Annotated in this window: 52 protein-coding genes; 18 read left to right on the forward strand and 34 right to left on the reverse strand. The window is 63.6% G+C overall.

All coding sequences use genetic code 11. The features are described 5' to 3' along the window. Positions 1–170: 170 nt before the first annotated feature. Positions 171–1,370 carry a VTT domain-containing protein gene (locus FQ746_RS13655; RefSeq protein ID WP_222105877.1) on the forward strand — a complete coding sequence of 400 codons (1,200 nt, stop codon included), beginning with the start codon at positions 171–173 and terminating at the stop codon, positions 1,368–1,370. Positions 1,371–1,399: 29 nt separating this feature from the next. On the opposite strand, the gene FQ746_RS13660 is transcribed toward FQ746_RS13655, so the two are convergent. Next, positions 1,400–2,998 carry a GGDEF domain-containing protein gene (locus FQ746_RS13660; RefSeq protein WP_144109916.1) on the reverse strand — a complete coding sequence of 533 codons (1,599 nt, stop codon included), beginning with the start codon at positions 2,996–2,998 and terminating at the stop codon, positions 1,400–1,402. 34 nt (positions 2,999–3,032) lie between these two features. Continuing rightward, the gene (locus FQ746_RS13665) at positions 3,033–3,929 is read right to left on the reverse strand and encodes a CHAD domain-containing protein (protein WP_144109917.1); all 897 of its coding nucleotides are present in this window, start codon (positions 3,927–3,929) and stop codon (positions 3,033–3,035) included. 218 nt (positions 3,930–4,147) lie between these two features. Between FQ746_RS13665 and FQ746_RS13670 the strand changes: the two genes are divergently transcribed. After that, positions 4,148–5,743: an inorganic phosphate transporter gene (locus FQ746_RS13670; protein ID WP_144109918.1), complete on the forward strand. Its 1,596-nt coding sequence runs from the start codon at positions 4,148–4,150 to the stop codon at positions 5,741–5,743. 228 nt (positions 5,744–5,971) lie between these two features. Here the strand turns inward: FQ746_RS13670 and ppk2 are convergent, their stop codons facing one another. The 8 genes from ppk2 to FQ746_RS13710 all read right to left on the reverse strand — a co-directional run bounded on the left by ppk2 (position 5,972) and on the right by FQ746_RS13710 (position 14,376). Next, the gene (gene ppk2 / locus FQ746_RS13675; RefSeq protein ID WP_144109919.1) at positions 5,972–6,898 is read right to left on the reverse strand and encodes a polyphosphate kinase 2; all 927 of its coding nucleotides are present in this window, start codon (positions 6,896–6,898) and stop codon (positions 5,972–5,974) included. A gap of 196 nt (positions 6,899–7,094) precedes the next feature. Beyond that, positions 7,095–7,469, reverse strand: coding sequence for a VOC family protein (locus tag FQ746_RS13680; protein ID WP_144109920.1), 375 nt, complete (start codon positions 7,467–7,469; stop codon positions 7,095–7,097). Between the two features lie 105 nt (positions 7,470–7,574). Then, positions 7,575–9,308, reverse strand: a complete 1,734-nt coding sequence (gene ggt / locus FQ746_RS13685; RefSeq protein ID WP_144109921.1) for a gamma-glutamyltransferase — start codon at positions 9,306–9,308, stop codon at positions 7,575–7,577. Positions 9,309–9,438: 130 nt separating this feature from the next. Continuing rightward, positions 9,439–10,842, reverse strand: coding sequence for an MFS transporter (locus tag FQ746_RS13690; protein ID WP_144109922.1), 1,404 nt, complete (start codon positions 10,840–10,842; stop codon positions 9,439–9,441). Positions 10,843–10,977: 135 nt separating this feature from the next. After that, positions 10,978–11,742, reverse strand: a complete 765-nt coding sequence (locus tag FQ746_RS13695) for an NTP transferase domain-containing protein (protein WP_144109923.1) — start codon at positions 11,740–11,742, stop codon at positions 10,978–10,980. Between the two features lie 41 nt (positions 11,743–11,783). Beyond that, positions 11,784–12,806 carry a flippase-like domain-containing protein gene (locus FQ746_RS13700; RefSeq protein WP_144109924.1) on the reverse strand — a complete coding sequence of 341 codons (1,023 nt, stop codon included), beginning with the start codon at positions 12,804–12,806 and terminating at the stop codon, positions 11,784–11,786. Then, positions 12,803–13,609: a 2OG-Fe(II) oxygenase gene (locus FQ746_RS13705; RefSeq protein ID WP_144109925.1), complete on the reverse strand. Its 807-nt coding sequence runs from the start codon at positions 13,607–13,609 to the stop codon at positions 12,803–12,805. Before FQ746_RS13705 ends, FQ746_RS13700 begins: the two co-directional genes overlap by 4 nt. Further along, a complete protein-coding gene (locus tag FQ746_RS13710) occupies positions 13,606–14,376 on the reverse strand; it encodes a CDP-alcohol phosphatidyltransferase family protein (RefSeq protein ID WP_144109926.1) in 771 nt (256 codons plus the stop codon). Before FQ746_RS13710 ends, FQ746_RS13705 begins: the two co-directional genes overlap by 4 nt. A 250-nt stretch (positions 14,377–14,626) precedes the next feature. On the opposite strand from FQ746_RS13710, the gene FQ746_RS13715 reads away from it, so the two are divergent. Next, entirely contained in the window at positions 14,627–15,058 is a 432-nt protein-coding gene (locus FQ746_RS13715) for a hypothetical protein (protein WP_144109927.1), read from the forward strand. Between the two features lie 20 nt (positions 15,059–15,078). On the opposite strand, the gene FQ746_RS13720 is transcribed toward FQ746_RS13715, so the two are convergent. Beyond that, on the reverse strand, positions 15,079–15,618 hold the full coding sequence (locus FQ746_RS13720; protein ID WP_144109928.1) for a hypothetical protein: 540 nt from the start codon (positions 15,616–15,618) through the stop codon (positions 15,079–15,081). A 423-nt stretch (positions 15,619–16,041) separates the two neighbouring features. Between FQ746_RS13720 and FQ746_RS13725 the strand changes: the two genes are divergently transcribed. Next, the gene (locus tag FQ746_RS13725) at positions 16,042–17,193 is read left to right on the forward strand and encodes a porin (RefSeq protein WP_144109929.1); all 1,152 of its coding nucleotides are present in this window, start codon (positions 16,042–16,044) and stop codon (positions 17,191–17,193) included. A 143-nt stretch (positions 17,194–17,336) separates the two neighbouring features. Here FQ746_RS13725 and FQ746_RS13730 read toward each other — a convergent pair whose 3' ends face one another. The 10 genes from FQ746_RS13730 to FQ746_RS13775 form a co-directional block, all read right to left on the reverse strand. After that, on the reverse strand, positions 17,337–19,115 hold the full coding sequence (locus FQ746_RS13730; protein WP_144109930.1) for an enoyl-CoA hydratase/isomerase family protein: 1,779 nt from the start codon (positions 19,113–19,115) through the stop codon (positions 17,337–17,339). Between the two features lie 7 nt (positions 19,116–19,122). Beyond that, positions 19,123–20,601 carry a metallopeptidase TldD-related protein gene (locus FQ746_RS13735; protein WP_144109931.1) on the reverse strand — a complete coding sequence of 493 codons (1,479 nt, stop codon included), beginning with the start codon at positions 20,599–20,601 and terminating at the stop codon, positions 19,123–19,125. A gap of 14 nt (positions 20,602–20,615) precedes the next feature. After that, positions 20,616–20,981 carry a thioredoxin gene (gene trxA / locus FQ746_RS13740; RefSeq protein WP_144109932.1) on the reverse strand — a complete coding sequence of 122 codons (366 nt, stop codon included), beginning with the start codon at positions 20,979–20,981 and terminating at the stop codon, positions 20,616–20,618. A gap of 73 nt (positions 20,982–21,054) precedes the next feature. After that, complete coding sequence (locus FQ746_RS13745) at positions 21,055–22,419, reverse strand: TldD/PmbA family protein (protein WP_144109933.1); 1,365 nt, start codon at positions 22,417–22,419, stop codon at positions 21,055–21,057. Between the two features lie 36 nt (positions 22,420–22,455). After that, a complete protein-coding gene (locus FQ746_RS13750) occupies positions 22,456–24,264 on the reverse strand; it encodes an ABC transporter ATP-binding protein/permease (protein WP_186310732.1) in 1,809 nt (602 codons plus the stop codon). Between the two features lie 4 nt (positions 24,265–24,268). Next, the gene (locus FQ746_RS13755; protein WP_144109935.1) at positions 24,269–24,694 is read right to left on the reverse strand and encodes an ExbD/TolR family protein; all 426 of its coding nucleotides are present in this window, start codon (positions 24,692–24,694) and stop codon (positions 24,269–24,271) included. Between the two features lie 11 nt (positions 24,695–24,705). Then, positions 24,706–25,455: a MotA/TolQ/ExbB proton channel family protein gene (locus FQ746_RS13760; RefSeq protein WP_144109936.1), complete on the reverse strand. Its 750-nt coding sequence runs from the start codon at positions 25,453–25,455 to the stop codon at positions 24,706–24,708. Positions 25,456–25,498: 43 nt separating this feature from the next. Further along, positions 25,499–26,293, reverse strand: a complete 795-nt coding sequence (locus FQ746_RS13765) for a TonB family protein (RefSeq protein WP_144109937.1) — start codon at positions 26,291–26,293, stop codon at positions 25,499–25,501. Between the two features lie 13 nt (positions 26,294–26,306). Further along, positions 26,307–28,745 carry a TonB-dependent siderophore receptor gene (locus FQ746_RS13770; protein WP_260854021.1) on the reverse strand — a complete coding sequence of 813 codons (2,439 nt, stop codon included), beginning with the start codon at positions 28,743–28,745 and terminating at the stop codon, positions 26,307–26,309. A gap of 111 nt (positions 28,746–28,856) precedes the next feature. Next, complete coding sequence (locus FQ746_RS13775) at positions 28,857–29,318, reverse strand: Lrp/AsnC family transcriptional regulator (RefSeq protein WP_222105880.1); 462 nt, start codon at positions 29,316–29,318, stop codon at positions 28,857–28,859. Positions 29,319–29,764: 446 nt separating this feature from the next. Between FQ746_RS13775 and FQ746_RS13780 the strand changes: the two genes are divergently transcribed. The 4 genes from FQ746_RS13780 to FQ746_RS13795 all read left to right on the forward strand — a co-directional run bounded on the left by FQ746_RS13780 (position 29,765) and on the right by FQ746_RS13795 (position 32,381). Continuing rightward, a complete protein-coding gene (locus FQ746_RS13780) occupies positions 29,765–30,313 on the forward strand; it encodes a sigma-70 family RNA polymerase sigma factor (protein WP_144109939.1) in 549 nt (182 codons plus the stop codon). Then, the gene (locus FQ746_RS13785) at positions 30,310–31,281 is read left to right on the forward strand and encodes a FecR family protein (RefSeq protein WP_144109940.1); all 972 of its coding nucleotides are present in this window, start codon (positions 30,310–30,312) and stop codon (positions 31,279–31,281) included. The genes FQ746_RS13780 and FQ746_RS13785 overlap by 4 nt, the downstream gene beginning before the upstream one ends. A gap of 119 nt (positions 31,282–31,400) precedes the next feature. Continuing rightward, positions 31,401–31,775: a sugar ABC transporter ATPase gene (locus FQ746_RS13790; RefSeq protein ID WP_144109941.1), complete on the forward strand. Its 375-nt coding sequence runs from the start codon at positions 31,401–31,403 to the stop codon at positions 31,773–31,775. A gap of 114 nt (positions 31,776–31,889) precedes the next feature. Then, positions 31,890–32,381, forward strand: a complete 492-nt coding sequence (locus FQ746_RS13795; protein WP_144109942.1) for a metal-dependent hydrolase — start codon at positions 31,890–31,892, stop codon at positions 32,379–32,381. 13 nt (positions 32,382–32,394) lie between these two features. On the opposite strand, the gene epsC is transcribed toward FQ746_RS13795, so the two are convergent. Continuing rightward, positions 32,395–33,321, reverse strand: coding sequence for a serine O-acetyltransferase EpsC (epsC, locus tag FQ746_RS13800; protein WP_186310733.1), 927 nt, complete (start codon positions 33,319–33,321; stop codon positions 32,395–32,397). A gap of 135 nt (positions 33,322–33,456) precedes the next feature. Next, positions 33,457–33,690: a hypothetical protein gene (locus FQ746_RS13805; protein WP_144109944.1), complete on the reverse strand. Its 234-nt coding sequence runs from the start codon at positions 33,688–33,690 to the stop codon at positions 33,457–33,459. Positions 33,691–34,128: 438 nt separating this feature from the next. Here FQ746_RS13805 and FQ746_RS13810 point away from each other — a divergent pair, with 438 nt between their 5' ends. Next, positions 34,129–34,551, forward strand: coding sequence for a DUF3005 domain-containing protein (locus tag FQ746_RS13810; protein ID WP_144109968.1), 423 nt, complete (start codon positions 34,129–34,131; stop codon positions 34,549–34,551). A 52-nt stretch (positions 34,552–34,603) separates the two neighbouring features. Here the strand turns inward: FQ746_RS13810 and FQ746_RS13815 are convergent, their stop codons facing one another. After that, the gene (locus FQ746_RS13815) at positions 34,604–35,542 is read right to left on the reverse strand and encodes an SMP-30/gluconolactonase/LRE family protein (RefSeq protein WP_144109945.1); all 939 of its coding nucleotides are present in this window, start codon (positions 35,540–35,542) and stop codon (positions 34,604–34,606) included. 458 nt (positions 35,543–36,000) lie between these two features. Between FQ746_RS13815 and FQ746_RS13820 the strand changes: the two genes are divergently transcribed. Beyond that, positions 36,001–36,705 (forward strand): helix-turn-helix transcriptional regulator, encoded by a 705-nt coding sequence (locus FQ746_RS13820; protein ID WP_144109946.1) that lies wholly within the window; start codon positions 36,001–36,003, stop codon positions 36,703–36,705. On the opposite strand, the gene FQ746_RS13825 is transcribed toward FQ746_RS13820, so the two are convergent. Further along, on the reverse strand, positions 36,689–37,006 hold the full coding sequence (locus FQ746_RS13825) for an XRE family transcriptional regulator (protein ID WP_144109947.1): 318 nt from the start codon (positions 37,004–37,006) through the stop codon (positions 36,689–36,691). The two genes, FQ746_RS13820 and FQ746_RS13825, sit on opposite strands and share 17 nt — an antisense overlap. A gap of 284 nt (positions 37,007–37,290) precedes the next feature. Here FQ746_RS13825 and FQ746_RS13830 point away from each other — a divergent pair, with 284 nt between their 5' ends. The 3 genes from FQ746_RS13830 (at position 37,291) to FQ746_RS13840 (ending at position 40,094) form a co-directional block, all read left to right on the forward strand. Next, positions 37,291–37,749 carry a universal stress protein gene (locus FQ746_RS13830; RefSeq protein WP_144109948.1) on the forward strand — a complete coding sequence of 153 codons (459 nt, stop codon included), beginning with the start codon at positions 37,291–37,293 and terminating at the stop codon, positions 37,747–37,749. 235 nt (positions 37,750–37,984) lie between these two features. Next, the gene (locus FQ746_RS13835) at positions 37,985–38,641 is read left to right on the forward strand and encodes a helix-turn-helix domain-containing protein (protein ID WP_144109969.1); all 657 of its coding nucleotides are present in this window, start codon (positions 37,985–37,987) and stop codon (positions 38,639–38,641) included. Between the two features lie 136 nt (positions 38,642–38,777). Next, the gene (locus FQ746_RS13840) at positions 38,778–40,094 is read left to right on the forward strand and encodes an SUMF1/EgtB/PvdO family nonheme iron enzyme (protein ID WP_144109949.1); all 1,317 of its coding nucleotides are present in this window, start codon (positions 38,778–38,780) and stop codon (positions 40,092–40,094) included. A gap of 41 nt (positions 40,095–40,135) precedes the next feature. On the opposite strand, the gene FQ746_RS13845 is transcribed toward FQ746_RS13840, so the two are convergent. From FQ746_RS13845 to FQ746_RS13865, 5 genes are all read right to left on the reverse strand, one after another. After that, positions 40,136–41,446 (reverse strand): MFS transporter, encoded by a 1,311-nt coding sequence (locus tag FQ746_RS13845; protein WP_144109950.1) that lies wholly within the window; start codon positions 41,444–41,446, stop codon positions 40,136–40,138. After that, on the reverse strand, positions 41,443–42,609 hold the full coding sequence (locus FQ746_RS13850) for a CaiB/BaiF CoA transferase family protein (protein ID WP_144109951.1): 1,167 nt from the start codon (positions 42,607–42,609) through the stop codon (positions 41,443–41,445). The genes FQ746_RS13845 and FQ746_RS13850 overlap by 4 nt, the downstream gene beginning before the upstream one ends. Before the next feature lie 11 nt (positions 42,610–42,620). After that, the gene (locus FQ746_RS13855) at positions 42,621–43,643 is read right to left on the reverse strand and encodes a ketopantoate reductase family protein (RefSeq protein ID WP_144109952.1); all 1,023 of its coding nucleotides are present in this window, start codon (positions 43,641–43,643) and stop codon (positions 42,621–42,623) included. Positions 43,644–43,686: 43 nt separating this feature from the next. After that, the gene (locus FQ746_RS13860) at positions 43,687–44,577 is read right to left on the reverse strand and encodes an enoyl-CoA hydratase/isomerase family protein (protein ID WP_144109953.1); all 891 of its coding nucleotides are present in this window, start codon (positions 44,575–44,577) and stop codon (positions 43,687–43,689) included. Between the two features lie 94 nt (positions 44,578–44,671). Then, a complete protein-coding gene (locus FQ746_RS13865; protein WP_144109954.1) occupies positions 44,672–45,949 on the reverse strand; it encodes an MFS transporter in 1,278 nt (425 codons plus the stop codon). 197 nt (positions 45,950–46,146) lie between these two features. Here FQ746_RS13865 and FQ746_RS13870 point away from each other — a divergent pair, with 197 nt between their 5' ends. From FQ746_RS13870 to FQ746_RS13890, 5 genes are all read left to right on the forward strand, one after another. Then, complete coding sequence (locus tag FQ746_RS13870; protein WP_144109955.1) at positions 46,147–47,373, forward strand: multidrug effflux MFS transporter; 1,227 nt, start codon at positions 46,147–46,149, stop codon at positions 47,371–47,373. 203 nt (positions 47,374–47,576) lie between these two features. Further along, positions 47,577–48,806, forward strand: coding sequence for a porin (locus tag FQ746_RS13875; RefSeq protein ID WP_260854022.1), 1,230 nt, complete (start codon positions 47,577–47,579; stop codon positions 48,804–48,806). Between the two features lie 251 nt (positions 48,807–49,057). Further along, the gene (locus tag FQ746_RS13880; protein ID WP_144109956.1) at positions 49,058–50,215 is read left to right on the forward strand and encodes a CaiB/BaiF CoA transferase family protein; all 1,158 of its coding nucleotides are present in this window, start codon (positions 49,058–49,060) and stop codon (positions 50,213–50,215) included. A gap of 39 nt (positions 50,216–50,254) precedes the next feature. Continuing rightward, complete coding sequence (locus FQ746_RS13885; protein ID WP_144109957.1) at positions 50,255–51,142, forward strand: fumarylacetoacetate hydrolase family protein; 888 nt, start codon at positions 50,255–50,257, stop codon at positions 51,140–51,142. 16 nt (positions 51,143–51,158) lie between these two features. After that, positions 51,159–52,055, forward strand: a complete 897-nt coding sequence (locus tag FQ746_RS13890) for an alpha/beta fold hydrolase (RefSeq protein ID WP_222105878.1) — start codon at positions 51,159–51,161, stop codon at positions 52,053–52,055. An 82-nt stretch (positions 52,056–52,137) separates the two neighbouring features. On the opposite strand, the gene FQ746_RS34790 is transcribed toward FQ746_RS13890, so the two are convergent. The 4 genes from FQ746_RS34790 to FQ746_RS13905 all read right to left on the reverse strand — a co-directional run. Beyond that, positions 52,138–52,275: a hypothetical protein gene (locus FQ746_RS34790; protein WP_186310734.1), complete on the reverse strand. Its 138-nt coding sequence runs from the start codon at positions 52,273–52,275 to the stop codon at positions 52,138–52,140. A gap of 137 nt (positions 52,276–52,412) precedes the next feature. Next, a complete protein-coding gene (locus FQ746_RS13895) occupies positions 52,413–54,083 on the reverse strand; it encodes an FAD-dependent oxidoreductase (RefSeq protein ID WP_144109958.1) in 1,671 nt (556 codons plus the stop codon). Between the two features lie 38 nt (positions 54,084–54,121). Beyond that, positions 54,122–55,183, reverse strand: a complete 1,062-nt coding sequence (locus FQ746_RS13900; protein ID WP_144109959.1) for a cupin domain-containing protein — start codon at positions 55,181–55,183, stop codon at positions 54,122–54,124. 50 nt (positions 55,184–55,233) lie between these two features. Then, on the reverse strand, positions 55,234–55,713 hold a 480-nt coding region (locus tag FQ746_RS13905), incomplete at its 5' end, for an electron transfer flavoprotein subunit alpha/FixB family protein (RefSeq protein ID WP_222105879.1).

Here is a 55,713-nt window from a genome sequence, read left to right on the forward strand (position 1 = left end):
AACGAACGCCTGACCAGCGGAACACCAGAAGACCAGAAGACCGAAAGCGGTTCGGACCGCGCGCCGTCCGTTCGGGAACACGCTTTGCAGGCAGGCCAACACGTTCCCCGCGTATCCGGTGCTCCTGCGCCGACGCGGCCGGCCCATCCGCTCAAACAGGAGTTCCGCAATTGGTCGAATTTCCGGCTTCGGCGGTGGCAACCTATGGCGGCGAGGTTGTCTTCCTCAACGTCCTGTTGACGCGCCTCGGCGTGCCGATTCCCGCCGTGCCCGTGCTGCTGTTCGCGGGCTCGGCCATCGCCGCGGGCACGCTGCCGTTCTGGCCGATCCTCGCCGCCGCGGTAGTCGCCGCGCTGATCGGCGACGGCGCGTGGTTCGTCGCCGGCCGGCTGTATGGGCGCAAGCTGATCGCCGCCCTCGGCCGCGTGGCGCCGGCCGTCGACTCCAAAGTCGAAAAAGCGCGCTCGCTATTCGAGCGCTTCGGCGTTCCGCTCGTCTCCATCTCGAAGTTCGTTCCCGGCCTCGCGCTGATCACCCCGCCGCTAATGGGCACGACCGCCGTCGATACCCGCATCTATGCTTTCTGGGACGTGGTGGGCGCGCTGGCGTGGGCGACCTTCTGGCTGCTCGGCGGCGCGGCCGCGCAACGGCAATTGCATACGCTGCTTGCGTTCGTGAGAGCACGCGGCGGTACGGTGTTCGACATTCTGGCGGCCGCCGCGCTGATTTATCTGGTCTACCGGCTGCAGCAGCGCCGCCGCGAGCGGCGCCGGCTCAGACCGGTGGCCTCGCTGGCCGCGCCGCAGCCGGCCAGTCGAGGCTGGCGCCGGGTCGTCCCGTCGCGGATCTTCGATGTGCGTCCCGAGTCGACTGCGTCGGCTGGATCGGCCGGGTCTCGCGCACAGCGTCCGGTCGCGGGCGCACTGACGCTGGATCCGGAATCGCCGCAACAGGTCGAAGCGGCCTTGCGGGTGCACGACATGGTGATTTACTGCATTTGCCCGGATAGTGCGACCGCGGTCGGTATCACGCAGCAGATGCGCCGCAGTGGTTACACGCGCGTACGCGCGCTGCGCGGCGGGTTGGAGGCGTGGCAGCGGCGCGGGTTTCCGGTCGAAGCGGGCTCGGGAGCGGGCTCGGGAGCGGGCTCGGGCACTGGCTCAGAAGCTGGCTCGGGCTCGGGCCTGAACCTGGACCTCGGTACGAATCTGGGCGCGGACGCTATCTCGACGATTTATCCGGCGCCGGCTACGGGCTCACGCTCGGCCACGAGCGCTGGCCGAATCGCCGACAGTTCCGGCGGCGCCATCACCCTACGCGGATTCGCGCCCCGGCGGCGCGGCAATGACGGCGGCCCCGAGCGCAACTGAACGCGCGCCGATTCGCCTGCGCTGCGCGCTTACGCCTGCGAATCCCGCGCCATCGAGCGGCCCGATCCCGCCGCCGCTTCCACCCGATTGCGGCCCGCCGCCTTCGCGGCGTAGAGCTGCCGGTCAGCGGCCGCGAGCAGGTCGAACGCCTGCTCGCCCTGCGTCGGCACCCGTGTCGCACAGCCGATGCTGACGGTCACCCGACTCGCATCGGCACGCTCCAGCACCTCGCGACGCTGCACCGCGCCGCGAATCGTCTCGGCCACGGCGAACGCCCCTTCGGCCGACGTGTCCGGCAGAATCGCCGCGAACTCCTCGCCGCCATAGCGCGCCACGACATCGACCGAGCGCCGCACCGCGGACGAGATGCAGTCCGCCACGGCAGCCAGCGCCGCGTCGCCATCCGCGTGACCGTGCACGTCGTTGAACTGCTTGAAGTGATCGATATCGATGAACAGCGCCGAGATCGGCTGGCCGGTGCGACGTGCGCGCCGCCATTCCTCGTCGAGCCGATGGTCGAGCACCCGGCGGTTGCTGAGACCGGTGAGCGGATCGGTGGCGGCCAGGCGGATCAGCGCCGCCTCCGCGCGCAGCTTGCCGCGCAATGCGAAGGCGAGCAGCCATGACACCATCACGAAGACCGCGCCGAATGCGAGTGTCAGCACGCCCGCCAGGCGGCTGCGATGCCGCCACGGCGCGAGCACTTCATCGACGGCCGGCGCCACGACGACGATCAGGGGCGTACCCGGCACATGTGCGTACGCATAGAGACGCCGCACGCCGTCCAGTTGCGACACCGCGACGTACGAACCGGCGTCGTGGTCGACCATGACACGAAAGGTGGACGAGCCGGCGAGGCTCGAACCGGGCGCGCGCAAGGCGAAAGGCTTGCGCGCGAGGATCGTGCCGTCGTCCATGAGGATGGTGACCGAACCCTGCGCGCCGTTGTTGATCCGCTCCACCAGGTTCTGAAAATACTCGATGCGGATCGCCAGCAGCGCCACGCCGGCGAACTGGCCGCTGGCGTCGTTGATGCGCCGGCTGAGCGCGACCGAGTGTTTGCCCTCGCGCAGCCGCGACTCGAACGGATGCGAAAAATACAGGCCGACGCCCGCGTCGCGCTGGTGCGCGACGAAATACTCGCGGTCGGCCAGACTCACGTCGGCATCGACCTCCGTGTTCTGGGAATCCACCACTCGTCCGTCTGCGCCGAGCACGTAGGCGCCGCCCACGTAGGCCGCGGTAGTTGCCCGATCGAACAGCACCGAGCGGCGGATGGCGGGCGCCAGAGTGCGGGTGACCGGATCCTGCGCGCCGTCCACCATCGAGCGCAGCGACAGGTCGTCGATTTCGACATTGCGAGCCAGGTCGGAGGAGACGATCGAGACGAGATTTTGTGCGTTCTCTTTGGCGTGTTCGATCGCATCGGCGCGACCGTCGCCGAGTGTCGCCAGCGTCAGTGCCGCCATGGCCAATGCCACCAGCGTACCGGCCACCCCCGCGAACAGCGGATGGTTGCCGAAATAGCGCGACACGCGTGCGGCGGTCTTGCCGACGCTCCGCTGCGCGCGGCGGCGGAGTGAAAACCTGGGAGGTGACACGGGTCCATCGCCTCCTTTGCCAATCATTGCCCCGAGGCCGGTTGGTCCGGCGAGCGGACTTTTACATTTTGCGTAGCAGCGCGGCCGCCGAACGCATGCGCCGCTTGCGTTCCTTGCCCAGCCAGCGCCGTGCCGCGTCGGGATCGCCGGAATCCGCGAGCAAGGCCGCATTGTCATGCAGCAGCATTTCGCTCGCGACAATGTCGTTCAGCTTGCCGAACCGTTTCTGGATCTGCTTCAGGCGCTTGAGCGTGCGCGCCTGGCCACCTTTCTTGTCCGCCTTCAACACCGGTTCGAAAAACTCCAGCAGATAGCGCAGTTTCTTGCCGGCTTTGCGCACGTCGTGAAACGCCGTGTAGTTCGATCGTTTTGCATGCGCCGCGCGTTTCACGCGTTTCTTCAGCGATTTCTCCGATGCCGCCACGCGCTTCTGCGCGAAGCGGTTCAGCGACACACGGGCTGGCGACGTGTTGATCTCGCGGCCCGCACTCGCCAAGGCCTCGCGCAGCAGATGTTTGATGTCCGCGTTGGAAAGCGTTTCGCGGCTCGTGGCCAGCGCGCCGCCGCGCGCTTCTTCCAGGCGCGGCTTGATGTCTTTCGCTACGTCGTCCTGATTCAGCAGTTCGATCAGAATGTCCCAATCGCGGGTTTTCCCCGCTGCCGCAGCCAGATATTTGTAGAGCGCGCGTTCGCGGCCGTTCTCGCCCTCCTCCAGCAGCGGCTGGAATGCCCACCATAGCGAGCGCAAGCGGCGCAGCGACACGCGCAGTTTGTGCAGCGTTTCCGGAGACGTGTCCTGGTCGAGCGCCTGCGCGGAATCGATCGCGACGTCGACGAGCGGCGCGGCGTAAGACGCGAAGGCCGCTTGTGCCGAGTCTTCGTTCGCGACGGGATGCTTCGGCCTGGTTTGCTCCTCGTGCTTCTCGTGCTTCTCGTGCTTTGCGGTTTTGTGACTCATTGTCCGGCTCTCCCGGTTCTGCGATTTAGCTGAACGCCTGTGAGCAGCGTAGCAAGTCCGAAGCAAAAAGAAGGCCCGGGCAGACCCGCATACGGGCTTTCCATTAGCGGATTTCGCGATGTTTCAAACCTGTCGCGTCCCGTCACGCCGCTGTCATCATTGCGACATGTAGGCAAAGCAGCATCGGTAGTTCCGCGATCAACCCCGAGGCCCACGTCATGCCGGAACTTTCGTATCCACAATCGAATACCGCGAACGGCAAGGGGCGCAATGTCGGCCTCGTCGTCTTCCTGGTAGCGATTGTCGTCGGTGCAATCTACTGCGCCATTCATCTGCTGGACGACCTGCAGCCCGTGCGCGAAGGTTCGGTGCTGCCGTATCTGCTGCTCGGCGTCGCGCTACTGATCGCGCTCGGTTTCGAATTCGTCAACGGTTTCCACGACACCGCAAATGCGGTCGCGACCGTCATCTACACGCATTCGCTCGCGCCGAATATCGCGGTGGTGTGGTCGGGCACGTGGAATTTTCTCGGCGTGCTGACTTCGAGCGGCGCGGTTGCGTTCGGCGTCCTGCAACTGCTGCCGGTGGAACTGATCCTGCAAGTGGGCAGCAGCGCCGGTTTCGCGATGGTGTTCGCGCTGCTGATCGCGGCGATCATCTGGAACCTCGGCACCTGGTATCTGGGACTGCCGTCGTCGAGCTCGCATACGCTGATCGGCTCGATCATCGGCGTGGGTCTGATGAACCAGCTGATGCATAGTGGCAGCGGCGCGAGCGGCACGAGCGGCGTGGACTGGAACCAGGCGCTGGGCGTCGGCAAGTCGCTGCTGTTTTCTCCGCTGGTGGGCTTTCTCGCGGCCGGTTTGCTGCTGCTCATCCTGAAGGCCGTCGTGCGTATTCCCGCGCTTTATGCCGAGCCGAAGGGCAAGGAACCGCCGCCGTTCTGGATTCGCAGTCTGCTGATTCTGACCTGCACCGGCGTGTCGTTCGCGCATGGTTCGAACGACGGCCAGAAAGGCATGGGCCTCATCATGCTGATCCTGATCGGCACCGTGCCGACTGCGTACGCGCTGAACAAGGCGGTGACGCCGAGCGAAACGCAGACCTTCCTCGCGGTCGCGCAGCAGGCTTCCACGACGCTGGCGAAATACACCAACGGTGCCCCGCCGTCGGCCAATCCGCGTGGAGATGTCGAAGCTTATGTGCGAACTCATCAACTGACGCCTGCGACGATTCCGGCTTTGCAGCAATTGACGGACACGATCGGCCGCCAGGTGGGCGCGTCGGGTTCGATGGCCGCCGTGCCGCAAAGCATCGTCGATAACGTGCGCAACAACATGTACGTCGCCTCCGAAGCGATCCGCCTGATGGATAAAGCGAAGCAGCCCGCGTTCGCGCCGGCCGATGCGAAGGCCATCGACAACTTCAAGGCGCAGACCGACTACGCGACCAAGTTCATTCCGACGTGGGTCAAGGTGGCGGTCGCGATTGCACTGGGTCTGGGCACGATGGTCGGCTGGAAGCGCATTGTCGTAACGGTCGGCGAGAAGATCGGCAAGCAGCATCTGACGTATGGTCAGGGCGCGTCGGCCGAACTGGTGGCGATGCTGACCATCGGCGCCGCGGACATGTACGGCCTGCCTGTGTCGACCACGCACGTGTTGTCGTCGGGTGTGGCAGGCGCGATGGCGGCGAATGGCTCCGGCCTGCAATGGGGGACGGTGCGTAGTCTCGTCCTCGCGTGGGTGCTGACGCTGCCGGCGTCGATTGCGCTCGCGGCTGGCTTGTATTGGGTGTTCCGGCTGGTGTTCTGAATTAAGTGACTTCGGGTCGCTGGTTCGAGTGTCGAGAGTGGTAAAGACGCGGGCCTCTTCGGAGGCTCTTTTTTTTTGGTGGTGGAAGCCGGCGGCCTTGCTTCACTATAGCGAAGCAGAATACAGCAATCTGCTTCACTATAACGAAGCAAAACCAGACCCGATCCCCCAACAAAAAAACCCACAATCCCTTGCGGGACGCGGGTTTCGCCACCCACCGCCGTTCGCTCAATACACTTCGGGCACGATCATCGAAGCCGGCACCGGCTGGCGGCTGTACTCGTCGTTATGCACCCGCGCCGGCAACTCGATGGTCGAATGCTCGACTTCGTGATAAGGCACCTGGCTCAACAGATGCTGAATGCAGTTCAACCGCGCACGCTTCTTGTCGACCGCCTGCACCACCCACCACGGCGCTTCCGGAATATGCGAGCGCTGCAGCATGACTTCCTTGGCTTGCGTATACGCTTCCCAGCGACGCCGGCTTTCCAGATCCATCGGACTGAGCTTCCACTGCTTCAGCGGATCGTGAATACGGTTCTGGAAGCGGATTTCCTGCTCTTCGTCGGTGATCGAAAACCAGTACTTGAGAATCTGCACGCCGCTGCGCGCCAGCATCTTTTCGAACTCGGGCACCGAACGGAAGAACTCTTCGTATTCTTCTTCGCTGCAAAAATTCATCACGCGCTCGACGCCCGCGCGGTTGTACCAGCTGCGGTCGAACAGCACCATCTCGCCGCCCGCCGGCAGATGCGACACATAGCGCTGGAAATACCATTGCGTGCGCTCGCGATTGTTCGGCGCCGGCAAGGCCGCGACGCGACATACCCGCGGATTGAGCCGCTGCGTAATGCGCTTGATCGCGCCGCCCTTGCCCGCCGCATCGCGTCCTTCGAAAATCACCACCAGACGATGCCCGGTCTGGACGATCCAGTCCTGCAGCTTCACGAGCTCGCCTTGCAGACGGAACAGCTCGCGGAAATACACCTTACGTGCTTCGCGATGCTCGGCCGTGAAACCATCGGGACCGTCGATGATGCGGTCGTCGACTTCCATCTCGAGCTCTTCGTCGTACGCGTCGATCAGGTCTTCTTCGAAACGGCGTTGCCGCTCGGCCAGCACTTCGGCATCAGGTCTCGGATCCTGCTCTTTCATGGCGACTCTCCTGGCAGCGGGAATAGTGAGGATGGCGCGCGCCGCGAGGCACGCCGCGAACACGCTCGATTATCGAAGCGCGAGGTGTCAGGCGTATTACTGACGTAAGGATGGGCTGCTACAGCGGTCAGCCATGATACCGAGTTCGGCGCGCCGCCTGGTTTCAGCCTGGTTTCAGCCTGGTTTCAGCCTGGTGTCAGCCGAGCGGCCGCGCAAAGCTGAGTTCGTGACCGTCCGGATCGGTGATGTGGAAATAGCGCTCGCCCCACGGCGCGTCGGCGGGTTCGCTCGACGGTTTCAGGCCCGCTGCCAGCGCCTGCCGATACAGCGCGTCGACGTCCGAGACGTAGACGATAACGCGCCCCCACCACGCGACCGGCGCGCGCGTATCGACGATCAGATTCAGAAACGACGCGCCGAATGCAAACGACGTGAAGCTCTCCTGCGGGCCGCCGAATTTCATCGGGAAGCCGAGCGCTTCGTAAAACAGCACCGCGCGCGGCATGTCGCTGGTGGCAAGCGTGATCGCGCTGAGCGATTCGATTTGCGGCGGTGTGACGGCTGAAGTCATGAGCGTGAGACTCCGTATAGCTAATGGCCTGAAAAATAAAAACCTCGCGCCCGATCGCCCGGGCACGAGGTTTTCGCGTGCGGCAAGACTTCTACTGCGGGCGTGTTACTGGATTACTCGCGTCACCCCACGCCCGCGCGGATCGGCCGCTGCTTCAGGCGTGTCGCCATTCACCTTGATAGCCTGAATATCGCCGCTGAAATCCTGCCCCTTCAGCGTGTAACCCTTCGCTTCGATCTGCTGGGCCAGTTCGCCGTCGATCGGCTTGTACGGCTCCCAGAAAATCGTGTTCGGCGGCAACAGCTGATGATGGAAACGCATCGCGGCCACCGCATCCGGCAACGGCATGTTGAAGTCGTACACGTTGTTGATGACCTGGAAGATCGACGTAAAGATGCGCGAGCCGCCAGGCGTGCCGATCACCAGCGACACCTTGCCGTCCTTCGTGAGGATGGTCGGGCTCATCGACGACAACGGCCGCTTCTTCGGTTCGATCGAATTCGCGTCGCTGCCCACCACGCCGAACATGTTGGCCACGCCCGGCTTCGCGGAGAAGTCGTCCATCTCGTCGTTCAGCACGATACCGGTGCCGTCCGCCACGACGCCCGAGCCGAAATAACCGTTGATGGTGTACGTATTCGAAACCGCGTTACCCCATTTGTCGACCACCGAGAAATGCGTGGTCTCGGCCTTCTCCGGCATCGTGGTACCGAGCCCCGGCTGCACGCTCTTCGTGTTCGACGGCGTGTTCGGATTGACTTCGGCGGCGCGTTTGGCGAGATAGGCGTCGTCGGTCAATTGCGCGATCGGCACCTTGTAGAAGTCGGGATCGCCCAGATACTGCGCGCGATCGGCGAACACGCGCTTCTCGATTTCCGCGATCAGATGCACGTATTGCGCGGAGTTAAGCGTGACATCCTTGAAGTCGGGCGCGAGATCGGCCTTCATCTTCAGCAGTTGCACGAGACCGATACCGCCCGAACTCGGCGGCGGCGCGGTGTACACGCGATAGCCGTTCCAGTCGGCCTGCACCGGCTCGCGCCACACGGCCTTGTATTGCTGCAGATCGGCTTTGGTGATCAGCCCATGACCGCGCATCGAAGCGGCAATCAGATCGGCCGTCTTGCCGGAGTAGAAGTCTTTCGCACCCTGATCGGAGATACGTTGCAGCACCGCGGCGAGATCGGGCTGCTTGAAGTTCACGCCCTGCTTCAGGTTGGCGAAGTAGGTATCGAAGTTGGTCTTGCCGGCAAAATCTTTCGCCGACGCATCGCGACGCTCCTGCAACTGCTGGCTGACCTCGAAGCCGTCGGTTGCGTAGTGAATGGCCGGCGCCAGCACCTGCTTCCACTTGAGTTTGCCGAAGCGGCGCTGCGCCTGCCACATGCCGTCCACCGTGCCCGGCACCCCGACGGCGCGATAACCGTACAGGCTCATGCCCTTGATGACCTCGCCCTTGTCGTCGAGATACATGTTCTTGGTCGCCGAGAGCGGCGCGCGCTCGCGGTAATCGAGGAAGTACGGCTTGCCGTTCACGTAGAGCGTCATGAAGCCGCCCCCGCCGATATTGCCTGCTTCGGGATACGTCACGGCTAGCGTGAAGGCAATAGCCACGGCGGCGTCGACGGCGTTACCGCCTTCCTTGAAAATCTGCTCGGCGGCGTCGGCGCTGAATTTGTCGGCCACCGCGATGGCGGAGGCGGACAGAACGGCCGGTTGAGCTTTCGCGGGCGCCTTGGCAATAGCCGGCGTGGCCTCGAGAAAACCGGTGGACACGGAGACGAGAGCGACCAGCGCGAACCCGCTGGCGGACGATTTGGCGTTGCGGAACAACCTCATTGAATATCCCCCAGGACGACACGTCATCTAACGAAACGAGATGCTGCCTTGGGCTTATAACATGCGAGCCACCCGATTGCGAACCTGCGGCCCGTGACGCGAAGCATGCTGCGGTACACAAAAAGTGCTGTTACGCAGACCCGCGTTTGCTTCGTGCGATCTCATCGCCCGCACCCGGCGGCAAGCGCCGGGTCACCGGAATCGACAGGAACGAAAACAGTCCGACCACCAGAAACGCGGGCCAGAAATCGCTGAAGACGATCTTCGAATGGCCCTGCACGTTATGCGAAATCTGCAGCACGATCCCGGCGATCGTCACGCCGAGTCCGAGCGAAATCTGTTGCACCACGCTCGCGACGCTGGTCGCCCGGCCCACGTCGCGGCTCGGAATATCCGCATACGCCAGCGTGTTGAGCGACGTGAACTGCAGCGACGGAAAGAAACCGCCGACCAGCACCACGCACCAGATCAACCAGTGCGGCGTGCCGGGGAAGAACAGTCCGTAGGTCACGATCACGAGTCCCGCGCACACCGCGTTGCCCATCAGCACGGTACGGAAGCCGAAGCGGCCGAGAATGCGCGACGTCGCCGTCTTCATGAAAATCGACCCGAACGCGGACGCGCAGGTGATCGAACCGGACACGAACGCGGTCATGCCCAGACCTTCCTGCAACGCGAGCGGCAGCAGGAACGGCACCGCGCCGAGACCGATGCGAAACAGCGAGCCGCCCAGCACGCTCGCGTGAAAACTCGGTATTCGCAACAGCCGCAGATCGAGCACCGGCAACTCGACACGGCTCGCGTACAGCCAGTACGTCAACAGCAGCACCACGCCGAGCGCGCACATCGCGATGGACACGGTGTTCGACACCAGTTCGCCGCCCACCAGCGACAGCCCCAGCATGAACAGCGACGCGCCGCTCGCCGACAGCGCAAAACCGGTCCAGTCGAGCCGGCCGGGATGCGCCTCGCGCACGTTCGCAATGTGTTTATTGGCGAGCCAGATGCCGATCAGACCGATCGGAATGTTGATGAAGAAAATCAGGCGCCAGTGCAGATACGTCGTGATGAAGCCGCCCAGCGGCGGCCCGACTACCGGCCCGAGCAGCGCCGGCACGGTCAGATAGTTCACGGCGCGAATGAAGTCCGACTTCGGCACCGAGCGGAAAATGATGATGCGCCCGACCGGCACCATCATCGCGCCGCCGACGCCCTGCACGAAGCGCGCAACCACGAAGGTGCCGAGCGACGTGGAGGCGGCGCACATCAGCGAGCCGGCCATGAAAATGCCGATGGCGGTGCGGAACACCGTGCGCGAGCCGAAGCGGTCCGCGACCCAGCCGCAAATGGGAATGAAGACGCCGAGACCGATGACGTAGGCCGTCACGGCCAGCTTCAGGGTAATCGGGTCGTGGCCGAGATCGTGCGCCAGCACCGGCAGCGAAGTCACGATGACCGTGCCGTCCACGTTTTCCATGAACATCGCGCAGGCGACGATGAGCGGAACGATGAAGGCGCCTAAGGCGAGAGGCATTGGCGAGGCGACGGGGGCGGACCCATCGGCGTAAAGGCGCGATTATCGCATCGCATCGCGCGCGAAGCGCGGCGATGCGATGCGGGATGAAACGGGATAAAAGCGGGATAAAAGCGGGATGAAGCGACGCAGGCTTTATCGCGACGCGCTGACCAGCGGTTGCAACTGCGGCAGAATCTCGGCGCTCGCGCGCGCGACGTCGTTCGGGAAATCGATTTCGATCCACGGCGAGCCGGTCACGTCCGCCGTATCGAACACCTGGCTGCGTTCGAGCAGCAAATCGCGAACCGCTTCTTCGTGCGGCAGGTTGGCGCGACCGCTATCCACGTAGCCGGCCACGATCTGCGCAAATCGCCGCGCGGTGTCTTCGCGGAAACGGAAGAAGCCGACCGATTCGCCAATCGTGTCGTACTCGAGATTGACCGCCAGCTGCTTGCGCAATTCGACCGGCACGCCGTCTTTCAGACACAGCTTGACCGGCTCGTCGCCGGCTTCGAAATCGCGGTCGATCAACAGGCGGTTGGTCGTTTCACCCGCGACCAGCGCGTTCAGGATGCGCTCGTCGTAGAGCACGTCCGCGTCCATCAGCAGCACGTCGCCGCCGCGCGTGAGCGCATCGGCCACCGTGTGCACCGTCAGCACGCTGCCAAGGTCGTAACGCGGGTTCAACACCGTTTCCACCGGATGCGGCCAGTTGATACGCACCAGTTCCGCCTGCACCGATTCCGGCTGGAAGCCGAGCGCCAGCACCACGTCGGTCACGCCCGCGGTTTCGAGCATCTGCAGATGACGCTCGAGCAGACTCATGCCGTCGAACTGCAACAGGCACTTCGGGAACTGGGCTTGCGGCGGTTGCTGGAGGCGCAGGCCGAGGCCCGCAGCGAGAATGATGGCACGCATGCGCGGTCCTTTAGCTTGAGAAATAAACGGATCAATCGGGATTAATCGGCAACCGGCACGCGCGCCGTTGCGCGCCGCCGTTGCCAGTTTCGTTCGCTGAAATGCAACACCAGCAGGCCCGGCAAGCCTAGCAGGATTTCACGCGCGCGCTTGGTGAGCGACAACGCGAGCGCCGCATCGGGCGGCAAACCCACTAGCGGCGCCAGCAACAGGTAGCCGCCTTCCTGCACGCCGAGCGAGCCCGGAATCATGAAGGCCGCGCCACGAATCGCCTGTCCGAGACTTTCGAGCAGCAGCGCGTCGATCCAGTCGACCGGATGGCCCAGAAAGCGCAGTGCGAGCCAGACTTCGACCGTGCCGACCACCCAGCCCACCAGGCTCAACAGGAAACTTGCCGCGACCCGGCCGCGCTCACGGTACATTGCGTGAACGGCGGCGTCGACGGCTTCGGCGCGCGTCATGAGCGACGACCAGTCGCGTTTGCCGAACACCTTCGACACCACGCCGAGCAGACGCCCGAACAGGCCGCGCCGCTGCGCGTAATAGAAGCCGACGATCATCGCGCCGAGCACGCCGGTCGCAATCAGGGTGGCGGTTTGCAGGTCGTGGAGCGCGCCGTGCGCGGCGTAGGCGCCGAACAGCAGAAGTCCGCCCAACGCGAAGATGATTTGCGCGAGTGCCTGCGCGGTGGTGCTCACCGTGATCGCCGCGGCGGCGTCGCTCATGCGCATGCCGCGTTGCGACAGTTGCCGCACCATCACCACCGGGCCGCCGATCTGACCGGCGGGCAGCAGGCTGTTTACCGACTCGCCGACCCAGCGCGCGAAGATCGCTTCGCGCAGGCCGAGCGAGCGCTGCGTAGCGCCGTCGCGCCGAGGTTTGAACAGCACCGAGATGGCGGCCGCGTCGAGCAGCAGCGGCACCACGTGAAATAGCGCGACCAGCGCGAGCCCCCAGCCCGCGACCATCAGCGTGGCCGCGATCGAACCGAAACCCTGCCACGCGAGCAGGCCGACGAACAGCGCCGTGCCGATCGACAGGAGAATCAGCGCGGCGCGACTCATGCGCGGTCCTTGCGGCGAGCCGTCATTTGCCGGAACACCTGGCGAAAGCCGAAGTACGCGACCGCGTCTTTCATGTTGGAGATGAAACGGCGCCACGGCCGCATGTTCGGGTTCGTCACGTATTCGAACGTGAGCGACACGCGCATTTCGTTCGCCGCAGCGGGCGTGATGCGATGGCGCAACTTGTCGCCGTCGAAAAACACCAGCGCGCCCGGCGGATACTGCACCGAGCCCGGTTGATCGGGCAGGTCGGGATTGCGCGTATGCAATTCGTAATCGAGCCGGCACGACGAGTCGTCGATCACGCCGAGCAGCAGCGTGTAGCGGCGGCCATCGTAATAAGACGTGTCGTAATGCCAGCCGATGTGGTCGCCCGGGCGCGTGTAGTAGTACAGCGCGTACGCATGCGGGTCGTCGGCGGGCGACACCTGCAACTGGTCCCCGCTGATCTGCTCGAGCCAGCCGATCAGCGCCTTCGAGCGGTACAACTCGGCGATGAACGGCGCGAGCCGGTCGATCGTATGGCGACTGACGCTGCCGCCCTGCTTGTGCCCCGGCAGGTAGTTACGGTTCACCTCGTCGAGCAGCGCCCGCGCGCTGTGCGCGAGTTGCGCGGTCACTTCGGGCGCGAGGAAGTCTTCCAGATACAGGAACGCGCCCTGTGCGTCGAACTCTTTGCGCAGACGCGGCGTATCGAGGGCGCGGGTACGGCCGGCGACGGCCTGATCGGCGTTCGGCCGGGAGGCGTCGGCAGAGTCGGGCGCAAACGTCGATGGCGCCGCGTAGTCCGTATGGGTGCTCATTCGCTGGCCCACAACTGGGTGGGTTCAGCTTTGGCGGCGACCGCGGCGGCGGCCGTCGCCACGGCGGCCGTCGCTACGGCGGCCGTCGCCACGGCGGCCGTCATCGTGACAGGGGCGACGGAGCGTGCGGCGCGGCGCACGGCGCGCAGGTAATCGAAGACGACCCAGAGTGCGAACAGCGGCGCGCCGATCGACGCGACCACGACGAACGGCAGCACCACACTGGTCAACGTGACGATGGGCAGCAGATACAACACGTCTTCGGTTTCGAAACCGCCGACCAGTGCCTGCTGCGTGCCGGCCTTGCCCGCCATTTCCTCGATGCGCATGCGCAGGAAGAAAATCGCCGCGACCGCGACGCCGGCCAGTGCGCCGAGCCAACCGGGCGACACCGTCAGCCCTGCCACATGCGCGGACTCGACACCCATGCCCATGCCGATGAACAACATCACCGTCACCGCAGCATCGCAGGCAAGGTCGTAAAAATGACCGATTCTGCTGGTCTTGCCGCTGATCCGCGCGAGTTCGCCGTCGGTATGGTCGACGAAGTTCGACAGCACGATCAGAAAGGCCCCGGCGTTAGCCCATGTAAAACCGCCGTGCGCCAGACACAGCGCGCCCGCCAGCCCGATGAGCAGGCGCAGCGTGGTGAGATGGTTGGGCGTGACCCGGGTATGAACCAGGGGGGTCACGAGGCGGCGGGCCATGCGCGCGTCCCAGGTTCGGGGCGGCGCAACATTGATTGGAGTTTGTGGTCTCGAATTCATAACCCGGAAATATATACGGGATCGTAAAATCGTGCTTTCCTACCGCGCGTTTTAAAGCGATTTATTCACGCTCTTTTCGGCTCCCCCACACAGCAGGTTTTGCCGAATCGAGATACAGTGCGAGCCCAGTCGGGGCTGTGAATGGGGCTGCGAAGCCATCAGCCGCAATACGAAAACCCGCGCAATCTCACGCCAACAACGTCGCCCGTTGCGCGCGCACTACACGCAGCTCTGGCTGTGGATCATGTTCATGAAACGCTTTTTGTCACTCGTTGCGCTTACCCTGTCCGCTGCCGCGTTTGCGCCAGGCAGCTATGCCGCCGCGCTCGACGCTCCGCTTGCCTGCAACGAGAGCGGTCACCAGTTCATTGCCGACCTGGTCCAGCAACAGGCCATCGACCCGAAACCGTCGCGGGTCGAAAGCAATTCCATCAACGCGTTCACGCCGCTGTCGGGCGCCGACCTCACCGCGTTCGGCTTTCACGTGTTCGCGATTGTCGGTTTCGAAAAAGACGACCCGATGTTTCGCGCCGGCGACGGCGAACCGATCGCGCGGTCGGCCTATGGCGTCGTGGTGTTCGGCAGCGAGTCCAAAGTACGGGATGCGGTCGCCGGAAGCGGCACGGCGATCGTCCATCACGTCGCGCCGTTCGTCACGGCGATTTTCTGCAAACGGAGCTGAGCGCCCGGTCGAGCGCTCGTTCAACCCGGCCGGCGAAACTCGTTTTCCACCCACGCCGCCGCGCTCGCCTTGCTCAGCTTGAAGTTCGGTGCCACCTGCACCTGCGCGAGCTGTTCGCCGAACGTATCGAGCGCGGTCAGCAGCGCGTAGGGTTCGTCCTCGTCGGGCACGATGTCGAGCGTGATGTCGAGTTCGCCGTTGCCGTCCGCGGTCGCGACGCGCACTTCCTTGTGTAATTGCGCGCGTAGCTGTTGCTCATGGCGACGCAGCACTTCCGACGCGGTCTTCACCAACGTGTTGAAAGCCGACGTGTCGAGCGGCTTCGGGTCCTTCTTGTTGCGACCCATCGTCCACGGTCCGACCAGCGCGGGTTCCACCTCGCCGTCCTTGATCATCGCCACGGCCCAGCCTTCGTCGTCCTCGTTCTTGATGACCCGCGCGGTCCAGCCGTCGTCGCGCCACAAACGCGCTTCGTGCAGCGTGCCGGATTCGTCCACTCCGGCCTCGTCGGGCGGGAGAGCGTCGGCAGCATCGGTGGAGGGAAGGGGTGTATCGGTCATTGCAGGTTACTCACGTTCGCGGGCGGAAAAACACATCTGAAGCCCGCGATTCTACCCGCCCCTCGTCCGCCGGTTGACACACCTGGCCAACCGGATAAGGCAGGCAAGGTTATTTCCCGATTCGAAATAATCTATTTCTATAGAACTCGGAACTTATAAATTCTTTACAAATACTTTATAAAAATCGGATTACGACGGACGCTAATACCGTGTCTCAATCCTGCAACAGCAACGCATACAAAGTCCCTCCCCACGTGGCATGAACCGATTATTCCCATTTGTTTTCAGTTAGTTGAGTCCGTTATATACGGTTATTAACGATTCAAAAATTCATTATTGCTTCATACGCTGTTAATAATCCGGATCGTGGCAATACACACTTCGCAGCAATTCCTCACCGCACTTATCCGGAGTGACCCTGCCATGAAAAAAACCCTTATCGCCGCCGGCCTCATGGGCGCATTCGCCATCACCGCGCACGCACAAAGCAGCGTCACGCTGTACGGCACGCTCGACGCCGGCCTCGTCTACTCGAACAACCAGGGCGGCCACAGCAACTGGCAGCAAGGTAGCGGCTCGGTGTCGAACACCTACTTCGGCCTGCGCGGCAACGAAGACCTCGGCGGCGGCCTGCATGCCATCTTCACGTTGGAAAGCGGCTTCAACCTGAACAACGGCGCGTTCTCCGAAAACAGCACCATCTTCAACCGTCAGGCTTTCGTCGGTCTGCAAAGCGAGCAGTACGGCACGCTGACGCTCGGCCGCCAGTACGACTCCGTGGTCGACTATCTGGCGCCGCTCTCGGAGGCCGGCGCGGGCTATGGCAACAACCTCGCCGCCCATCCGTTCGATAACGACAATCTCGACAATTCGTTCTCGGTGAAGAACGCCGTGAAGTACACCAGCGCGAACTACGCGGGTCTCAAGTTCGGCGGCCTGTACGGCTTCAGCAACGCATCCGGCGAATTCTCGAACAACCGTGCGTGGAGCGCGGGCGCTTCGTACGACAACGGCCCGCTGAGCGTCGCGGCGGCTTATCTGCAACTGAACAACTCGGGCAGCACCAACCTGGGCGGCGCGGTGTCGCAAGGCGACGGCACGGCGGCAGTGGCGGCGAATCTGCAACGCACGTTCGGCGCGGGCGTGAACTACACCTACGGTCCGGCCACGGCGGGCTTCGTCTACACGCATACGCAACTGGACGGCATTACCGGCGTCGATGTCGGCGGCGCCACGCTGCCGGGCGTCGCGGGCACCAACCTGCATCTGGACAACTACGAACTCAACGGCCGTTACGCGCTGACGCCGGCCTTGAGCCTCGCGGCGTCGTACACCTTCACCGACGGCCGCATGACCGGCTCGAACGGCACGGGCGATCCGAAGTGGCACACGGTATCGCTGCAAAGCGATTACTCGCTGAGCAAGCGCACGGATGTCTACGTGGAAGGCGTGTATCAGCACGCGTCGGGCGAACTCGGCAACTTCGGCGCGAACGTCGCGTCGATCAATACGCTGGCGCCTTCGTCGACGGGGAATCAGGTTGCGGCGGCGGTGGGGTTGCGGCACCGGTTCTAAACCGCCTCGGTCTACCCGCCACTCGACCCGCACCGCCCAGCGCCAGAGACAGGCTCGCCTGATTCGTCAGGCGGCTTTAGCGCAGCGTCGCGAGTTGAGCGTCGGCGTCGCGGGTGCGCTGGCCGGAGACCCGCTCCCCGGCTTTACGCGGCGTCGACCTTGCCGATGTTCGTCAGCAATCTACCCGGGGCAAAAGTCTCGCCGTACGCGCACGCCAGCTCGACGAGTTCGGAATACGCCCGCCGCACACCCGGCACGCGCGCGCCCCAGCCGAACGGCAGCGATTCGGGTGGCACATGGAAGCCGTAGCACAGCACGGTATCGAGATCGTCGGGATGCTGCGCATCGCGGCTGTCGAGCAATCCCGCGCAGACGTTGAGCAGGCCGCACAGGAGCACGAAGCGCAGGCGCTCGTCCGTCATCTCGGCCTCGGTCGACGCGGTTACCATCGAAGGCAGCGTGCCGAAATCGACCGTCGGCAGGCCGAGCGCCGCGAGCGCTTCGTGAATCGACCCGGCCGGCACGCCGCCGTGCGCGAGGGCGAACAACAGGTCCTCGAACTTCAGCCACACGGTCGGCCCGAGCGGCACCGCCGTGGCGTGCAGACAGAGCGCGCCGAATGCGCGCGCAAGTTCGACGGCGCGGCGCTGCGCGAATCCGGCACTTCCCGGTGGCGCAACCAGTTGCAACACAGGCGCATCGGTCGCGCCGTAGGTCATGCCGAACGCGATATTTTGCGGTAACGCCGCACGAGCGTCGGCATCGAACGACAGATGCACCGGCTCCACGTACAGCACGCTCGCCTGCGGCGCACGCATGGCGAGGCTCTGCAGAGAGCGGGCGGAAAGCGGTCCGCAGACCACCAGCGCGTCGCTTGCGCCGAGGTCGTCCGGCCATGCTTGCGCGCTATCGGCATGCACGACCGGCACATCGTCCGGTTGGCGCCAGTCTGTCGGCAACGCGCCTGTCACGACCACCCGGCGCAATCGCGCATCGCCTTCCGTCGCATCGATACCGCGAACCTCGACCTCCTCGCGCATCCGCCGAGCATTACGTATCGCTTGATGACGTGGGCTGTTTTCGCATTGCAGATAGCCGTCGAGTTCCGCGCCGTAGCCCGCGTCCCAACCGTCGCGCAAACCCGCCGTCACCGCGATGCAGACCGCGGCGCCTTCGATGCTGTGGCGCGTACGCTGGACGTCGAGTGCTTGCCCGGTGTGAGCGATCGCAGCAACGCGCCCGGTATCGGACAGCGTCGCGCGAGGCCGGCGCGAGCGCGGCACTTCCCGCGCGAAACGCTGCGCCTGTGCCTGGAAACCGGTCTCGAACCGATCGTCGACCTGTTCCAGCAGGCGATCGATCAAGCCGCATTCCAGCGCGCGAACGGCACCGACCGGCGTGCTCCCGAGCAGCAGATCCAGCGCGGCTTCAATCCCCGTCAAACCCGGCAGACGCTGCGTGGCGCCCGCGGCCGGCGGCAAACCGATCGCGAATGCCGGCAGCGCAAACGCCGCGTCGCGCGTGGCGATACGCCAGTCGCAAGCGAGCGCAATTTCGAGCGCCGTGCCGAACACCGCGCCACGCAAAGCCGCGACCACCGGTTTGTCCAATGCATCGAGCGCCTCGGTCACGAGCCGTCCGGCATCGCTGTTGAACAGCGAGCCGAGCGTGCCCAGCTCCGCGCCCGACGAAAACGTGTCGCCCTCCGCGGTCAACACCGCTACTTCCGCGCTTTCGTCCGCGGCATAGTCGGCAATCGCCGCGCACAGCGCGTCGATCAACGCTTCGTTCACGGGATGACCGGGCTCGCCGCCGATCGTCAGCGTCACCACGCCATCCAGATTTTTATATTCGATCATCGTGTTGATATAAACCGGCTCGCCAATCAGGAAATGCGATGCGATGCACCGCTGTTTTTTCAAATGCCGCTCAACGTGTCCCGCCGACCGTGATCCCGTCGATGCGCAAAGTCGGCTGTCCGACGCAAACCGGCACTGCCTGCCCGGCTTTGCCGCACACGGCGATACCCGGATCGAGTGCAAGATCGTTGCCGATCATCGACACCTTGCGCAGCGTCTGCAGACCGTTGCCGGTTAGCGTGGCGCCGTTGACGGGCCGCGTGATGCGGCCGTTCTCGATCAGATAGGCGAGTGACGCGTTGAATACGAAATTGCCGCTGACGATGTCCACCTGCCCATCGCTCAGATCGCGCACATACAGGCCGTTCTTCACCGACTCGACGATCTCGCCGGGTTCGTGCGCGCCGTTGCGCATGTACGTGTTGGTCATACGCGGCATCGGCAGTCGTGCGAACGACTCGCGCCGGCCGTTGCCGGTCTGGCGTGCTCCGGTCAGGCGCGCGCTCTTGCGGTCCTGCATGAAACCGCGCAACACGCCGTTCTCGATCAGCACGGTGTCTTCGCCCGGATGACCTTCGTCGTCGAGCGACAGCGAACCGCGCGCTTCGTGCAGCGTGCCGTCGTCGACGATCGTGATGCCGGGCGCCGTCACCTGCTCGCCGAGCTTGCCGCTGAACACCGACGAGCCGCGCTGGATGAAGTCGGCTTCGAGTCCATGGCCGACGGCTTCATGCAGCAGAATGCCGGGCCAGCCAGGCGCGAGCACGACCGTCAGTTCGCCGGACGGCGCGGCGTCGGTGTCGAGTTTGGCGAGCGCGGTCGACACCACGCGGCGCGCCAGCGCATCGAGCGCTGCTTCGTCGAAGCGATCCACGCCGTACCGCCCGCCGATGCCGCTCGACGCACTCTCGGTGCGTCCGGCCCGCTCGACCACCACGCGCAGATGCAGCGAGCTTTGCGGCCGCACATCCGCGGACGTGCGCAGCGTTTCGTCCATCACCAGCATCCATTCGTGCGACGCGGACAGGCTCGCGAACACGCGGACCACGCAGTCGTCGACGCCGCGCGTCAGCCGGTCCAGTCGATGCAGCAGCGCGAGCTTGTGTTCCGGGCCGAGCGAGGCAATCGGATCACCGCTGAGATACCGGTTCTCGAACGAGTCGGTCATCGACGCCGCGTTGCTGCGCTCGACTGCCGTCGCGCGTTTCGCATCGATGGCCTGCTCACCCGCCTCCATCGACGCGACGGAACGGGCGGCGTGGTTCAGCGATGCGCTGTCGATCGATTCCGAAAACGCAAAGGCCGTGCTGTCGCCGCACACGGTGCGCAAACCGAAGCCTTCGTCGATCGACATATTGACGCGCTTGACCACGCCGTTTTCCAGCGACCAGCCTTCGCTGCTGCGGTACTGCAAGAACACGTCGGCCTGTTCGTCGCGCGGACGCATCGCGCGGCTCAACGCGCCTTCCAGATGCGCGAGGTCGATACCGTTCGCCTCGACCAGCCGCGTGCGAGCGAGCGCGAAGCGGTCCGCCGTGTCCAATGACATGAGTTGGGCCGGCATCAGGACGGATCCTTCGGTGTGGCATCTGCTTCACGCGCGGCCGCCACACTCCTCTCGATCAACGCCGCCAGCCGCAGCTTCGAGGTCACGCCGATCTGCCGGCCGATTTCCTTGCCGCCGTCGAACAGGATCAGCGCCGGAATGCCGCGAAACTGGAAGCGCTCGTAGACTTCCTTGTGCTGGTCCACGTCCACCTTCAGGATGGTGAGCCGCTCGCCGAAATGAGCGGCGACGGTGTCGAGCACCGGCGCCAGCATCTTGCACGGGCCGCACCACGGGGCCCAGAAATCGATCAATACCGGCACTGGCGAATTCGCCACGCGTGCCGTGAAATCGTTCATATCCAATGCTGCCAGGTTGCTCATGCTTGACCTCGATTCGTTATCGCATGCTTGTCGTGAATGCGCGCCGTTCTCGACGCGGTGAGCGGTTGTCGACTCAACGACCGGCCAGTCTCATGTCGCCGGCGAGGATCGAACCGCTCGTCAGCGCCCCCGACGTGTACCGGTCCGCGCCGACCGTGACCGCGTCGCCGAACATCGTCGATACGTGGCCGGCCAGCGTGACGTTGTCGACCGGATAGGCAATCTCGCCGTTCTCGACCCAGAAGCCTTCGGCGCCTTGCGAGTACTCGCCGGTCAGTCCATTGAAACCGCCGCCCGACAACCCGGTGACATAAAAACCGGTGCCGAGCCGGCGCAACATGGCGGCGAGGTCGTCGCCGGCCTGCGTCGCGGCGCTGCTCAGTTCCACGTTGCCGATACCGTCGGCGTTGCCGGTCGGCGTCATCTTCAAACGACGGGCCCAGTACGCCGACAGCAGGTAGCCAGTCAGCGTGCCGCCGTCCACCAGCGCGCGGCGGCGTCCGGCAATGCCGTCCGAGTCGAACGGACGGCTCGCGAGACCGCCGGGAATGCCTGGGTCTTCGAGCATGCTGAGATGCGAGGCGATCACCGGCGCGCCGATCTTGCCGGCCAGAAACGACGCGTTGGTACCTACCGCCTGACCGCTGGCCGCACCTAGCCATTGGCCGAGCAGCCGAACCGCGACGGTCGCGTCGTAGAGCACGGCGCAGGTGCGCGTGTCGATCGATTGCGCGCCCAGTTGCGCGACCGCGTACGCGGCAGCCTGCGTGCCGATCGCGCGCGGATCGAGGCCCGCGGCGCTGCGCGCGCCAAGCCCGTGACTGCCGATCCGTTTGCTCCCGCCGTCCGAAGCGACGGCCGCGCACGACAACGACCGGAACGACGCGCGATAGCCACGCAACAATCCTTCCGTGCTGGCGATCACCATCTGCATTTGCGACGTGTTGCACGAAGCGCCTTCACTGGATACCACTTTCGACGAATAGCCGAAGGCCGCTTCTTCCGTTTCGCGCGCCCGGACAATTGCGTCGGCGGCACTCCATTCGGCGTGGTGAAAAAGGCCGAGCGCATCGACCGGCGTGTCGCCGGCTGCCAGATAGCGGGCTTCCGCCGGACCTGCGAACTCGTCGCGCTCGACATGCTTCACCGCCTGCGCAGCAGCAAGCGCGATGCGTTCGATGCTGTCCGCCGAGAGGTTCGCCGACGACACCTGCGCCGTGCGGCCGTCGCTGAACGCCGACAGCGTGATGCGCTGATGACCGTGCGCAACCTGCGAGCTGACCGCGCGCTCGCGAACCTGCACGGAGATGCCGCGGCTCTCGTTCAGCGCCACATAAGCCTGAGCGACGCCGAGTGCCCGCACGCGCTCGAGCGCCTGGCCTGCCAGCGCCTGGAGTCGTGCGCCGGTCCAGGTGAATTCATCGTGATGCGACTGCATGTCTGCCCTTTGTGAATGATGCGGTTTGCCGAGGCGTCAGACTGTCGAGCCGACCGGCTGCGAACGTGCCGGCGTCGAAGGCCCATCGGCGGCGACGTGCGACGACAGGTCGAGAAAATGGTCGTGTTGCTCCGCGAGACTCGCGTGATGCGAAATGCTGATGATCGCGGCATGCGGCAGCCGTTCGAGCAGCGCGCGATACACACGTCGCTCGGTGGCTTCGTCCAGTCCGCTGGTGGCCTCGTCGAGAAACAGGAAATCGGCCTCGCGCAGCATCGCGCGGGCAATCGCCACGCGCTGTCCTTCGCCGCCGGACAACACGCTGCTCCAGCGCTGGCTTTCGTGCAGACGCGTGGTGAAGTCCGCCAGACCGGCGTCGCGCAGCGCGGCTTCGCAGGCGGCATCGTCGAAACGGCTTTCGTCGTCGGGATAGCAGAGCGCCGCTTTGAGCGTGCCCGTTGGCACATAGCTGCGTTGCGGCAGGAATTCGACCTTGCCTGCCCCCGCATGCGGCGGCAGATTCACCGTGCCGCTGCCATAAGGCCACAGACCCGCCAGAGCGCGAAACAGCGTGCTCTTGCCGGAACCCGAAGGCCCGCGCACCAGCCAGCGTTCGCCGGCCTTGAACGTGACGCCGCTCGCCTGCGAGATGACAGCACCGCTCGATGTGGTGAGCGTGACGCCGGGCGTCCCGACTTCGTTGCCTTCGCTTCGAACGAGCGCGATTCGCGATGCCGCGCTCGAACCTTGTTCGCGGTGACGGATCTCGTCGTTCAACAAACGCAGCCGGTTGACGATGGCGCGCCACAATGCGAACGACTGGTACGCCTGCGGGAAATACGACAGCGTGCTGGTCACGGACCCGAAGGCGGACGACAACTGCATCATGCCGCCCAGCGCAATCTTGCGCGCCAGATAGGCCGGCAGAATCAGCAGCGTGGGAACCAGCGTGGTCATGTCGCCAAATGCAAACGTCACGATGTTGATGCGCCGCGTGATACGGATCACTTCCCACATGTTCCGGCGCACGGCTTCAAAGCTATCCATCACGCGCACCGCTTCGCGATCGCCGCCGCGCATGAAGGCGATCTGCTCGGCGTGCTCGCGGATCTGCATCAACCCGAAACGGAAATCCGCTTCGCGGTGCTGGATTTCCGCGTTCAGCGGAATCATTTTGCGGCCGCTCAGGTGCGTGAGCAGCAGCGTTCCACCCGAGTAGACAAACGCCGCGATCACCATATAAGCCGGAATGGTCACCGCCATCCCGCCGGCCGTGAAATGTGCATTGCCGGACAGGCGATACAGCACCACGCTGAACGAGACGGCCGAAACCGGCACGCTGACCAGGGCGAAAAAGATCGTCACGGTCTGCTGGATCAATTGACTCACGTCTTCCGACAGACGCTGGTCCGGGTTCTCGACCCGGCGGTCGCGCTCGATGCGGTAGAACGCGCCGTCGCGGGTCCATGCGCCGACGAGCCTCTGGGTAAGCCACGCACGCCAGCGCGCCACCAGCACCTGACCGAGGTACAGATCGACGATCAACGTCGTGCTCGAAATGGCGAGCGCCATCAGCAAGGTGCCGAACAGGCCGCCGAAAGCATCGACCTGACGCGCGCCAATGGCGTCGTAGAAACGGCCCGTCCAGCTGTTGCGCCAGACCTGGAAATAGATGCCCGCGTAACTCAGCGCGATCTTGGCGACCAGACAGGCCAACGCGAACACGGCTTCTTCCGATACCCAATAAGGCAGCAGCAGGCTCCACCAGGTAGTGTGCTCGCGCGCGAGCAGCCGGTCGGCGAGCGGCGTGACGGCATCGGTACGGGGCGGCTTCGAAAAAATCATGGGGTCAGTGGGCGCCCGTCGGGTCCGGTTCCGTGACGAAGTCGAGCTTCGACAAACCGGCATGTTGAGCAGCGGACAGCACGTGAGCGACCCGGCCATATTCCACGTGCTGGTCCGCGTAGATGCGTACGGCCGGCGTGGGGTCCTGTTTCGCCGCCAGGTTCATCTGCGCGGTCAGTCCGGCTTCGTCGACAGGCTGCCTGTTCCACGCGAGCGTGCCGTCGGCGCGGATCGACAGGTCGATATCATGGGTGTCGCTCTTGACAGGCTCGCTCGCCGCTTTCGGCAGATCGACCTTGAGCGCGTGGCTCATGACCGGCAACGTGATGATGAAGACGATCAGCAGCACCAGCATCACGTCGATCAACGGCGTCATGTTGATGTCGTTGACGAGGTCGCCCTCGCCGCCGTATTCCGGGTTCATGGACATGGCGGCTCCGTTCAGTGAGTCGTGGCCGGGACGGCACGATTGGCGGGTAACGCACGCGCTGCGGCATCGGTCGACTCAGCTGGGCTCGCACGGCGCTGCTTGCCGGTAATGAAGAAGCGTTGCAGTTCGTGCGTATAACGCACCATGCTGTGAATGACCGCCTTGTTGCCGCGCGACGCGGCGTTGTAGCCGAGCACCGCGGGAATCGCGACGAACAGGCCGAACGCCGTCATCACCAGCGACTCGCCCACCGGTCCCGCCACGTGATCGAGGCTCGCGGCGCCCGAACTGCCGATCGCCATCAGCGCGTGATAGATGCCCCACACCGTGCCGAACAGCCCGACGAACGGCGCCGTGCTGCCGATCGACGCGAGCACGGCTAGGCCACCTTGCAGTCTTGCCACATAGTCGTCGAGCACGTCTTTCAGACAGCGCGACATCCACTCGCTCGCGTCGAGCGAGCCGTACAGCATCGCTTCGGTGTCGAAACGCTGCTCGCTCGCTTCACGCGCGGCCAGTGCAAGATCGCGATAAGGGTTCGAGATCGCGGCGCCGAGATTCGAAATGCCGGTGTCGAAATCCTGTGCCGACCAGAACTGCTTGCGCATCACCGCCGTCATCGCGCGCAGACGGCTGACCGAGACCAGCTTCGCAATCAAAACCGTCCACGACGCGATCGACATCAACGCCAGAATGACGACGATGCCGCGCGTGACGAAGTCACCTTCTTGCCAAACGTCGAGAAATCCATAGTGGTTCATGCTTCGCTACTCCAGATACAAGAGGTGAAAATGAGCGTCGACATCATTCGCCCAGACTGAACGAAATGGGCTGGGTGGCCGTGACGTTGCGGGCGATTCCGCTTTCGACGTACGGCTGGCAATGGCCTCGTGTGACCGCGTCGACGGCGGCTGCGTCGAGATCGTCGAAGCCGCTAGAACGCTGCACGGTGACCGAACTGAATCGCCCCGTCCGGTCGATCGCGATGGCCAGGTTGACGATGCCCTGTCGACCGAGACGCCTCGCCTTCGCCGGATAGGAAGGCGCCGGGATCGAGCAGCCGAGTTGCTTCAGTTGCGAGGCGCCGATCGGCTTCGGCAACGCGAGTTCGGCTTTGTCCGGGCTGCCGGCGGGAGCGGCTGCCGTCGTCGCCGGTACTGGCGGTGTAACGGCCGGCGCGGGCGCGGGTGCAGGCGTAGGCGGGGGTGTGGCAACGGACTTGTCCGGCGTGCTCGTCGTCACCTCGCGCGTCGAGTCGCTATGCGTTGCGGCAAGCACGGGCGCCTGATGGGTCTTTTGCGGTAGCGGCTTCGGCGCGGGCTTCGTCTCCTGTTTGGGCTCCTGCCTGGGTTCCTGGCTCGGCTGCGCGACGGGCTGCGCCGCGGGCGCGCTGACGAGCGACACGCGCACGCCGGCAGGCTCCGGCGCGCCGCCTGCCAGTACGAGCGTCGGTGTCGACATCGACCACAGCAGCCATGCGAGCGCGCCCACGTGCAGCAGGACGACCGTCAGCAGGATGCCGTACCCCGTGCGTCTGCCGAGCGCTGGAAAGCCCGATGAAACGGCGGAAGGGACGGCGGGAAGTGCGTGCGAAGCCATGGCGCGTCTGCCGTCAGAAATCGTACGTACCGGTCAACAGCACCGTGCGGGTCGGGCCCATCGGGATGTAGTCGGAGGTCGTGCTGCTGTAGTAGAGGTTGCGGTTGAACAGGTTCTTCACCGACAGGTTCAGACCGAACTTCTTCTTGCGGTAGAACAGGCCGACGTCGGTCTCGAGCTGGGCCGGAATACGGTAGTTGGAGGTGTAACCCACCGCCTGGCCCGCCGTGTAGTACAGCCCTAATCCCACGCCGAGTCCCTGCAACTTCTCGGTCTGGAAGTTGTAGGTGGTCCAGAGGCTGGCCGAGTTGTGCGGAAGATTGACCTTCGCACCCGGCGAGTAGCCCTGAACGTAATCGTTGTACGTGTAGCTGCCGATCACGTTGAGGCCTTTGGCGACCTGCCCCGCGACTTCCAGTTCGAAGCCGCGGCTGACCGCGCCGCCAACCGGAATGTAAAAGCCCGGGTGTTCGGGATCCGAGACGTTCTGGTTGTTGTACGAAATGCGATACGCGGAACCGGTCACGGTCAGCTTGTCGTCGAGGAAGCTGCCCTTCACCCCCACTTCGGCCTGCTCGCTGGTTTCCGGTGCGAGATAAGCGCCGGTGTACGTCGTCGCCGCGTTCGGCATGTAGCCGCGCATGTAGTTGGCGTAGGCCGATACGTCTTCGGTCAGGTCGTACATGACACCGATGTTCGGCGTCCATGCGCTCTGGTGCCAGCCGCGGCCAGCGGTGGTCGTGTCGACCGAGTTGTAGATGCTCTGCAGCTCGTTGGTGTTCCAGAACTGGCTGTTGCGGATCGACCCTAGCACATGGAAGCGCCCGTAATTCGCCTGTTCCTGCAGGAACAGACCCGAGACCGTGATGCTACCGCGAACCACACCGGCCAAGCCCGAACCGTCGCTATTGAGCGTCGGAAACGAACCGGGTGCATAGACGTTCGGGATGACGGCAATCTCGCCACCGTCGTTCCATTCGAACTCGTTGTAATGGCTTTGCTGGTAGTCCCAACCGACCAGTGTCGTCGTCTTAACCGGGCCGAAGTCGTACTTGGCCCGAACGTAATTTTCGAGCGACAGGTTGTAGACATTTTCACTCGTGTCGAAACCCATGAAGACACCCGAATTGCCCGAGAGCAACGTGACCGGCGTCCAGGCCCGCTGTAACTGCTGCGAATCGATGTAGTCTGCGCGGCTCACGAACGTCACGTGATCGCCGAGTTTCTGTTCCAGTTTGTAGAAGACATCGTCCTGGCGACCCGTGAAGCCATCGCTCGGATTGCCCAAGGGGTGATCGAAGCCGTCGGCCACGAAACCGCCGGTCGCCTTGCCGATCGTGTACGAGGGCACCGGGTTCGACGTGACGGAACGGGAGTAACCCACCGTCAGGTCGGTCGTGCGATCTTTCCACTCGAGAGTCGGCGCGAAGTAGTAGTTGCGCTTGCCGTCGTAGCCGCCCGAGTTCTGACCGGCCTGTTCATCCGAGAGGATGAAGCGGTACATCAAGCGGTCGTCTTTCGTCAGTGCGCCCGTGCTGTCGAGCGACGCGGTGACGTCGCCGAAGGTGCCGTAGCTTAGTTGGACTTCGTGAAACGGATCGGCCTGCGGTGTTTTCTTGACCACGTTGATCACGCCGCCCGCGGGGGCGTCGCCCGCCAGAATGGCCGCCGGTCCCTTCAATACCTCGACGCTCGAAATAGCGATGGTCGGGGTCAGCGATGATGAAGTGAGTTCGCTGTTTGCCGAAGTCTGCATCCCGTCGGTCAGAATCGTGGCGCCGGGAAAACCGCGCAGCGCAAACGTAGGCACGCCGAGCGGACCCGGCCGCGCCGTCACGCCCGCCACGTTCCTGAGAATATCCACCAGCGACTGGTCCGCCTGACTCTGAATCACCGCGGCATTGACCACCGAAATCGAATTCGGCGTCGCACTGATCGGCGTATTCGTGCGGGTCAGCGTGCTGGACGATTCGGTCACGTAACCGTTGCCGCCCGAGTCGCGCTGCGCCGCCACGCTGATGATCGGCAGCGACGCGTCGGTCGCCGTATCGGTCGCCGCTGCACCCGTTGCCTGCGCGCTTGCAGCGCCGCCCGATTTCGAGGCGGTGGTCGCAATGCGCCGCACCGTGATGGCGCCGCTCGTCGTCGTCACGCGTTCAAGGCCCGTGCCCTGCAAAGCCTGATCGATGGCCTGCTGCGGCGTCAGCGTGCCGTCCACCGGCGCCGAATTGACCGACTTCACCAACGACTCGTCGAACGACACCAGCGTGCCGCTTTCCTTCGCTATTTCCAGCAGGGTCTGGCTCAACGGCGCCGCGCCCAGATGGTAAGTGTGGCTGGCAATCTGCTGCGCGAACGCATGACCGGCCAGCAACATCGGCACCATGGAAACCGCCATGGCAATGCGTCGAACGATCAAACGGCGCGGTACGTTATGTGTAGTGTGGTTCAACTCGAATTCCCCTAAATCGTCGAAGCGAATTTTCTTTGATTAAACTTGGACTACTAAAGTTATCTAAAGCAACCGGCACCTGATTCACCTGTGCTTTACGCCCGCCCGTTTCTAGATCACGTATCCCAGTGGCAGCGCGGTGGTGCGTTTCATCACTTCCATCGAAAAACTCGAGCTGACATCGAACAGGTCGACTCGGGCAATCAGTTTCTTGTAAATCACATCGTAAGAAGGGATATCCGGAACCAGCACCTTCAACAGATAATCGATCTGTCCGCTCATGCGATGCACCTCTACGACCTCGGGTATCTCGAGGATCGCGTCGCGGAATTGCATCAGCCAGCGCGGCGTATGCTGAGCCGTCTTCACCGCGACGAACACCGTCGTCCCGACGTTGACCCTGACCGGATCGAGCAACGCCACCCGGCCCATCACGAAGCCGTCTTCTTCCAGTCGCTGCACGCGTCGCCAGCACGGACTCGAAGAGAGATTGGCCAGCTCGGCCAGCTCTGCGACCGACAACGTGCTGTCGCGCTGCAACGCATCCAGTATCCGCAGATCTGTTTGATCGATGACCACGTGTGCTCTTCCCGTTAGCTGCGCCCTACGTCATGTGCCGGTCGACACGACACGCATTGCGCTCTTGCCTACTGTGTCGTTCGACGGGCGCAAAAGTGACACCGCTTCGTGCAAATATTTTTTAGCAGGTCACCCGAGTATCGAGAATGGGCCTATCCGGCGGGACTTTCCGGGCTTCCCAGTTGTGCGCATATCCATTGGACACTTGATGCTTTGTCACGCCGCGGCCCGTTTGTTACAGTCGCATCCACTCGGCATACCACCGAGGAATTATTTTTTGTTTGTATCGATTGGTATGCAATATGCTTCCCTCTCGAAGCAGGACATTGGAATGACTGCCCGGAACCTTGGGACGCTGCCGAATAGTGCAACCGCGGCGAACCGGGCGCTTCCTTTCGGTGCGTTGCACCGGATCAGGTATCCGGGCTCGGGGAAATCGGATGGACAACAGGACTACCGCGTATTTGCGCGACGATGCGCAGTGGGCTGCCGACACGGGACGCAGGGACTTTCTCTCGGAAGAATTCCGTCGCAGCTATGAATGGCTGCTCAATCGCGTGTGGCGCAAAGTCGGCTGCTCCTTCGACGCCGAAGATATTGCGTCGGCCACCTTCGTCGAGATCGCCGAACTCAGCGATACGGCGTCGGTCCGCGAACCGCGTGCGCTGCTGACCACGATCTCGCAACGGATCATGACCGACCTCTGGCGTCGTCGGTCACTCGAACGCAACTATCTGGCCTCGCTTGCCGCGAGTCCCGAACCGTCGACGATATCCGCGGAGAACCTCTGCGAAATCATCCAGTCGCTCGTGACGATCGACTCGGTACTGGCCAACCTCTCCCCCAAAGCCCGCGAAGCATTTTTGCTGAGCCAGCTCGACGAGCTCACGTACGCCGAGATTGCGCAACGCCTGTCGGTGTCCGCAAGCATGGTGCGCAAATACATGGCGCAAGCGCTGACTGCCTGCTACATGGCGGTCGCGGCATGAGCCGGCAGGCACCGCGCGTCGACTTCGACGACGCTGCGCAAAGCGCAATCGAATGGGCCGTGCTGCTTCGTTCGGGCGAAATGAACAGCGACGATCAACGCGCGTTCGACCGCTGGTTGAACGGTAGCGACAAGAATCACGCAGCGTGGTTGAAGCTGCAATCGGCGCTTGCCCCGTTCTCGCGCGCCGCGGCGAATGGTTCGGTGATGGCGCGCGAGGCGCTCACGCTAACGAATGCATCCAAACGGAAATTTTTGCGCAACAGCGCGGCCAGCGTGGCGGTGCTCGGCATCTCGGGCCTCGCCGGCGCGGCGTTGTGGCAACGTCAGACGGACGCACAGTACGCGTTGAACGTGCAGACCGGGACGGGCGAACGACGCGACATCGTGCTCGCGGACCGCACCCATCTGTTCGTCAACGCGAAGAGCACGGTTCGGGCGCGGGACGGCTCCTTCAGAACACTGCAACTGCGCAGCGGAACGATGTATGCCGATGTGGCCGCGGATCGTCATGGTTCGCTGTTCAGCGTTCAGACCGACGACGGCTGGGTTCGCACCGCGGCGGCGGCAATGGAAATCGCCACCTCGGACGACGGCACGCTGGTAAGCGTGCAACGCTCGCATGCGGTGATCGAAACGTTGAGCGGGTTGCGCGCGATGCTGCAACCCGGCGACGTCGTGCGATTCAGCCGCGAGTCGATCAAGCGCATTTCCAGTTCGATCGCGGCGGGGCCGAGTTGGCCCAAAGGTTTGTTCGTCGCCTCCGACGTGCCGCTCTCGACGGTGATCGACGCATTGCGTCCGTACTACCGCGGCTTTATTCGTATCACGCCGGACGCGGCCGGGCGACGCGTCAGCGGGGTTTTTCAACTGGACGACACCCGTCAGGCGCTGGATCAGATCGCGCAGACGCTGCCGGTGAATGTCGCGACTTACGCCAACTGCATCGTGATGGTTTCGGCGCGATGAGACGGTCTTGCGCACTGCTGCATGCGTTGCCCTGCTGACGTAGGAGCGTAGGAGCGCAGGCTCCCGCTATACTGTCGCGGCCCCGCGTCGCTCTGACCGGGAACGCCGACGACCGGATCATGAGACGACTTTCCGCTATCAAACCCGCCTGCCTGCCACTCGTATCCACACTCGCACTCGCCGCGTTACTGGCCGGGTGCGGATCATCCGGCCGGTCCGCGCGCGATGCCTCCCAACCGTTGATGTACGTGTCGTCGCCGCGCGCGCCGGCCTACATCGCCGAGTGCCTGGAAAGCCGGCTGTCGCGCGTGCGCCTTTCGCGCGCGGGCAGCACGACCGAGATCGCGGTGGGCTCCGATTCGAACCGCTCGTACTTCGTCACGCTCACGCCGATCAATGCCGGTTCCATCGTCAAGGTCATGCAACCCGCCAACGCGCCGGACGATCCACCGGAACCGGAAATGCGCTTCGACATCGCGCGTTGCGCGACCTGAGACCGGTTACGCCGTACGATTATTTTTATCTCGCGCGGCGGCTGTTTTTTTGACGGCGCATCTGCGAACATAGCCGCCCCTTGTCTTTCAGGCGGCCCCTGTTGCCGCGTTTCGATGGCATCCAGCAAAGCACATCACGCCACCGGTTTTGCCGCCGGTGTCATCGCGGCAGCCGTCGTAGCGCGCGGCGGTTTTTTTCACGTGGGCGTCCTGTTCAGCTTTATCGCGGGCGTGCTGGGCGCCACCGCGCCGGACTGGCTCGAAGTGGCGTGGTGGTCGCGTGCGCGGCGACTGTGGATCACGCATCGCACGTTGACGCATTGGGGCATCGGCTGGCTGGCGTTGCTCGCGGTGTCGTATCACGAGCTGGGGCATTCGGTTTATGCCGCGCCTGCGTTCGGCTTTGCCTGCGGGGGATTGATGCATCTGCTGGCCGATTGGCCGAATCCGCTCGGCGTGCCGTGGATTGCCGGACGGCATTCATTGAATTTGTGGAATAGCGGTCACTGCGACCTGATCGTGGTCGCGGCGTCGTGGGTCGCCGCGTGGTTCGTCGGCAAGCAGATGTGGCCGCAAGGCGCGCATCTGCTTCGACATCTGATCTAGCCGCTCGTCGCCCTCAACTGTTCCTGGGCTCGCTGCGCTCGGCTTCGCGGACCTTGCCTTGCGACACGCTGCTGCCCGGCGGCAAGCTATGCGTGAGCCACACGTTGCCGCCGACCACCGATCCACGTCCAATCGTGACGCGCCCGAGAATCGTGGCGCCCGCGTAAATCACCACATCGTCCTCGACGATAGGATGGCGCGCGTTGCCCTTGATAAGCGTTCCGTCGAGGTCCGCCGCAAAACTCTTGGCGCCAAGCGTCACGGCCTGATACACGCGCACCCGCTCGCCGATGATAGCGGTCTCGCCGATCACCACGCCCGTTCCGTGATCGATGAAGAAGCTCGGACCGATGGTGGCGCCGGGGTGAATGTCGATACCCGTCGCCGAATGCGCGATCTCGTTGATGAAGCGCGCGAGCAAGGGCACGCCGAGACCATGCAACGCATGCGCGAGCCGATGATGCGTCATCGCCCACACGCCCGGATAGCAGAGCAGGATTTCGGTGATGTGCTGCGCCGCGGGATCGCCGGTGAAGGCGGCCTGGATGTCGCTCACCAGCAGCGCGCGAATGCCTGGCAACTGCGTGGCGAACTCGCGCGCCACGGCGAAAGCCCGTGCTTTCAATTCGCCGTCGGGCGTTTCACCGAACTCGGGGAGGAAGCGCAGCGCCCGGCGAATCTGTTCGGCAAGCAAACGCAAAGTGCTTTCGAGCGTGTGGCCGACGTAGTAATCCACCGTTTCGTCGGTCAGATCGGGCGCGCCGTAATGCGTGGGAAACAGCGCCGCGCGCAAGCCGGCGACTATGTTGACGACCGCTTCGCGCGACGGCAATTCGCGAATTCCGAGCGGATGCCGGGTGCGATGCAACTGCTCGCGTGAGGCACGCAGGTCGGCGACGATCTGATCAAGGCCCCAGCTAGGGGCAGGCACGTTAGGCATAAAGGACAGCACCGTGCGAAGTTGCACGGGTCGGAGTGATTGTCCCGAGAGATTACCGTGTTTTGTCGCGGGCCGCGTAGCAGGCAGTAGCGGGCCGCGGCAGCCGAGCATGCGTTCAGCTCAGGCCGGGTGAAATCAAATGGTGACGCTGCTTGCGTCGATCCAGCGTACGGCCCAGTCGCGTGCATGCGCGATGGCGGCGGCTTCGTCGGGAAAGCGCAATTCAGTGGGGAAGAAACGGTTGGCGACCAGTTCGCCGTCGCTCGAGCGGGAGATGACTACGTAAGGTTGCCAACTGCCGTCTCCCGTGCGCGCCGGCGCGCAGTTCAGCAGATAGCCGCGATGTGTGAATGCAGCATCGAAGTGCATGAGTCACTCGCCCTGACGGCCCCATTTAAATGTTTTAGAAAGCGTCCCGCGTTATTCGCGGGCGCGATGAAAACCGCCAAACCGATGCTGTCACGATGATGCTCGTGCTGATGCAAACGAAGCAAACGAAGCTGCAAATATCGGCTGGACTATGCTCGCCGGCTTAAGATCATACTCTGTCGCAAATACCCGTCGATTAAAAAAAACGAAAAGAATCGCGGATGCAATCGACAGTCAAAATGGGCCGCTAACGCAAGTGCAGCATGGCGTCAAACATGTGGGAATAGCTTGCACGATAATCGCTTCGCTCACGCGGAACGGGTTTTGCTGCTCGTCATCTGATTCGCACCGAACTCATCGAACGGAGATTGCACCATGACCAGCGATACCAGGGATACCAGCCAACGAGACAGCCAACGAGACAGCCAACGAGACGACATGAGCGCGCAATCCGACATCAGCGGCCCGATCTCGACTGAAGCACACAACGACCGCACGCACGACAGCACGGTCGATACCGACGGCAAGAATCTGCAGGCGGCGCGCATTGCAGGCCATAGCGCGATTGCTGCCGACGAGGTGACCGGCACAAACGCCACGTTGACGAACAGCGTGCCGGAGACGCCCGACGGCATGGCCGGCTTCGACAGCCGCGTGGGCGGCAACCATCTGATGCTCGCGTTGGAGCCTGGCTATACGGTCGTCGACAAGGGCATGGCAGAGCCGCAGATTCCGTATTCCGCCGATCATCAATCCGACGACCCGCGCCCGGCCGGCAGTCGCAATGAACGCGGCCGGATTCATTATGCCCTCAACCATTTACGTCCCACGCGCGTGATCGAGTTGCAACGGGTGAAATGACTGTTCACTCTGCACGCGCTCACGGGTTGCCCGCGGGTTGCCCGCCGACCCGTCAGCCGCCCTGCACACCTTGCGTGTTTACATAGAGCGAATAAAGCCCGTGACTGGCCGCCATGAACAGACGGTTGCGATGGCGGCCGCCGAAGCAGACATTCGCGCAACGCTCCGGCAACGCGATATGGCCGAGCGGCTCGCCTTCTGCATTGAAGACGCGCACGCCGTCGAGTTCGTCGGTGCCCATACCCCAGCCGCACCACAGGTTGCCGTGCACGTCGACGCGAAAGCCGTCCGGCGTGCCGGCGGCCGCGTCGATCAACACCCGGCTGTTCGATAGCGCCGCACCTTTGTGCGTGACGTCGAACGCGCGAATCTTGCGCGGCTCGCCACGCGACTCCACGACGTAAAGCAACGCTTCGTCCGGCGAAAACGCCAGGCCGTTGGGACCGAGGACGTCGTCCGCAACCATCGCGATTTCGCCGGACTGTCCGTCGATGCGATACACGCACGCCGGCAGTTCCGACGTTTGCCGCTCGCCTTCGTAGTAACTGTCGATGCCGAAAGTCGGGTCGCTAAACCAGATCGAGCCGTCCGACTTCACGACCACATCGTTGGGCGAGTTCAACCGTTTGCCGCGATACCGGTCGGCCAGCACGGTAATGGACCCATCGTATTCGGTGCGCGTGACGCGGCGCGTCAGATGCTCGCAGGAAACCAGGCGCCCCTGGCGATCGCGCGTATGACCGTTCGCATTGTTCGAGGATTGACGAAAGGTCGAGACGGTGCCGCTCGTTTCATCCCAGCGCAGGATGCGATCGTTGGGAATATCGCTCCACAAAAGATACCGGCCGTCGCCGAACCAGACGGGCCCCTCCGACCAGCGCGCCCCCTGATACAAACACTCGACCGAGGCGGAAGCGAGGATCAAAGCCTTGAAGCGCGGATCGAACAAACGGACGGCGGAATCGGGATATCGACGGCTGTTATCGCTCATGCTGGGGCTGGACCTCGAGGACGGGGATGGTTGGGAGAATGAGCGACAAATCGCCTCGATGCGGTACGATGCCGGTATTCGTATGATGATTTGGCTCGTTACTGGCTAAGTGCGTCGAGACCATGCCAGATTCTGTCGCGCAAAATGGGGCGTTTCAACGCGGCGATTATTAACGGCGTGAGTTTATCCTGTATCCAAGGAGTTTAAGCATGTCGCGTGGAACGGCCCATTTAACGAGACGGCAAGGCGTTCTTATACGAATTGATGCCTTTCGCATCAAGATTTCTTCCAAAATCTACCAGCTTGCGAGATATATTTTGGCGACAGATGGTATAAAACGAACGGCTGGTTGAAACAACCTGGTTCCGATCGTCGCCATACTGGCCTTACTCGATTAACTGCAACGGAATATTCGCGAGCCTGAGAGAGTCAAATTGGCGCAACATTTTATCGAGCAGATGGCCCCGCTATTGGATGCCGCCGACGAGAAGGCCTGGTTCGGCGCAATGGCAGGCCTTGCCGAGACGTGTGGCTTCAGGAACATTCTGCTTGCGGTGCTGCCGCGCCCCGCTCTGCGTCAGGAAGACGCCTACTTGCGCAGCACTTACGCGCCCGCCTGGCACCGGGCTTACAACGAACAGGGAATGATTCAGATCGACCCGACGGTATCGCATTGCGCGACCCGCTCTGCACCACTCGTTTGGGCGCCGGAGATATTCAGCACCGAACCGCAGAAGTCGATGTATGAGATTGCGTGTACGCATGGCTTGCGCACCGGCGTGATTCTTCCGATACACGGCCCGAATCAGCAGGCGGGCATGATGTGCTTCATCGACGACAGCGAGCCGACCGATGAATTCCGGCGGCATATTCGCAGCGCTTTGCCAAACCTGACGCTATTGCGCGACCACGTGGTAGACACGAGTGCGCGCCATCTGATCTGTCAGGCCGACACGCCCTTGCCCAAACTGACGCCGCGCGAACGCGAATGCCTGAAATGGACAGCGCGCGGCAAATCCACGTGGGAAACCTCCCAGATCCTGAACTGCTCGGAAGCCGTCGTGAACTTCCATATGAAAAACATCAGGACCAAATTCGGCGTGAATTCGCGGCGCGCGGCCGCGGTCATTGCAACTCAGTTAGGACTTATTGACCCGGACTGAGGAAAGCTGAGCCGTCGCGGCTATACAGCACGCGCTCGGCGCGGCCGAGATCGGCGTCGGATACGGTCTTGGTGAAGTACAGGCCGAGCAGGATGGAAACCGGCGCCGGGATTTCAGCGCCCGACTCGAACCGGCTGCCGCGCGACTGCGTGACGCCGAAGCGCGCCCAGAAACGCCGCTGGCTTTCTTTCTTCTTTTTACGGTAGGCAATGATCAGAACGCGATCCATGGCAGACGGCGCTTCTGCCGGACGCGTCTGGAGGCCGGTTTGCGGTTGCCAGTGATTTTCGTGAAGTTCCATTTTCATGTCCCGTCGGTTGAGGTGCAGGTGTTGTCCCGAATTCTGCGTTATCCGATAAGCATGCACACCTATCCAGGTAGGTAGGTGGCGCCACAATTCAAAATGAATCGTCTGATGGACGGGTTGGCGAAACTTCCTACAAATTCACTCATAACTTGACTTATATCCTGTCAGAACACGCCTTTTTCGGCGATCATGCTCTCTGATCCGTAGTAAACGCTTCCCGGAGCCCCTGTCGATTTTTCCCGATGGCGGCAATCAGCCTCACAAAACGCGGAGTCGATATGTACACACGCATTCTCGTCGCGGTAGACGGCAGCCATACGTCGCGCCGCGCGTTCGAAGCAGCGCTCGGCCTTGCCGCATCCAGCGGCGCTGTGTTGCAGCCGTTTTACGTGGTCGAAAACACCCCTATTTATTTCGAAGCGCCTGGCTACGATCCGTCCGTGCTGCGCAATCGTCTCGTCGAAGAGAGCAAGGAACTGGCGGCGGAATTCGGGGCCGAGATGGCCGCGCGCGGCGTGAAGGGCAAGCTTGCGGCGGGCGAAGCCTCGGCCACCGACGATGTGTCCACGGTCGTGCTCAAGGCGGCCGCGGAATTCAATGCCGATCTGCTGGTCATGGGCACGCACGGCCGGCGCGGCTTCCAGCGCCTGATACTGGGCAGTGTCGCCGAGCGTTGCGTTCGTCAGGCGAGCTTGCCGGTGCTCCTGGTTCCGTCGGCAGCGGAAAAAGCGATTTGACGCGCGCTTGCTGCGACGCGTCATTTTGACGCGAAGTGCGCGAGGTGGCCGGTGGGACAATTGATTCCCTACCCATGACATACGGCTGCTGACCATGCTCACTCCTACCGCTGTCACTCACTCGACCGGCGTCGCCGATCCCGTCGTCGCCGGCACGAAGCCGAAGCGCACGCGCCGCCGTGTGATGTCGGCGCGTCCCGCGACCCGCACGGCAGCGCGTTGTTCGAGCTGTGCCATGCGGCAACTGTGCATGCCGCAGGGTCTGTCCGCCGAAGAACTCCCCAAGCTGGAAACGCTCATCTGCTCCGCGCGCTCCGTGCAGCGAGGCGAGGCGCTGTATCGCACGGGCGAGCGCTTCGACAATATCTACGCGGTGCGGTCGGGGTCGATGAAAACCGTCATGACTCATCGCGACGGCCGTCAACAGGTCACGGGTTTGCGGCTCGCCGGCGAGGCGCTCGGTCTCGACGGCATCAGCAACGACCGTCATGCGTGCAGCGCGCTCGCGCTCGAAGACAGCACCGTGTGCATCGTGCCGTACACGGCGCTCAAGTCGCTGTGTCGCGAAATCGGCTCGATGCAGGATCGGCTGCACAAGTTGCTCGGCGAGCAGATCGTCCGTGAAGCAGGTCAGATGATGGTGCTCGGCTCGCTCTGCGCGGACGAACGCGTCGCCGCCTTCCTGCTCGATGTATCGGAGCGCAATGCAAAGCGCGGTTATTCGTCGGCGGAATTCAATCTGCGCATGACGCGCGAAGACATGGGCAGCTACTTGGGCATGACGCTCGAAACCGTCAGCCGTACCCTGTCAAGATTTCAAAAGCGCGGCCTGATCGACACACAGGGCAAACATATCCGCATCATCGATCTCGCCGGTCTGCATCAGGTCTAGGCCGACGCGCTCTCGAGCCGGGCCACAGCGCGCGCGCCACGGCCCGCGCCACTTTCCGCCGGTGCATACGCACCTTGGCATGGCTCCTGCGAGCGGGTACAGTCTCTAGTCCGCCTTCCGCAAGGAGACCCGGCGCATGAATCGCGACCCCGCCCCGCATCACCCGCTCGTCCAGCGCCTGATCGACGCGCGCGACGTGACCGACCAGTTGTTCGCCATCGTCAAACCCGAATTCCTGTATGAACGGCCGATCCGTGAACGTCACCGGATCGTTTTCTACATCGGCCATCTCGAAGCGTTCGACCGCAATCTGTTCGATCAGCGTCTGTGCGATCTGCCGGCGTTCGACTCCGATCTCGACCAGCTGTTCGCATTCGGCATCGATCCGGTCGACGGCGGTTTCCCCACCGATCAACCTCACGACTGGCCGTCGCTCGACACCGTGCGCGGCTATGCGCTGCGCGCGCGCGAGCAGATCGATCGCGAACTCGATGCGCTCGCCGACGCGGCCCGGCTCGGCAACGACGCCACGCAAACCGACGCGTCCGCGCAATTACTGAACGTCGCCATCGAGCATCGCCTGATGCATGCCGAAACGCTCGCGTACATGCTGCATCAGCTACCGGTCGCGCAAAAAGTCGAGAACCTGCGCGAGCCCGTTACGTCACGCGACGCGCCGCGCGATTCGTTGACGTCGATGGTGAGCGTACCGGCCGGCGCCACCGTGCTCGGCATGCCGCGCGACGGCGCTCACTTCGGCTGGGATAACGAGTTCGGCGAATTGCGCGTCGAGGTGCCCGCCTTCGAAATCGATCGGCACATGGTGACGAACGGCGCTTATCTCGCGTTCATCGACGCGGGTGGTTATTCGGAGCCCAAGTGGTGGTCGAAAGAAGATTGGGCCTGGAAACAGGCCGAGTCGATCGAACATCCGGCCTGCTGGTCGCGGACCAACGGCGCGCATGGCGAACCGGCCTGGACGCTGCGCACGATGTTCGACGAAGTGCCGCTGCCGCCCGACTGGCCCGCCTACGTGAGCCATGCCGAAGCGAGCGCCTACGCGCGCTGGGCCGGCAAGGCACTGCCGAGCGAAGCGCAATGGCAACGGGCCGCACACGGCGCGCCGCACGCGCTGACGGGCAATTTCGATTTCCGCCATTGGGACCCGACACCGGTCGACGCGCATCCGGAAAACGTCAGTGCGTTCGGCGTGGAAGGCCAGTTTGGTAACGGCTGGGAATGGACCTCGACGGTGTTCGACGCATTGCCGGAATTCGAAGCGTTTTCGTTCTATCCCGGCTACTCGGCGAACTTCTTCGACGGCCAGCATTACGTGATCAAAGGCGGCTCGTCGCGCACCGCGCGTTGCATGTTGCGGCCGGCGTTCCGCAACTGGTTTCAGCCGCATTATCAGTACGTGTATGCGGGGTTCCGTTGCGTGAAGACGGCATAAAAGCCGCCTGAGCGCGAAGACGTCGACCGACCGTACCCGCCTCAAGGCGGAAAGCCGAAGTCTCGGGCGCGCAAGCCGCATATTGCCAGCGCGGCAATGACCGCGGCGGCTGCCGCGCTCCAGAAGGCCGCCCGATAGTCGCCCGTGTGCGCGTCGATCTGCGCGAACAGCGCGGGGCCGCAGCCGAGGCCGACACTGAAGCAGAACATCAGCGACCCATAGATTGCGCCGAGATGCCGGCGGCCAAATACGCGCGACGTCATGAAGGCCAACGCGTCGACTTCGGAGCCCAGCGCGAAGCCAATCAGGATTGCCGCGATCGGTACCGTTATGAGCGAAATCCCCGCCAGCAGGCAAAGATAACCAAGCGCGGCGCCAATGAACACCATCGCGGTGATCCTCGGCGCGAAAAACCGGTCGAGCAACGCGCCGAAGCCGAGCCGACCAGCCATCATCGCCACGCCGACTATCGTCATCACGAACGCGCCCTGGCGTGCCTTTAATCCATAGTCGGACAACACCACGGGCAGCACCCAGGTACCCGCGCCGACGACCACGGAGATCAAAAAGAAAGCGAGCGCCATGAGCCAGAACGCGCGGGTTCGCACCGCCGCTCGCAACGGAAGGCCCGACAACTCGCTCATAGCTGGCGTGGCCACGGACACTGCTACTACCCCAGCGCCACCGGATGCCGATACAGCCCGCGTGATCGCCGCCTGCACGCGAGATCGCCCGGGCGCTTCATGCAACAGCCATTGCACGGAAGGCACGCTGACCAGCCAGACAAAGCCCGCGAGACACAGATAAGCGCCGCGCCAGCCGACCATCTCGATCAACGCGGCCGACAGCGGCGGAAGGATCGCCACGCCGAGTCCGCTCAGCATCAACGCGCAGCCGAGCGCCAGTCCCAGATGCCCGTCGTACCAGCCAGCCACTGCCTTGACGTAGGTGACCGGCACCTGCGCGGCGCCCAGCAGGAAGCTGAGCGCAAAGAACAAGACGAAGCTGTCCGCACTCTTCGACAACAGGCCGACCATCGTCAGGCCGAGCCCGAGAAGCGGTCCTGCGAAGCGGGCGACGCGTCGCGCGCCGAAGCGATCGACCGCGGGTCCCGTCAGCGGTCCACACAGGGCCAGCAGAATCTGGCCGTACAGCACGGCGGAACTGATGCCCGTTTGCGACCAGCCCGTCTCGGCGACGATCGGTTTGACGAAGACACCGAAGCTGAACAACAGCACCGGCCCGGTATTGACCAGCATATTCAGGCCCGCACCGGCCACCACGGCCACGGCCGTGCCACGCGTGGCTCCGGCGTCGCGCTCCTCGCCGCGCGATCGGGACAAGACGTTCATCGGCCCGCCCCCCACGACAGCTCGCCGTCATGTTCGCCCAAGCCGGGCGCGGCAAACCGCGCAGTCAGCAGATGGCCGTCGAATACCCCCGGGTAACGCACCGAGCGGATTGGCCCGAACGGCGTGTCGAGCGTCGAATAGAGCCGGTTATGCAGGACCTGCGGGTCCTCGAGATGCTCGTCCGGATCGTTCACCGGACCGCACGGCACCTCGAACTCCCGGAACGTCGCGAGCCATTCCTGACTGGTGCGCTCCTTGAGCGGCGCGGCGATGCGCTGGAAGAACGTCCGCGTCATCTCCCCCTTGTCGGCAATCGCGCGCAGTTCGTCCTTCCACTCCGGATGCCCGATCGCTTCGAGCGTCTTGCCCAATTGCCGGCCCGAAACCGGCGAGAGCACGATGTGTCCGTCGCGCGTCGCCACCACCGGCTGAGGCGGCGCTCGCCAGCTCGAATCGTCGTCCAGATACGTTCGATGCTGGAACATATCGGGGAAATTGAAGTACGACACGATGTCGAGCATCGAGGTCTGAATGTGCACGGCCTTGCCGCTGCGGCCGCGCGCGAGCAAGCCCGCCATCGCCAGCTGGCAGACGAAGCTGGCCGCGAGTTTGTCGACCATGAAGCTATTGGTCGCTTTCGGCACGCCACCTGCCGCCTCGTACGCGATCAAACCGGTTCGCCCTTGCACGAGCGCGTCGAACACCGGCTCGCGCGCGGCGTCGCCATCGGGTCCGTAGCCGGTAATCGACAAACGGATCAGCGATCCGTTGAGCGCGTCGACCGCCTCCTTGCCGACTCCGAGCTTGTCGGCGATATGCGGTCGCAGGTTGTCGATGTAGATATCCGCGCTGCGCAGCAACTCCCTGAACGCAGTCAGACCATCGGGCGTTTTCAGGTCGAGCACGACGCCTTGCTTGCCGCGATTCGCATTGCCCCACACCACACCGACGCCGTGACGGCTCATGCCGAAGTTCCGGTACGGATCGCCGCCGGGCGGCTCCACCTTGATCACATCGGCGCCCAGGTCCGACAACATTTGCGCGGCAAACGGCCCGGCAAGATAGCTGGCGGCCTCGACGATCCTGATGCCGGCCAGCGGCCGCGTGAAGTGATCGCTATCGCCGGCAGGTACGGCGTGTTCCGACGGGGGGAGTGTCGACATGTTACGAAGTCTCAGGTGTGAAGAGGCGTAGAAAGGCACGCACCGCTCGCCCGCAAACGCGCAAGGGCGAGCACGGTATCGATAGTGGGCGTCGGGTTTTGGTTGGACGACGTAGTGAGCGCGCGTAACGCGGCGATAGAATCGGCGAGCACGTCCAGTTCGAGCGGACGGCCCTGCTCCAGATCCTGCAACATCGACATCTTGTGACTACCGGCACTGAGCGTGAGCGCAATCCGTTTTGCCGGCGCCTGCGGAATCTCGACGCCGAGTTCCCGCCCGATCGCATCGGCCTCGTCCATCATTGCGCGCACCGTCGACATGACGCTCGCCGAGCCGGCCATTTTGCCCAGGCGCGCGAGCGTCAACAGTGCAACCGGATTCCAGCACAGGCTGTTGACGAACTTGACCCAGATGTCGCCACGAATGTTCTCGCGCACCGGCGCGTGAAGTCCGGCTTCGATCAGCAGTTCGCTCAAGCATTGCACCCGCGCGCTTCGCGAGCCGTCGATCTCGCCCACCGGACACGCAGCCCGTTCGCCATCCTGCACGACACGTCCTGGCGCGGGCGAATGAGCGCCGATCCAGTAGACGATTCCAAGCGCCTGCGACGGCGGCATGGCCTCCCGCTGACGGCCTCCCGGATCGACGGCGTCGAGACGCCTGCCGGCACCCGCTCCTCGCGAACCATGGAAGAAGTAGAACGGAATACCCGTGGTAGGCGGCAGCACCGTTGTGTTCGCATCGATCAACGGTGCGATCGTGGCGAGCGCGCCATCGACCTGATGCGCCTTCAGCGTCACGAACACGTAATCTTGCGGACCGATCGCACGGGCATCGTCGACGGCATCGACCGCGACCGAGAAGCTCTCGTGCGGCGTGGTGACGTGCAGGCCATCGGTACGCAGTGCAGCCAGCGTGCGGCCGCGCGCCAGCACGGTCACTTCGGCACGCGCGGCGCGCGTCAGATGCGCCGCGATGTACCCGCCTATCGCGCCTGCGCCGACTACGGCGATCCTGGTCTTCCTGCCACGCATGTCGTCTCTTCCGTTCGAATGCGGCGACGCAGACAACGCGTCCCTACGTGGTCGTGTCGGTCCCATCCGCCGGCTTGTAGAACGCTTCCCTGCCGTGGCTCGACGCCCGCACGCCGGACTCGCGCTTCGCCTTCATGAAATTGAACTCGTCTTTTTCGTAGCGCACATTGGTGGCGAGCGCATGCATGACGTAGCCGTAGGTGAACTGGCTGGTGAGCCGCAGCGAGTCGTAGGCGAGGTGCGCGGCCGCCTTGCCGATCGCGAGACCGTCGCGCGGCAACCGCACGATGCGTTCGGCCCACGCCTCGCCGGCCGCCGTCAGATCGGCGTGCGGCACGACCTTGTTCACGAGCCCCGCGCTCAATGCTTCCTGTGCGCTCCACAGTTCCGCGAGCAACAGCAGTTCGCGGGCTTTACGCGGACCCATCGCCATGATTTCCCAGGCGCCGAAATAGGAAGCGCCCGACAGGCCGAGCTTCTGTTCCGGATGACCTATCTTTGCGTTATCCGAAGCAATCGACAGATCGCAACCCTCGGCGATATACAGGCCGGCGCCGATGCAATATCCGCTGATCAACGCCAGGGTCGGCTTGGGCGACAGGAAGATGCGCTGGAATCGCGCGATGTAGTGCCGGTCATGATGCAACCGCGCACGCTGGCTCGGACGACGCGGTTTGCCCGTGGCATCCAGTTGCGCCTCGCCATATTCGTGACCCACTTCGGCGAGATCGTGACCGGTGCAGAAATCGCCGCCCGCGCCGCGAAATACGATGACACGCACATCGTCGTCGGCCTCGGCACGATCGAGATGACTCATCAAGAGGTCGAACATCGCCTCGGTCAACGCATTCTTTTTTTCAGGGCGATTGAAGGTGATGTAAGCGCGGCCGTCGCGGGCTTCGTAAGTCACGAGTTGCTTTACTGCATCGATCATTCTTAAAACCCCATTGGTTGAACCAATAATGAAGATGGTAGATAGCGGCCACGACCCTGTCAAGACGCAGCCGGTGCGAACGACCGCAAAGTCTTTACGACTCCGCCGCCGCATCCCGACGCACGAGGCACAGCAGGACGACGCCCAGCAACGGCCCGATGGCGATGACGGCCAGCGTGTCGTCCAGCGACCGTCCATGCTGGAACACATAGCCCGCAACGATCGGCGAAATGAAACTGCCGACCGACCACACGGTGTTGACGAAGCCCGCCGCCGCGCCCGCCAGTTGCGGACCCGAGGCCTGCGTGTAGAGACCGATCAGAAGCGGCGTGTAGCCATAGGCCGCCGCGCCGAGAAAAGGTGCAAGCAGGAAGTAGGCGGAGATCGATTGGCAATGACCGAACCCGATCAGCAGCACGATGAACAGCGCGAGATCGACGATGGCGACGAGTCTGGCGTAGCCGATGAGCCTGTCGTAGAGCCAGCCGAACAACGGCTTCGACACGAACGCGCCGACACCGAACCACACGAGAATAGAACCGGCGGTCACCGGCGATACGCCATGCGCCACCGTCATCAGCGCGTTGGCCCAGGCGACGAAACCGAGCGTGCCGTACAGCGCGCCGGCCCCGCCCAGCGCAAGCAGCACGAGGTTGCGATTTTTCAGTAATGCGACGATTTGCCGTGAGGTGATGCGCGGGACCGATATGCCATCCGGCGTGTTCTTCACGACGAACAGGCAGATGAGCGAGAACACCAGCGTGGCAAGTCCGAGCATCTGATAAGCCGCAGGCCAGCCATAAGCGGCGGCGACACGCGGCACCGTCGCGTTCGCCACGACGACCGACACCGAAGTGCCCGTCGCCCAGATGCCGAAGGCGCGGCCTTTGTCCTTGCCGAACCACACGGTCAGAATCTTGATCGTCGCGCCGTACTCGGCGCCAGCGGCAAACCCCATCAGCAGATGCACGGCGAGCGCCATCCAGAACGTCTGCACGAAGCCGAAACAGAAAGTCAGCACGCCGAGCGGGAACATCGAAATAGCGAGCGTTGCGCGGCTACCGAATTTATCCGCGAGGATGCCGCCGACCGGGCACGACACCGTATAGCCAACGTAGAACGCCGTCGTCAGCGATCCGAGCAGCGCGAGTTTGAAGCCTAGTGCATGACCGACCGGCGCGGCGATACTCGCCCACGCGAAGCGATCCACGCAACTCACCGTGAACGCCACCCAGATGACCAGCAGGATCACCCACCGGAAGCCGCCGGCGGTCGCATCCGTCGTGACCGTTGTGTTGGCAGTGGTGCTGGCAGTGACGCCGGCGCTGGCGGGCACGGTGCCCGATGCAAGCTGCGTAGGCGGTTTCATCATCTGGTCTCCTCAGTCGCATCTCGCGAATCCGGCACTCGCCGCACAATAAGCAATGGTTCATCCATTGTTACTTATAAGCGATTGCAGTAAACCCTGAGCGCCGGCACCGCATTTGACAAGCGCCGCGCCCCAACAATATATTAATGGTTCATCCAATGATAAACGGCAAGCCGTTTGACGACGGGCGCCGGTCTCCCATGTCCCTCACTTCGGCGAAAGCCCTCTCGCGTGTTCCGTCCTTGTTCATCCTCGTGTGCATCACCTTGTCCGGCACGTTTCCACTGCATGTGTTCGTTCCGGCCTTACCGTCCGCCGCGCGCGATCTGCACGCGTCCACCGCGGGCATCGGTCTGACTATCACGCTGTACATCGTCGGCCTGTCGGTCGGGCAACTCGTGTACGGTCCGCTCTCCGACCGCTACGGACGCCGTCCCGTGCTGCTCGCGGGGCTCACGCTATTCGCGCTGGCCAGTGTGGCCGCCGCGTGCGCGCCGTCGCTGGCGTGGCTGCAACTGGCCCGCATGACGCAGGCGCTAGGCGGCTGTTCCGGCCTCGTACTCGGACGTGCGATTGCGCGCGACAGTTCCGGCTCGACCACGTTGATCCGGCGCCTCGCCACACTCAGCATTGCGATGGCCATCGCGACCGCCGTCGCGCCGGTGATCGGTGCGCAATTCGTCGCCCATCTCGGCTGGCGCTGGATTTTCATCACGATGAGCGTAGCGAACGCACTCGTGCTGGTGTCGGTCTGGCGCGTGGTTCCCGAAACCCATGTGCCGTCGAACGACTTCCAGATTCGCCGCTATCTGCACAGCTACGCACACCTGCTGCAAACTCCCTCGTTCCTCGCCTACAGCATTGGCGGTGCGAGCGCGACCACCGGCATTTATGCGTTTCTCTCCGCATCGCCTTTCATTCTGGAGTCCGAGCTAGGGCTGTCGCCGCAAGCTTTCGGCTTTGCCTATTTCTCGCTCGTGGTCGGACTGGCGAGCGGCCAGAGCGCGGCCAAACGTCTGGCCGCGACGCTGCCGGCACGCACCGCGCTGCTCATCGCCAGCGCGATCATGGGCGCTGCGTCCCTCAGTCTGGTCGTGTCGTATCTGTCGCATTCGATCACGCTGGTTTCCGTGATGGGACCGATGATCGTGATGTTCTTCGCTACCGGCTTGTCGAGCCCGTACGCGATCAGCAGCGCGCTCGATGTCGACGCATCGGTGGTCGGCGCAGCAGCCGGCCTTTATGGCTGCCTGCAGATGGCCTACGGTTCGCTGTGCACGGCGGCGATCGGTCTCGCCCCTGCGGACCCGACTGTCGCGATGATCGTCGCGCTGGTGATTTCCAGCGCCATTGCATGGCTCGCATTCAGAGCGGCGCCGCGACCACCCACCCTGCCGGAGGCGCACGACCGGAGTTCGATCGCGTAGGTGGTTTTCCCGACAGTCCCGCGAGACTCACCGACGTATCTTCGGCATCCTGAACCTGTCGCCCCCTCACGATTAGGGTTTGCTCTGTTTGACAGCAAAAACAGATACTTTATATTTCTAATCAATGGTTCATCCAATAACAATAAAAGCCAGACAATAACTCAGACAAAACCCGGGCACGGCCCGAGATTCAGGAGACGACGTTGAAGCTCGCAAAACCCTTGATAGGCGCATTGACGCTTGCGGCATGCGCGCCCGCTTTCGCGCAGAGCAGCGTGACGTTATATGGATTGCTGGACGAAGGTATCAACTACGTCAATAACGCCCAGACCGCGCGCGCCGGTGCACCGCACGGCCGCACGGGCGGCAGTGTCGTCTCGATGACGACCGGCCTCGTGCAGGCCTCGCGCTGGGGCCTCAAAGGTGCGGAAGACCTGGGCGACGGCTACAAGGCGGTGTTCACGCTCGAAGACGGTTTCGACGTCGGCACCGGCCGGTTCCAGCAGGGCGGCACGTTCTTCGGGCGGCAGGCGTTCGTCGGCATCACTGCGCCGTGGGGTGCGTTGACCGCGGGCCGCCAGTACGACTCGATCGTCGACGTGATCAACGTGATGCAGGCCGGCAGCTATGCCGGCGGCGCGTTTGCCGATCACCCGGGCGACATCGACAACGTCGCGGACTCGCAGCGCATCAACAATTCGATCAAATACACGAGTCCCACTTACCACGGCCTGCTCGTGACGGGCCTGTACAGCTTCGGCGGCGTCGCCGGCCAGTACGGCAGGAACAGCATCTGGTCGGTGGGGGCGCATTACGCTATCGGCCCCGTCATCGCGGCCGCGGGCTACATGCATATCGATAACCCGAATCAGTCGTTCTACGGCAATGGGTCGACGGGCTCGACGACGGCCAACAATCTCGGCTCGGTATCCGGTGTGCAGGTCAATCCGATCTACGGCGGTTACGCGTCGGCGGGCAAGATGCAGATCTTCGCATCGGCATTGCAATACACGGTGGGCGCGCTGACGGTCGGCGGCGGCTATTCCAACATCCGCTTCCAGGATCTGAACAGTGCGGCCTCCGGCACGCTGAGTCTGACGAATCCGTTCGGCTATACCGGCAATGCGGCATTCAACAACTACTCGATTTACACCGGGTACTTCGTGACGCCGACCCTCGAAATCGGTGCCGCCTACAACTACCTGACCGGCGGCGCTATCGACGGCAAGAAGCCGGCAAAGTATCAGACGGTCAATGCCATCGCCGATTACTTCCTCTCCAAGCGCACGGACGTCTACCTGACCGGCGCTTATATGAAAGCCTCGGGCGTCGATTCGACCGGCCAGGCGGCCGTGCCCTATCTGGTCACGCTGACGCCGGGCAACACGTCGAGCCAGGTCGTCGTTCGTCTCGGTATCCGGCACAAGTTCTAACGCGCACGGGCGGCGCGCGCGGCGACTTCACGCGCCTCGCCCGTTTCCTTTCACGGCTCTTGCGACGCAGCCTTCGGCCGCGCACGGCCGCCTTCGGGCGGACCCGGCGCGGCCGCTTCATTTGGGCCGCCGCCGGGCGCGTTCCCGCATCGCTACCGCTTGACATCATCCGGCCCATCCTTCATCATAATTTCAAAGGTTGATCCAATGACTTATAACGCCAAAAGCAACACCAGCCAGAGAGACGCCAGATGTCAGATCCAGTCCAACCCGACCATGTCACCCCAGCCACCCGCGGCCCGGCGCCGAAACGCCCACTCGACGGCATCGTCGTCGTGGAAACGTCGAGCTTCCTCACCGGACCGTTTGCCTCGATGATGCTTGCCGATCTCGGCGCCGACGTCATCAAGGTCGAGCCGCCCGGCGGCGACGGGTTTCGCAAATTCGGACATAACCGCGACGGCTACGGCGCGTCGTGGACCAACGCGAATCGCGGCAAGCGCAGCGTCGTCATCGATCTGAAAACGGCGGAAGGCACACGCCGTCTGCAGAACCTGCTCGAACGCGCGGATATCCTGATCGAAAACTGGCGCCCACGCGTCGCCGCGTCGCTGGGGCTTGGACGCGAGGTACTGGAAACGCGCTACCCGCGCCTGATCCGGTTGTCAATCAACGGCTTTGGCGACACCGGCGCGCTCGCCAACGCACCCGCATTCGATTCGCTGATTCAGGGCCGCACCGGCATCGTCGCGTCCGAGGGTCGCAACGGCAAACCCGCCGTCACGCCGTTCAACATGGTCGACAAGGTCACGGGCGCATTCGGCGCGCAGGCGATCCTCGCCGCGCTTTACGAACGCGAGAAGACCGGCAAGGGCAGCTACGTGCAACTGCCGATGCTGGACGTCATGGGCTATTTCAACTTCCCGGATATGTTCCAGCACCGCACGTTCGAAGGCGATACGTCGGCATGGAAACCGCCCGCATCGCAGGTACTCGAAACTGCCGACGGCTTCGTCGTGATCTCCCCGGCCAACGGCGCGCAGATGTCGAAGACGCTCAACGCGATCGATCGTCCGCAATGGAAGGACGAGTTCAAACAGATGCGCGACCCCGTCGCGATGGCCGATGAATTTTTCCGGCGCGTCGGCGCGGTCGTCAAGGAAGGCAAGACGGCATTCTGGCTGCAGCGCTTCGGCGAAATGGACGTGCCCGCCGCGCCCGTGTTCTCGCTCGACGAGTTCCTCGCGGATCCGCAGGTCGAAAACAATCAGGTGTACAGCTTCGTGGATTCGCCGGTCGGACCGATTCGCGCGGCGCGTTACCCGGCCAGTTTCGACGACCGGAAAATGACGGCCCGTTCAGGACCGCCCGCGATCGGCGAACACGACGAAGCGATCGGCGGACACTGATCCGCCGGCCGACCAGAACAACTCAACCAGGAAATTGACATGAAGCTTGCAAGTTTCGATGGCGGACGTATCGGCGTCGTCGTCGGCGACGATATCGTCGAGGTATCCGATCTCGTGAATGCCGTGCCCAACGCATGGCCGCCCGTGGGCATGCTGCACTTGATCGACCGGTTCCCGGCTTTGCGCAACAAACTCGAGGATCGCTCGCAAACCGGCCCGCGCGTGCCGCTCTCTGGCGTCAGACTGGAGACGCCGGTTGCATGGCCGAACAAGGTCATCGCCTTCCCGGCGAACTACCACGCGCACGTGGAGGAAATGAAGCGCGGCACGGGACTCATCTCGCCGTTCAAAGCCGACGGTCAGGGTTTCTTCCTGAAAGCGAATTCGAGCCTGAGCGGACCGGCCGAGCCGATCGTGCTGCCCGCTATCCCGAACCGTCAGATTCATCACGAATGCGAGCTGGCCATCATTATCGGTAAAGGTGGCCGCGAAATCAGCCGGGCCGATGCGCTCGATCATGTGTTCGGCTACGCTTGCCTGATCGACGTGGTGGTGCGCGGCAAGGAAGAGCGCGTCATGCGTAAATCGTACGACACGTTCTGCCCGGTCGGCCCCTATCTGGTCACGGCCGACGAAGTGCCGGACTACGACGCGATCGATCTGCAACTATCGGTCAACGGCGACATCCGGCAGAAAGCCAGCACGCGTGACCTGATCGTCGATATTCCGGAGATGATCCGCATGGCCTCCGCCGTCATGACGCTTTATCCCGGCGACATCATCGCCACCGGCACGCCGGCCGGAGTCGGCCCGCTTCAGGGCGGCGACACGGTCACGATCGAGATTGCCGGGGTTGGCTCGATGACACTGCCCGTCGTCCAGAGTGAAGGCGGCAACCATCCCGTCTGGGACAAACCGGTCAACTGAACAGAGAAGCGAACGCATGGAAACCGCCCACACCAGAACGTCGACGCAGCCGGGGCTACGGACCCGCCGCATCGAGATGAACGACGGCATCACGCTGACGGCAACAGAGAGCGGCGAGCGCGGCCAACCCGCCGTGATCCTGCTACACGGCGGCGGTCAAACCCGTCATTCCTGGCGCGGGACGGTCGAGACCCTCGGCGAACTCGGCTACCACGCGCTCGCCTTCGACGCCCGCGGTCATGGCGAAAGCGATTGGTCCACGACCTTGAACTACTCGTATAACCGGCTCGCCGACGACCTCGAGGCCGTGATCGGCACGGTCGCCGCCGAGCCGGTAGTAGTCGGCGCGTCGATGGGCGGAATGACCGCGATGCATGCTGTGGGCCGCAGCAAAGGGGCGCTGGCGCGCGCGTTGGTGCTGGTCGACATTGCACCCCGCGTCGATCCGAAAGGCCTGCGCCGCGTTCACGATTTTCTGAACGGACATCCGAACGGCTTCGCCGATATCGAGGAGGCTTCCGAAGCGGTCGCCGCCTACAATCCTCATCGGCCACGGCCGCGCGACCCCAGCGGCCTGATGAAGAACCTCCGGCTGCGTGACGACGGTCGTCTGTACTGGCATTGGGACCCACGCTTCTTCGCGAGCCGCAGCGACGAGCAGCGCGAGAAGAGCACCAACCGTCTGCTCGACATGTGTCCCGACATCAAGATCCCCACTTTGCTCGTGCATGGCGCAGAGAGCGACGTCGTGTCCAGCAGCGGCATCGACGAACTCCGCGGCCGCTTGCCGCAACTGGAAACCGCCTTGATGCAGGGCGCCGGGCACATGATCGCAGGGGATCGCAACGACGCTTTCAATGCAGCCATCATGGTGTTTCTGGAACGGCTCGCGCCAGCCGGACTGAACCGGTAACGAAGCGCACGACCTGCAACCGCTTGCCATCTCCAAGGGAACTGGCCATCGTTCTTCCGCAATATGCGGAAGAACGATTTTTTTATTCCATCGCCGGCACGCTGCCGACATACGCGAGCGCGCAGAGCATCATCGCGCAAACGAACCGGGCTTTCGTCGCCGCGATACGGATCTGCCAGTCGGGCCATGCCATTCTGCGAGTTCTGCGCGTCGAGTTCATGATTCCTGCTCCGTACTGATCGATGTCGCGTGTGTGCCGCCGCTGCGCGCCCGGCCGGTTCGCCTCGAAGAATGCGCGAAGCACCCTGAAGCAGCAGCGGCGTGCGCGGACGGCATGCCGCCGCGCACGCCCTGCGCTTAAACGGCGCTCTGCTGCGCCAACGGCAGCGTGTCCATCTTCGTGGTCACCAAACCGTGTACGGCACCGCGCACGGTGTCGATCAGCGCGAGCGGATCGTCCGGCAGTTCGTCACCGCGCCACGCTACCTGTCCGTCCGGGCGGACGAGCACCAGACGTCGCTCGTACAGGCGCCGCGCCTCTTCGTGCTCGATCCCGACCGCTTTGAACGGCACTTGACGCCGCGCGGCCGCCTCGCCCAGCACACGGCTTTCTTCGGCAGACGGCGCGAAGCACAGCAGCACGAACTCCTTGCCGAAGAGATCGAGCGTGGACTTGCCTTCGGCCAGCCACACATGCGGCGCGCGCGAACCGGGGCGAGCCGTTTGCACGTACGACGACACTTCGTCGACAGGCTGCGGCGTGCCGTCGGGCACGACGATCGGCGAGCCCTCGTACATGTAGCCGAGGTGAATACCGATCGAGAACCACTCACGCTTCATCAGCTCGGTATATTGATTGCCGAACTCGATACGCGCCGCTTCGGAACCCGGACCATCCTCGAAAATTTCCTTCGACGGCGACAGCACGCGGGGCGACAGCATGCGCTTGAGATTGCCGGTTGCCTCGGCCACGTTGCGGATCGCGACGGGCCGCTGTTCCGTCTCGTAGGTCGCGAGCAGATGCTCGCCGCCCCAACCCTGGATCGTCGCCGCGAGCTTCCACGACAGATTGACCGCGTCCTGGATGCCGGTATTCATGCCGAAGCCGCCGGTCGGCGAAGTCAGATGTGCTGCATCGCCTGCCACGAAAACGCGCTTTGTGCCGTAGCTGTCGGCCACCAGCTGGCGCCGCACCCAGGGCAACATCGACAGGATCTCGAACTCGAAATCGCGGCCCACCGCGCGCACGATGGCGGCGCGCATCTGCTCTTCGGTCAGCGTCAGGCGTGTCTCGTCGCCCACCAGCGAGAAGCGCCACTGGTCCCTGCCGTTGATCGCCACCAGCGTCGCCCACGTGCCTTCCGGGCCGATGAAAATGTAGCGATAGGCTGGCTTCTTGTCGTGCAACGCTTCGAGATTGTCGGTGCGGAACACCACGTTGGTGGTGTACGTGAGGGTGGGCTCGCCGGTCATGCCGATACCGAGCGCCTGACGCACGACACTCGCGCCGCCGTCCGAGCCCACCAGATAGCCCGCTTCGATGACCGACTCTTCGCCGGTGGTGACGTCGCGCACTTTCGCGACCACCCCGTCCGCGTTTTCGCTGAACTCGATCAGCTCCGTGTTGTAACGGATGTCCACGCCCTTCTGCTGCTGCGCGAAGCGGCGCAACACCGGATCGAAAAAGTTCTGCGGGCAGCGTTCGCGCTTTTGCGGACTTTGCGGCGGATACTTTTCATCCTGCGGGCTCGGGAACACTTCCCGGCCGAACTCGTAGCCGCTCAGTCCCGTGACCCACGCACAGTCCTGCGGATAGGCGCGGTTATAGCCGGCATCGTGCACCCAGGGCACGATGCCCCAGCGACGGCAGTACTCCATGGTGCGTACGCCGACCATGTCCATCTTGGGCTGAATCACCTGACCATCGCTTCGTTCGATCAGCGTGCAGGGCACGCCACGAAAACCGAGGTCGCCGGCGAGTGCCAGTCCGATTGGGCCAGCGCCCACAATCAATACAGGTGTTTGCATCTACAGTCTCCGAGTGTTTATCGACTTGCTCAATTCCGTCACGCCGCGGCAACGTCGACGGCTTCTTCGCGATACAGACCGAGCTTGCGAAGCGCCGGAATGTCGTTGACCTGGAACAGCATCGCGGGTGTGTCGTCCGAACGGTTGATGTGTTCATGCACGGCCCACGGCGGAATCGCCATGAAGTCACCCGCGCCCCATTCGAACGTGGTGCCGTTGACGATCGTGGCGCCTTTGCCGCGCATCACGTAATAGACAACGCTGCCGGTGTGGCGGTGCGCTTTCGTATGGATGCCCGGCCGCAGCGCTTGCAGCACGGTGCCGATGGTCGGCAACGCGGAACCGCCGTCGAGCGGGTTCACGTATTCGAGGGCCGTGTCGTCGAACGGGTCGGGCGGCAGCGCAGCGGCGAGCTGCAACGCTTCCTGCGCCCTCGCGGCCGGGTACACCAGCAGCGGATTGAGCGTGGGGACATTCGTGTCGTTCAGCGGGCGCATGATCGCGCTGCCGTAACGACGATACGAATGATCCGGAATTTCCAGCACGGGCTGACGCGGCGCCGCCGAACCTTCGAAGAAGGTCGCGTGCATGGAGCGCACCAGCGAAATGTCGAGCACGTCCAGCCAGATCATCGGTTTGTCACCCTTGTGCTCGTGATCGTGCCAGGCCCAGGCCGGCGTGAGCACCAGGTCGCCTTCATTCATTTCATAGCGCTCGCCATCGACGATCGTGTCCGCGCCGTGACCTTGCATGATGAAGCGCAACGCGCTGGCCGTATGACGGTGAGCGGTGGCGATCTCGCCGGGCAGAATGTACTGAATCGATGCCCAGATGGTCGGCGTCGTACCGAACGGCAGGCCGCGATTGGCAAGGCGCAAGGTCCTGCGCTGCCCGCCGGCTTCGAGCTTGATGCTCGCGCCGATCTTCTCGAGCAGGCGCGCGAGGTCGGCGGCTTTCCAGTGCGCGGCCTGCATCGTCGATTGCGGTTCGCGCGTGAAAAGCGGCCCGTCGGTGGGCTGGGCGATGCGGCAATTGAAGCTGTCCAGCTCGTCGGCGAGTGCCTGGCGTTGCGCGGTGTCCGTCATGACTGTTTCGCTCATGGCAACTCCGTTTGTATTGTGCGTGCGATGCAATGGTGGAGGGACGGTGATTACGGCAGCGCGCCGGCCAGTTCCGGCACGACGGTGAACAGGTCACCCACCAGACCGTAATCGGCGACGCTGAAAATCGGCGCTTCCTCGTCCTTGTTGATCGCGACGATCACCTTGCTGTCCTTCATCCCGGCCAGATGCTGGATCGCTCCCGAGATGCCGACCGCGATATACAACTGCGGTGCGACGATCTTGCCGGTCTGTCCGACCTGATAGTCGTTCGGCACGAACCCCGCATCCACGGCGGCGCGCGATGCGCCGAGTGCGGCGTTCAGCTTGTCGGCCAGAGGTTCGAGCACCTTCGTGTAGTTCTCGCCGCTGCCCAGACCCCGGCCACCCGACACGATGATCTTCGCCGACGTCAGTTCCGGACGGTCCAGCTTCGTCACTTCGCGCGAGACGAACTGCGAGATGCCGCTGTCGGCTGCGGCTTCGATCTTCTCGACCGTCGCGCTGCCGCCTTCGGCTGCGACCGCGTC

This window comes from Paraburkholderia sp. BCC1886 (assembly GCF_900996245.1).
GTDB lineage: Bacteria > Pseudomonadota > Gammaproteobacteria > Burkholderiales > Burkholderiaceae > Paraburkholderia.

Bases quoted from the DNA above. Each gene is read 5' to 3' on its own strand.
- FQ746_RS13805 (WP_144109944.1), bottom strand. From the start codon at position 33,690: ATGCACTTCGATGCTGCATTCACACATCGCGGCTATCTGCTGAACTGC.
- FQ746_RS13810 (WP_144109968.1), top strand. From the start codon at position 34,129: ATGAGCGCGCAATCCGACATCAGCGGCCCGATCTCGACTGAAGCACAC.
- FQ746_RS13785 (WP_144109940.1), top strand. From the start codon at position 30,310: ATGAGCCGGCAGGCACCGCGCGTCGACTTCGACGACGCTGCGCAAAGC.
- FQ746_RS13790 (WP_144109941.1), top strand. From the start codon at position 31,401: ATGAGACGACTTTCCGCTATCAAACCCGCCTGCCTGCCACTCGTATCC.
- FQ746_RS13850 (WP_144109951.1), bottom strand. From the start codon at position 42,609: ATGTCGACACTCCCCCCGTCGGAACACGCCGTACCTGCCGGCGATAGC.
- FQ746_RS13665 (WP_144109917.1), bottom strand. From the start codon at position 3,929: ATGAGTCACAAAACCGCAAAGCACGAGAAGCACGAGAAGCACGAGGAG.
- FQ746_RS13855 (WP_144109952.1), bottom strand. From the start codon at position 43,643: ATGCGTGGCAGGAAGACCAGGATCGCCGTAGTCGGCGCAGGCGCGATA.
- FQ746_RS13815 (WP_144109945.1), bottom strand. From the start codon at position 35,542: ATGAGCGATAACAGCCGTCGATATCCCGATTCCGCCGTCCGTTTGTTC.
- FQ746_RS13860 (WP_144109953.1), bottom strand. From the start codon at position 44,577: ATGATCGATGCAGTAAAGCAACTCGTGACTTACGAAGCCCGCGACGGC.
- FQ746_RS13745 (WP_144109933.1), bottom strand. From the start codon at position 22,419: ATGCAGTCGCATCACGATGAATTCACCTGGACCGGCGCACGACTCCAG.
- FQ746_RS13715 (WP_144109927.1), top strand. From the start codon at position 14,627: ATGAAACGCTTTTTGTCACTCGTTGCGCTTACCCTGTCCGCTGCCGCG.
- ppk2 (WP_144109919.1), bottom strand. From the start codon at position 6,898: ATGAAAGAGCAGGATCCGAGACCTGATGCCGAAGTGCTGGCCGAGCGG.
- FQ746_RS13670 (WP_144109918.1), top strand. From the start codon at position 4,148: ATGCCGGAACTTTCGTATCCACAATCGAATACCGCGAACGGCAAGGGG.
- FQ746_RS13895 (WP_144109958.1), bottom strand. From the start codon at position 54,083: ATGCAAACACCTGTATTGATTGTGGGCGCTGGCCCAATCGGACTGGCA.
- FQ746_RS13820 (WP_144109946.1), top strand. From the start codon at position 36,001: ATGGCCCCGCTATTGGATGCCGCCGACGAGAAGGCCTGGTTCGGCGCA.
- FQ746_RS13885 (WP_144109957.1), top strand. From the start codon at position 50,255: ATGAAGCTTGCAAGTTTCGATGGCGGACGTATCGGCGTCGTCGTCGGC.
- FQ746_RS13870 (WP_144109955.1), top strand. From the start codon at position 46,147: ATGTCCCTCACTTCGGCGAAAGCCCTCTCGCGTGTTCCGTCCTTGTTC.
- FQ746_RS13830 (WP_144109948.1), top strand. From the start codon at position 37,291: ATGTACACACGCATTCTCGTCGCGGTAGACGGCAGCCATACGTCGCGC.
- FQ746_RS13760 (WP_144109936.1), bottom strand. From the start codon at position 25,455: ATGAACCACTATGGATTTCTCGACGTTTGGCAAGAAGGTGACTTCGTC.
- epsC (WP_186310733.1), bottom strand. From the start codon at position 33,321: ATGCCTAACGTGCCTGCCCCTAGCTGGGGCCTTGATCAGATCGTCGCC.
- FQ746_RS13755 (WP_144109935.1), bottom strand. From the start codon at position 24,694: ATGTCCATGAACCCGGAATACGGCGGCGAGGGCGACCTCGTCAACGAC.
- ggt (WP_144109921.1), bottom strand. From the start codon at position 9,308: ATGAGGTTGTTCCGCAACGCCAAATCGTCCGCCAGCGGGTTCGCGCTG.
- FQ746_RS13700 (WP_144109924.1), bottom strand. From the start codon at position 12,806: ATGAGTCGCGCCGCGCTGATTCTCCTGTCGATCGGCACGGCGCTGTTC.
- FQ746_RS13880 (WP_144109956.1), top strand. From the start codon at position 49,058: ATGTCAGATCCAGTCCAACCCGACCATGTCACCCCAGCCACCCGCGGC.
- FQ746_RS13835 (WP_144109969.1), top strand. From the start codon at position 37,985: ATGCGGCAACTGTGCATGCCGCAGGGTCTGTCCGCCGAAGAACTCCCC.
- FQ746_RS13780 (WP_144109939.1), top strand. From the start codon at position 29,765: ATGGACAACAGGACTACCGCGTATTTGCGCGACGATGCGCAGTGGGCT.
- FQ746_RS13845 (WP_144109950.1), bottom strand. From the start codon at position 41,446: ATGAACGTCTTGTCCCGATCGCGCGGCGAGGAGCGCGACGCCGGAGCC.
- trxA (WP_144109932.1), bottom strand. From the start codon at position 20,981: ATGAGCAACCTGGCAGCATTGGATATGAACGATTTCACGGCACGCGTG.
- FQ746_RS13720 (WP_144109928.1), bottom strand. From the start codon at position 15,618: ATGACCGATACACCCCTTCCCTCCACCGATGCTGCCGACGCTCTCCCG.
- FQ746_RS13690 (WP_144109922.1), bottom strand. From the start codon at position 10,842: ATGCCTCTCGCCTTAGGCGCCTTCATCGTTCCGCTCATCGTCGCCTGC.
- FQ746_RS13825 (WP_144109947.1), bottom strand. From the start codon at position 37,006: ATGGAACTTCACGAAAATCACTGGCAACCGCAAACCGGCCTCCAGACG.
- FQ746_RS13890 (WP_222105878.1), top strand. From the start codon at position 51,159: ATGGAAACCGCCCACACCAGAACGTCGACGCAGCCGGGGCTACGGACC.
- FQ746_RS13725 (WP_144109929.1), top strand. From the start codon at position 16,042: ATGAAAAAAACCCTTATCGCCGCCGGCCTCATGGGCGCATTCGCCATC.
- FQ746_RS34790 (WP_186310734.1), bottom strand. From the start codon at position 52,275: ATGAACTCGACGCGCAGAACTCGCAGAATGGCATGGCCCGACTGGCAG.
- FQ746_RS13695 (WP_144109923.1), bottom strand. From the start codon at position 11,742: ATGCGTGCCATCATTCTCGCTGCGGGCCTCGGCCTGCGCCTCCAGCAA.
- FQ746_RS13765 (WP_144109937.1), bottom strand. From the start codon at position 26,293: ATGGCTTCGCACGCACTTCCCGCCGTCCCTTCCGCCGTTTCATCGGGC.
- FQ746_RS13750 (WP_186310732.1), bottom strand. From the start codon at position 24,264: ATGATTTTTTCGAAGCCGCCCCGTACCGATGCCGTCACGCCGCTCGCC.
- FQ746_RS13900 (WP_144109959.1), bottom strand. From the start codon at position 55,183: ATGAGCGAAACAGTCATGACGGACACCGCGCAACGCCAGGCACTCGCC.
- FQ746_RS13865 (WP_144109954.1), bottom strand. From the start codon at position 45,949: ATGATGAAACCGCCTACGCAGCTTGCATCGGGCACCGTGCCCGCCAGC.
- FQ746_RS13735 (WP_144109931.1), bottom strand. From the start codon at position 20,601: ATGTCATTGGACACGGCGGACCGCTTCGCGCTCGCTCGCACGCGGCTG.
- FQ746_RS13705 (WP_144109925.1), bottom strand. From the start codon at position 13,609: ATGAGCACCCATACGGACTACGCGGCGCCATCGACGTTTGCGCCCGAC.
- FQ746_RS13795 (WP_144109942.1), top strand. From the start codon at position 31,890: ATGGCATCCAGCAAAGCACATCACGCCACCGGTTTTGCCGCCGGTGTC.
- FQ746_RS13680 (WP_144109920.1), bottom strand. From the start codon at position 7,469: ATGACTTCAGCCGTCACACCGCCGCAAATCGAATCGCTCAGCGCGATC.
- FQ746_RS13840 (WP_144109949.1), top strand. From the start codon at position 38,778: ATGAATCGCGACCCCGCCCCGCATCACCCGCTCGTCCAGCGCCTGATC.
- FQ746_RS13660 (WP_144109916.1), bottom strand. From the start codon at position 2,998: ATGATTGGCAAAGGAGGCGATGGACCCGTGTCACCTCCCAGGTTTTCA.
- FQ746_RS13710 (WP_144109926.1), bottom strand. From the start codon at position 14,376: ATGAATTCGAGACCACAAACTCCAATCAATGTTGCGCCGCCCCGAACC.